Here is a 55,463-nt window from a genome sequence, read left to right as displayed (position 1 = left end):
CCGCACCGGGCGGCCCGCCACCGCGCTGGCGTCCCTCACCCTCGTCGGCCGGCACCTCACCGAGGTCGACGCGCTCGCCACCGCCGCGTTCGTCATGGGCGACGCCGCGCGCGGCTGGGCGGCGGCGCGTCCCGGCGTCGAGGCGTTCGCCGTCGCACCCGACCGGACCCGCTGGTGGACGCCCGGTTTCGAACGCCTCGCGCTGCTGCCGACGGGGTAGGTTTGGGTGGACCGTGCCACCGCCGTCGCGTTCCGTCCGGAGGGATCCGCCCATGCCCAGGCCCGCAGGCGACCGGCGCGCCAAGGGCGATCTGGAGGCGGAGGTCCTCGCGGTCCTGGAGCAGACCGCTGAGCCGCTCACCCCGCGCGAGGTCGGCGAACGGCTGGCCCGGCCGCTGGCCTACACCACGGTGATGACCGTGCTGGCGCGGCTGCACGAGAAGGGCCTGGCCGAACGCGAACGGGCCGGCCGCGGCTACGCGTACTCGTTCCTGCGCGACGAGGCGGGCCGCAGGGCGGTGCAGATGCGGCGGCTCCTCGGCGAGGAGGACCAGCGCGCCGACGTCCTCGCGCGCTTCGTCGGCGAGCTGTCGCCGGAGGACGAGGACGTCCTGCTGCGCCTGCTCGGCGGCGACCCCCGCGGCCCGTCCGCCTAGCCCGTCACAGGAGCCCGGCCTCCTTCTCCGGGACGCGGCGCCGCGCGGGTCGCCGCGCGGGAGCGGGCCGCACCAGATCGTCGAGCAGCGCGTCCCATTCGGCGCCGACCGCCTCCGGCGAGTAGCGGGCCATCGCCCCAACGGCCTGCTCCCCGAGCCGGGCGCGCAGCGGCAGGTCGTCGATCAGCCGGCCGATCGCCCCCGCCAGCGCCGCCACGTCCCCGCCCTTGACCAGCAGGCCGTCGACGCCGTCGGTGAGCAGCTCGCGCGGGCCGGTCGGGCAGTCGAACGACACCACGCCGAGGCCCTTGCTCATCGCCTCCAGCAGCACCAGCGGCAGCCCCTCGTACCGGGAGCTCAGCACGAAGATCGACGCCTCGGACATCGCGGTGCCGATGTCGTCCGTCCGGCCCATCAGGAACGCGCTGGACGACAGCCCCCGCCGGTCGATCCGGCGTTGCAGCCGCTGCCGCCACGGCCCGCCGCCGTAGATCCGCAGCGTCCAGCCGGGATGCTCCGCCGCGACCCGCTCCCAGGCGTCCAGCAGCAGGTCGAAGCCCTTCTGCCGGACGAGCCGCCCGGCGGCCAGCACCGTGGTCGCGGCGGGGTCGGCGGGCCCGCCGTCCAGCTCCGGCAGCGCGTTCGGGATGCACACCAGCCGCCGCGCGTCCGGCAGCTCGCGGCGGTAGCCGGCCAGGTCGGCCGCGGTCAGCGTGACGACCGCGTCGAGCCGGCCGTAGCGGCGCAGCACGCGGTCGCGCACGTCCGGCCGGTGGCTGCCGAGGTTCATGTGCTCCTGCCCGACGGTGCGGACCTCCGGCGGCGCGAACACCGCCGCCGCGAGGTTCAGGCCCGGCCGCGTGGTGATCAGCAGGCCGGTGCGCAGCGAGCGCAGGAACCGGATGAGCAGCAGGTCGGTCCAGAGCGAGCAGCGCCGGTAGGACGGCTCGCCGATCGGGACGAGCAGGCTCGGCAGCCGCGACAGTACCCGGCGGGCCAGGCCGAGCGCGCCGCCGGGCGGCTCGACCCGGTCGTCCAGGCAGGACAGCCGGACCCCGTCGGGGATCGGGAAGGTCGGCCGGCGCAGCTCCCGGATCAGCCCGACGACCTCGACCTCGCGCTGCCGGGCCAGCTGCCCGGCGGTGTTGAGCACGGTGCGGACCGTGCCGCCCGCCCCGTACGCGTGCTGCACCAGGAAGACGACCTTCCGGGCCGTCGCGGCGGGCGCACGCCGCGCCCGCCGCCGGTTCGCCGGCCGCAGCACCAGCAGCGCCAGCGGCTCCAGCAGTGCGGACAGCATCCGCACGGCCGTCCTGCCGCCCCATCGCACCGCGCGCCGCAGGACGTTCCGGCGCTCGCCCGCCCCGATCACGACATCAGCCTCCTGCGGGACGAGGCCCGGGCCTCGCCCCGATCGACCTACTACTGCCAACGTAGTAATACATGCCCCGGCGACCGGGGCCGCATCCGGGCATTACCCCGTTTGCCGGGAACGTGTCATCCCCCGGCCGAATCCGGGTGTGAGGGCGTTCACCGCGCGACGGCACGGATCCCCCCACGTCGCGGCCAAGGTGGCGTATGCTTTTGGTGATCGAGCGACCACGTACAGTGATCGCGAGTCCGACTCCCCGGGGGACGGCATGCCTGGACTGCCCCGCGCCGCCTGGCTCTACGTCTGTTGCGTCGTCGCCCTGGCGGCGGTTCTCATCGGCGCGTCGTCCCCCGGGAGCGTCGACCCGCAGGTCCTGGTGGCGCTGGTCGCCCTGTTCGTCATGTGCGACTCGCTGCCCGCCCGGCTGACCGTCGAGCGGGCCCGGATGTCGCTGGGCTTCGCGGTGAGCCTGGCGTCGGTGGTGCTGCTCGGCCCGGTCGGAGCCGCCCTGGTCGGGCTGAGCGCGGTGGCCACCGGGCAGCGCAGGGTCGCCCTGGTCAAGCGGCTGTTCAACGGCGCGCAGTTCGCGGTCGGCGGGTACGCCGCCGGCGCGGTGTTCGGCGCGCTCGGCGGCGCCCGCTTCGAGCCCGGGCGGGCCGGCTGGGTGTGGGACGTGCTCGGCCCGTTCGTCGGCGCGCTGCTGACGTTCGTGCTGGTCAACCTCGTCCTGATGTCGGGGGCGCTGCTGCTCAGCGGCGAGTCCGACCTCGGCGAGATGGCCCGCGACAGCGGCCAGCTCGCCGGGGTGTGCGTCGGGTACGGCATGTACGGGCTGCTGATCGCGGGCCTGTGGGCCGACCTCGGCCCGCTGGTCGCGGTGCTGGTGCTGCTGCCGCTGTTCGTCGCGCGGTGGGCGCTGGAGCAGACGTTCGGGCAGCGGCGCGCCTACGACGCGACGCTCGCCGCGCTGTGCCAGGCCGTCGAGACCAAGGACCCGGCCACCCGCGGGCACTCCGAGCGGGTGTCGCGCGGCGCGGTGATGATCGCCCGCCAGATCGGGATGCGCCCCGAACGGGTCGAGGCCATCCGGTACGCGGGCATGCTGCACGACATCGGCAAGATCGGGGTCCCGACGAAGATCCTCCGCAAGGAGGACCGCCTCACCGACGAGGAGTTCGCGGCCGTCCAGCTGCACCCGATGCGCGGGCTGGAGATCGTCCGGGAGATCGGGTTCCTGGACGAGGCGCTCGCCGGGATCCTGCACCACCACGAGAAGATGGACGGCCGCGGCTACCCGATGGGCCTGGTCGGCGACGAGATCCCCGAGTTCGCCCGGGTGATCGGCGTGGCCGACGCGTTCGACGTGATGACCTCGGCCCGCCCCTACAAGGGCCCGATCCCGGTCGCCGACGCCAAGCAGGAGCTGCGCCGCAGCGCCGGCACCCACTTCGACCCGGTGATGGTGGAGGCGTTCCTGCGCGCGCTGGAGGCGCACGGCTGGGAGCCGCAGCGCGAGCACCGCCTCGACACGGCCGCCCGCAACGCTCCCGCCGCCGACCCCCGCCAGGTATAGGGCGCGGCACGCCGCCGCGTGACGCCGAGTTTGCCCGTCCCAGGGCATAGACCCGATCTCCGCGGAGAAGCCGTCATTGATGCGGCGACAGGGCCTTCGGCCGGACGGAACGGGGTGGTGGGCGTGAACGCCAGGCGCAGGCGGAGTGCGGCGGGCCCCAGGTGGCCCATGCTGCTGGGACTGATCGCGACCGGCTTCATCCTCTACGTGTGGGTGTGGGCGTCGACGCAGGGCGGCCCGCCGTTCTGACGGTCCCGCTCGCCTCGGACAACCGACCGTCCAGCATCGTGCAGGCGGGCGGGGTCAGGTGCCGTGGACGCGGTACTTGGCGGCGTCCGTCCACTTGACCTCGAGGCCGAGGCCGGGACGGTCGGCCGCGGGCCGGAGCGCGCCGTCCTCCGGGCTGAGCGTCCCGTCGAAGACCAGGTGCTCGAAGCGCACGTGGTCGTGGAAGTACTCCAGATGGCGCAGCCGCTCGACGGCGCAGAACGCGTGCGCCGACACCGCCGGGGCGCAGTGCGCCGACAGCCCGATCTGCCGGGCCGCCGACAGGCCCGCGACCTGCAGCAACCCCGTGATGCCGCCGCAGCGGGTGACGTCGGCCTGCAGGCAGTCGACGGACGGGCCGTCCAGCAGGTCCGCGAAGTCCTTCAGCACGAACCCGTACTCGCCGGCGGCGACCTCGAGCCGTCCCGGCCCCTGCTCGCGGACGAGCCGCAGCCCCTCGGTGTCGTCGGAGCTGACCGGCTCCTCGAACCAGCGCACGTCCCACTCCTCGGCCAGCCGGCGCGCCCAGTACAGGGCGTCCTTGCGGGTCAGCGCGCCGTTGGAGTCGACGTACAGTTCCGGGCCTGGGCCGATCGCCTCGCGGACGGCGGTGAGCCGGCGCGGGTCGTCCTGCGGGGAGCGGGAGATCTTGAGCTTGACGCGCGGGATGCCCTGCTCCACCCAGCCGGCGAGCTGCCCGGTGAGCCGGTCGAGCGGGTAGTTGGTGAAGCCGCCGCTGCCGTACACCGGGACGCGGTCGTGGAAGCTCGGCAGCACCTGGTACAGCGGCCGGTCCAGCAGCCGGGCCTTCAGGTCCCACAGCGCGACGTCGACCGCCGACACCGCCATGGACCCGACGCCGGGGCGGCCGGCGTTGCGGATCGCGGCGAACATCCGGTGCCAGGCGGCGGCCGGGGCGAGCGCGTCCGCGCCCTTCACCAGGGAGGCGAACTCGGACTCGATGAGCGTCGCCACGGCCGTGCTGCCGTAGGTGTAGCCGATCCCGGTCCGCCCGCCCGCGCTCGCCTCGACCAGCACCATGGTCGTCGAGTCCCAGCGCAGGGTGCCGTCCTCCTCGGCGCCGTCCGGGCCGTCCGTCGGCAGCTCGAACGCGTGGACCGCGATGCCGTCGACCGGGATCCCGCTTCCCGTGCTCATCGGCCGCTCCCCCTTTCGTCCGCCTCTAAGTACCGCTGGAAGCGGCGGCGAAACGATCCGGCCCTCCGGAGCGCGGTCCCTGTTTGCCATGGCCTCCCTCGGGGACGTGGCGTTAGGACGCACACGGCGTTAGGACGTACACGCGCATCGACCGGAACTGGAGAGATCATGGGGCAGCAGGTAGCCGACTACGTGCTCGAGCGGCTGCGCGAATGGAGCATCGACCGGGTCTTCGGCTACCCGGGCGACGGGATCAACGGAATGCTCGGCGCGTTCGACCGCGCCAAGGGGCATCCGGAGTTCATCCAGACGCGGCACGAGGAGATGGCCGCCTTCATGGCCTGCGCCCATGCCAAGTTCACCGGCGAGGTCGGGGTGTGCATCGCCACGTCCGGCCCCGGCGCCATCCACCTGCTGAACGGCCTGTACGACGCCAAGCTGGACCACCAGCCCGTCGTCGCGATCATCGGGCAGCAGAAGCGGCAGTCCCAGGGCACCCACTACCAGCAGGAAGTCGCGCTGGAGAACCTGTTCTCCGACGTGTCGGAGTTCGTGCAGATCTGCATGGACCCGGGGCAGATGCGGCACATCATCGACCGCGCGTTCAAGACCGCGCTCACCACCCGCGGCGTGGCGACGATCATCATCCCGGAGGACGTCCAGGAGAGCGACGCCGTCCCGTCGCCGCCGAAGGAGCACGGCTCGGTCTACTCCAGCGTCGGCTGGAGCCAGCCGCGGGTCCTGCCCAACAAGGAGGAGCTGCGCAAGGCGGCCGACATCCTCAACGGGGGCAAGAAGGTCGCGATGCTGATCGGGCAGGGCGCGGCCGACGCCGAGGCGGAGGTCATCGAGACCGCCGAGCTGCTCGGCGCCGGCATCGCCAAGGCGCTGCTCGGCCGCGAGGTCGTCCCGGACGACCTGCCGTTCGTCACCGGCCCGATCGGGCTGCTCGGCTCCAAGGCCAGCGACGAGATGATGATGAACTGCGACGTGCTGTTCATGATCGGTTCGAGCTTCCCCTACGCCGAGTGGCTGCCGGACGAGGGCAGCTGCAAGGGCGTCGAGATCGACATCGACGGCCGGATGATCGGCATCCGCTACCCGATGGACGCGCACGTCGTCGGGGACGCCAAGGAGACCCTGAGGGAGCTGATCCCGCTCCTGAAGCGCAAGAAGGACCGGTCCTGGCGGGACGAGATCGAGGAGAACGTCCGCACCTGGAACACGGTGATGGACAAGCGGGCGAAGCAGAGCTTCGGCGGGAAGATCAATCCGCAGGCGGTCGCGCACGAGCTGTCGCCGCTGCTGCCCGACGGCACGATCCTCACCGCCGACTCCGGCTCGGCCACCAACTGGTGGGCCCGGCACATCAAGCTCCGCGACGGCATGAAGGCCTCGCTGTCCGGGACGCTCGCGACGATGGGGCCCGGCGTCCCGTACGCGATCGCGGCGCGGTTCGCCTACCCGGACCGCCCGGTGATCTGCTTCGTCGGGGACGGCGCGTTCCAGATGAACGGCATGAACGAGATGCTCACCGTCAAGCGGTACGCCGACCGGCTCGCCGGCTCCCCGCCGCTCATCTTCGCCGTGTTCAACAACCAGGACCTCAACCAGGTCACCTGGGAGCAGCGCGCGATGGGCGGCGACCCGAAGTACCCGGGCTCGCAGACGATCCCCGACTTCCCCTACGCCAAGTACGCCGAGCTGGCGGGGCTGAAGGGCATCTACTGCGACGAGCCGAAGAAGGTCACCGACGCCTGGAAGCAGGCGCTGTCCAGCGACCGCCCGGTCGTGCTGGAGTTCGTGGTGGACAACGAGATCGCCCCGATCCCGCCGCACATCATGAGCGACCAGGCCAAGAAGGCCGTCAAGGCCGGCATCAAGGACCCGCAGAAGTTCGGCATCGCCGAGCGCGGCTTCCGGCAGAAGCTCACCGACATGTACGAGAACCTGCCCGGCCGCAAGCACTGACGGGCGTGCGGGCGACGGCGGTGAGGTGCGCGAAGGCGACCGTGTTGTCGCGGTAGTGCCGGGTGGCGGTGTCGAACGCGCCGCCGCAGGTGATGAGCCGCAGGGACGGCCCCGGCGTGTCGGTGTAGACCGCGCGCGTCGGGAAGCCGTCCTTGGCGAACCGGCGGACGGCGTCGACGGTGAACACCGCGGTCGTCCCGTCCGAGCGCCGCACCCGCACGTCCTGGCCGGGACGAAGCCGCCCGAGCCGGAAGAACACCGACGGCCCCGCGTACGAGTCCAGATGCCCCTCGATGACGGCGGTGCCCGCCTCGCCGGGCGTCACCGAGCCGGTGTACCAGGCGGGACGGTCCTGGTGCGGGGGCCGCGGCGGTTGCAGCGTCCCGTCCGGGCGCAGGCCGGCGCGGGCCACCGGGGCGTGGACGCCGAGCGCCGGGATCGCGATCCGCATCGGCGGCGCCGCCGGGAGCGCGAGGGCCTGTTCCGCGCGCTGCGCCTGCGGCGGCGCCCAGGTGCGCGGCGCGGCGGGCGCCTGCGGCGCCGGGCCCCGGTGCCCCATGACCGCCGTCGTCACGGCCACGATCCCGCACGCGGCGGCCGCCAAGCCCAGCCCCACGGCCTGGCGGTCGCCGCGCGCCACGGCAGGGCGGCGCTTCATACGGGCCGGCACGCCACCCGACCCCGGCGCCGGACGAGCAGGACGCGCGCCAGCGCGCCCGCGCCCGCGAGGCCCGCGCCCGTGCCGAACAGCCAGGTGCCCATCGATTCACCGCTGCCGGCGGTGGAGCCGATGCCGGTCCCGGCGCCGCCCGCCGGCATGGCCTTGAGCACGCCGCACAGCGCGGGCGAGGTCGCGGCCAGCGGCAGCGACGGCACCAGCTCGCTCTTCTCCTTCTGCGCCTTGCGGCTGAGCGTCTTCGGGTCGTCGCCGTGCACGACCACGACCGCGATGCCCTTGCGCAGCGACGCCACGGCCGCCGGGCTCAGCGTGATCGTCCGCTTGTAGCGCAGGCTCGGCCCCATCGGCGCGATCTTCAGGTTGGTACCCGCCTTCGGCGTGATGTCGCCCCGCACCGACAGCGTCGTCTGGATCGGGCCGTAGGACGGCAGCCCCTCCGCCGTGCTGACCACGCCGTCGTTGTTCCGGTCGGCGGACATGGCCGGGCACATGCCGCGGGCACCGCCGTGAATGTGCTGTACGTGCGGATACGGCTTGCCGTTGAATTTCGCGGCGAGCCCGGAATAGTGCTCGGTGATGGTCGCGGTCGCGCCGCGCAACCGCAGTGTCAGCCGTCCCGACCCCGTCTGGTGGTTGAGCGGGCGCAGCGTCGCCTGGTAGGTGACGGTGCCCGCCGCGGCCGGGTCCGATGCGGCCGATGACGCCGCGGCCGGTGCCGCCAGCGCCAGGCCCGCCGCACCGGCGGCCACCAGCGCCGCCGCCCCCACGGGCGACCGTTCCGAGCCTTTTCTCTGCATTCCTGCCCTTTCCTCTGTGCCGCGCATCGCTCGCTTTCCGCCAGGTGATTGCCCTGGCGAAAATCGCGCTAATGCGCGCCCGGTACCCGCGTAGAGCAAAATCCGCTAGCTTCGTCCGGCGTCCGTCTGGGTCTCCGCGAGCCAGTGGAGGGCTTCGGCCTGGAAAGCAACCTCCGCTTCGAGCTGGCAGAGGACGCCGATCCCGACGCCGAGGGCGCGCTGGGCGTGGACCGCGCCGGGCGGGAACGCCATGCTGAGCCCCACCGGCATCGACGCGGTGATGCCCTTCAGCGCGTCCCGCAGGTAGGCCGCGTCGAACCGGAACGTCTCGGCGAACGCGGGAGCCCCCGAGCGCAGGAACAGCTCCCGCAGCCGCGCCTCGTCGGCCCGCACGTCCGGAGGCAGGAACCCCGCGCGGCGCAGGGCGTCGGCCATGCCGGCGCCGGTGTCGAGGGCCGCGAGGTGGACGTCCATCCACCGCTCCAGCGGCGTCGGGGTGCCCGGCCGATGGCGGTAGACCGCGCCGAAGTCCAGGACGCCGAGGCGGCCGTCGTCGAGGAGCCGGAAATTGCCCGGGTGCGGATCGCCGTGCATCATCCCGGTCCGGGCGATGGCGGAGAACATCAGCCGGGTCAGCAGCAGCCCCGCCCGGTCGCGTTCCGCCCGCCCGCCCGTCTCGATGACGCGGGCGAGGGGCGTCCCGCCGATCCACTCCGACACCAGGACCCGGCCGCGACGCAGCAGCACATCCGGGACGACGAAGTCGGGATCGTCCAGGTAGGCGGCTCGGAACGCGCGTTGCGCCTCGGCTTCCCGGGCGTAGTCGAGTTCCTCGGCGAGCCGGTCCATCAGCTCGGTGGCGAGGGCGCGGCCGTCCAGCTCCGGCGCCAGCATCGCGGTGAGGACGCGCATCGCGAAGACCACCGCGTCGCGGTCGCCGAGCAGCTCGTCGCGCGCGTCCGGGTACTGGATCTTCACCGCGACGTCCCCGCCGCCGGCGGCCCACCGCGCCCGGTGCACCTGGCCGAGGGACGCGGCGGCGGCCGTGTCCATGTCGAACGAGGCGAACAGATCGCGCCAGCCGGGACCCACGTCCTCGCCCATGACGCGCTCCACCGTCTCGGCGGGCTCCGGGCGGACGGACTCCTGCAGCGCCGCCAGCCGACCCCGGTACACCGCCGACACCTGCGGCGGCATCACCGCCTCGTAGACCGACAGGACCTGGCCGAACTTCAGCACCCCGCCGCGCAGCCCGCCGAGCACCTCGACGAGCTGGTCGGCGGTGCGTTCGTGCAGGTCGAGCGCGGACTCGTCGGTCAGCCGGCCGAGCGCCCGCAGGCCGCCCGCCCACGCGAGCCGGCGCGTCGCGGCGAGCGGCAGCGCCGACAGCCGCGCCATCCTGGAGATCGATCGCATCCTCATGCCGCCAGCGTGACCGCCGCGCGCCCGCCGCCGCATCGGGCGGGGGTCGCCGATCCGGCTATGACCGCGGTCGTGGTGCCACTGCGACCGCGGTCCGATGACGGAACGCCTCGCGATCCTTAGGATCGGCGCCATGCGACGGGTCAGAGCCTTCTTCCTCGGCAACCCGCCCCCGTGGCCCGTGCTGCGCTTCTTCGGCCTCGTCGGCGTCGCATGGGCCCTGCTCGCCGTCGCGCTGTCGCCCACACCCGCCGCCCGGACCGCGCTGGTCGCCGTCTACGTCGCGGTGTGGGCGTGCCAGGCGGCGCGCCCGTGGCGCATCCCGCCGGTCCTCGTGCCGTGGACGGTCCTGGGCGTCCTTCTGCTGCTCGCCGCCGCGCCGTCCGCGAGCGATCCCGGCGGGTTCCGGCCGTTCCCGTTCGCCGAGGGCACCTACGCCGACGGCGCGCTCGCCGTCGCGACCGCCCCGGCCTGGGCGCACCTCGCGATCCTCGCGCGGACCCGCGACCTCGCCTGGTGCGTTCCCGCGGCGCTCGCCCTCGCCCCCGCCCGCCACCTCGCCGCCGCAGGGCTGCCGCTGTGGCCCGCCTGGCTGCTGTGGGGCACCGGGTTCCTGCTGCTCGGGCTGGCCTTCCGGCTGCACGCCGCGCTGTACGAGGCGCGGCTGCGGCTCGACCGGGAGGCCGTCGCCGAGGAGCGCCGCAAGATCGCCCGCGAGGTGCACGACCTCGTCGGGCACGGCCTCGGCGTCGTGCTGCTGAACATCGGCGCGGCCCGGCTCGCCACCGCGCGCGGCGACGCGCCCGCCGCGCTCGCCGCGCTGGCGGAGGCCGAGCGGGTCGGGCGGCGCGGCGTCCGGGACGTCCACCAGGGCCTCGTGCTGCTGCGCGATCCGGCCCCGGCCGGCCGGCCGATCGCCCCGCCGCCGCCCACCGCCGAGGACATCGCCGCGCTCGTCGGCGAGCTGCGCGCGGGCGGGCTGGCCGTGGACCTCACCACGCGCGGCGACCTCGCGTCGGTCGACCCGGCGGTCGGGCTGGCGCTGTACCGCGTCGTGCAGGAGGCGCTGGCGAACGCCGCCCGGCACGCGCCCGGCTCGTCCGCCGCCGTCGCCGTCGGCGTGGACGGCCCGCTCGCGCTGGTCACCGTCACCGACGGCGGCGCCCCGCCCGGCGCGGGACGTCCGGCGGGCGGCGGGCTCGGGCTGGTCGGGATGCGCGAGCGCGTCACCGCCCTCGGCGGCACCCTGCGCGCCGGCCCGCACGGCACCGGCTGGCGGGTCGAGGCCGCGGTCCCGGCCGGCGGCGCCCGGTGACCCGGCTGCTGCTGGTCGACGACCAGCCGCTCGTCCGCGCCGGGCTCGTCCGGATCTTCGAGGGCGAACCGGACCTGGAGATCGCCGGGGAGTGCTCCGACGGCGACGAGGTGGCCGCCGCGCTCGCCCGGGTGCGGGCCGACGCCGTCCTGATGGACGTCCGGATGAGGCGGATGGACGGCGCCGAGGCCACCCGGCTGCTGCGGTCCGCGCCCGGCGCGCCGCCCGTGCTGATCCTCACCATGTTCGACGACCCGCAGGTCGTCGCCGCCGCGCTGGCCGCCGGCGCGGCCGGGTTCGTGCTGAAGGACGCGCCCTGCGAGGAGATCGTCCAGGCGACGCGGGCGGTCGCGGCGGGCGACGGCTGGCTGGACCCGGCGGTCGCGCCGCAGGTGCTCGCGGTCTACCGGTCCCGGCTCGGCCGCGTCCCGCCGCCGTCCGCACTGGACGGGCTGTCCCCGCGCGAGCGCGAGGTGCTGGCGCTGATCGGCGAGGGGGCGACCAACACCGAGATCGCGCGGCGGCTCAACATCGCCGAGGGCACGGTGAAGACCCACGTCGGGAGCGTGTTCGCCAAGCTCGGCCTCCGCGACCGCGCCGCCGCGATCATCTTCGCCCTCCGGCACGGCCTCGCCTGACCCCGGCTTTGACCGGCCGTTCCTACGATCGGAGCATGGCGGCACCGCGCGGCGCGCATCACGTCCACGGCTCCGGGAATGGAGGGTTGTCGTGAGCGACGCCATCCTGGAGTACCTGCGCGGCCTGATGTCGTCACCGTGGATCTACGCGGCCCTGTTCGGGCTGTCCATGGTCGACGCGTTCATCCCGATCTTCCCCAGCGAGTCGCTGGTGGTGACCGCGGGCGTCTTCGCCCACCACGGCGAGCCCTGGCTGCCGCTGGTGATCGCGGCGGCCTGGGCCGGTGCGTTCTGCGGCGACCACGTCTCCTACTTCATCGGCCGCTACGCGGGCGACTGGCTGGAGCGGCGCTGGCTGCGCCCCGGCACCCGCAGGCGCGGCGCCTACGACCAGGCCGGCCGGATCCTCGCCAGGCGCGGCGGGCTCGTCCTGCTCATCGCCCGCTACATCCCCGGCGGGCGGACGGCCGCGACCCTGGTGATGGGGGCCGTCGACTACCCGCTGCGCAAGTTCTCCCTGTTCGACGCGCTCGCCACCGGCCTGTGGGCCACCTACTCCGCGATGATCGGCTACCTGGGCGGCGCGGCGTTCCAGAACGACCCGTTCAAGGGCCTGCTGCTCGGGCTCGGCATCGCCGTGGGCGTCTCCGCGCTCGTCGAGGGCGGGCGCTGGCTGTGGGGGCGGTTCGTCAGCGGGCGGGACGGGAGCCGCGCCGGCGCCCCATCCGGACACCGCTCAGCACCAGATCGATCAGGAACACCACCACGCCGATGATCAGCAGGTAGAACAGGCCCTTCACGACGACGCCGACGATCCCCAGCGCGATCGCGACGATCAGGATGAACAGGAACAAGGCCACGGCGTTCTCCTTCCTCGGCCGGCGAGCCCGCGGTCAGCGGCGGCCCAGCCGGCGCTCGTTCGGGCCCGCCGCGTAGGCCAGCCCGTAGTACTCGAAGACGGCCTGCTCCTCGCTCGCCGGCAGCTCGCCGTCGGTGCCGATCGACGGGGCGCCCTTCACCTGCTTCTTGTCGTACGCGAGCCGGACGTGCCCGGGCCCCACGGTCGCGTCCGCGAGCGGCGCGAACACCAGCCGCTGCCGGGTCGGCAGCCCCACCTTCACGGTGGCGAAGGACGGCTGGTCGGTGGCGGTGTCGACGTAGATCGCCTCCAGCTCGCCGATCTTGCTCCCGGAGGCGTCGACCACGTCGTGGCCGCGCCACTGCCGAATGTCCTCGATCGCGAACATGTCACATCCAGCCGTCGGGTCGTCCGTTCCTTACCTGTCCGTCTACCCACTGCACGGCGGATATGTCGGGTCCCGGTCGCGAAGGCCCCGGCGCCGCGCCGGATCGGGCCGTCCAATGGCTTGACCTGCGGAATCGGCATCACCGCGGCCGTGGCGGGCATGGGGTGCGCGAGGGCTGGAGGTCTCATGCGCGTGCTGGCGGTACGGACCGTTCTTCCGGAGCACCACTACGACCAGCGCCGGATCACCGAGGCCGTCGCCGGGACGGTGAAGGCCGACCAGCGGCTCGTGGAGCGCTTCCACGCCGCGACGCGGGTGAGCGGGCGCAACCTCGCGCTCGCGATCGAGGACTACGCGGGGTTGACCGATTTCACCGCCGCCAACGACGCCTACATCGCGACCGCCCTGGAGCTGGCGGAGCGGGCCGTCGGGAAGGCGCTGGACGCCGGGGGCCTTGCTCCCGAGCAGGTCGACCACCTGGTGTTCTGCTCGTCGACGGGCGTGGCGACGCCGTCGCTGGACGCCGCGCTGGCGCAGCGCGCGGGCCTGCGCGAGGACGTCAAGCGGCTGCCGGTGTTCGGGCTGGGCTGCGCGGCCGGCGCCGCCGGGCTGTCCCGGTTGCACGACTACCTGCGCGCCTGGCCTGAGCAGGTCGCCGTGCTCGTCTGCGTCGAGCTTTGCTCGCTGACCGTCCAGCGCGACGACGCCTCGGTGGCGAACCTGGTGGGAAGCGGCCTGTTCGGCGACGGCGCCGCCGCGGTGGTGGCGGCCGGCGACCGGCGCGACATCGGCGGCCCGCCGCCGGACGGCCCCGGATGGGGGCCCCGCGTCGTCGCGACCCGCAGCCGGCTCTATCCCGACACCGCCCGGCTGATGGGCTGGAACGTCGGCGAGCACGGTTTCCGGATCGTCCTGGCCGCCGACTTGGTCGACCACGTCGAAGCGAGCCTGGCCGGCGACGTCACCGCCTTCCTCCGCGACCACGGCCTGACCCCCGGCGAGATCGCCTCGTGGGTCTGCCACCCGGGCGGACCGAAGGTGATCGAGACGATCGGCGCGGCCTTCGGCCTCGACGGCGGCGAGTTGGACCTCACCTGGGACTCGCTCCGCAAGGCGGGCAACCTGTCGTCGGTGTCGGTGCTCAACGTGCTGGAGGAGACGATCGCGCGGCGCCCGCGCCCGCCGGACGCGCCGGGCCTGCTCATGGCCCTCGGCCCGGGCTTCTCCGCCGAGATGGTGCTGCTGAGGTGGTGATCCTCTGATCGCGTACGCCGTCCTGATCCTGCTCGTCGCCGCCGAGCGGGTCGCCGAGCTCGCCCTGTCCCGGCGCCATCTCGCGTGGGCCCGGCGGCGCGGCGGCGTCGAGCACGGGCAACGGCACTACCCGGGCTTCGTCGTCGTCCAGCTCGTTCTACTGGTCGGCGCGCCGCTGGAGGCGTGGCTGCTGAAGCGGCCGTTCATCCCGGCGCTGGGGTGGCCGATGCTCGCCGTGGCGGTCCTCGCCCAGGGGCTCCGCTGGTGGTGCATCGCGACGTTGCGCGAGCAGTGGAACACCCGCGTCGTCATCGTCCCGGGCCTGCCGCTCGTCGACCGAGGTCCGTACCGCCGGCTGCGCCACCCGAACTACCTCGCGGTCGTCGCGGAGGGCGTCGCGCTGCCGCTCGTCCACACCGCCTGGCTCACCGCGTCGGTCTTCACCATCGCCAACCTCGGAATGCTGAACGTCCGCCTCCGCGTCGAGAACGCCGCGCTGCGCCAGGCCGCCCCGGCGGCACGGCCTCGCTGACTCCGCACTGTTGACCGGTCGTTTACGGAGCGTGTTCGCGGGTACCCGGCGTTCGTCGGTGGGCAAGTCGTATTCGCGCGGGCGGGGAGGGGCGGGCAGTGGCGTTTCCGGGGGCGTCCCTGGCCAAGGCGGTGCTCGGCGTGCCCGTCGCCGCGGCGGACGCGGCGTCCACCCTGGCGGTGCGGGGCGCGGTCCTGGGCGCGCGGACCACGGCGGCGGGCGTCCGGACGACCGTCCGGATCGCCGAGGCCGGTGCGCGGAGCACGGGCGTCCTGCCGGGCGGAACGAGCGAGACGGGCGATGAGCGGCCGGGCGTGGTCTCCGCCGTCCGCGCGAAGGCCGGCGAAGGCGCGCGCCGCGCCGTCCGGGCCACCGACGCGTTCGCCGCGCTGGCCGCGGGCGGACGCAGGCGGCGCGTCTGGGCGCACAACGGACGCGCCCACATCCAGGTGAACGGCCTGGCGGGCACCGGGGAGCACCACCGCCGGTACGTGCGGGCGCTCACGGAGGAGCTCCGCCGGCTGGACGGGGTGAACTGGGCGGAGGTCAACGCGATCACCGGCCGCGTCCTGGTGACGTACGCGGAGGGCACCGTCGACGCGGGCGCTCTGGTCTCCGCCGTCCAGGCCGTGGAGGACGCGCACCACGCCGACCGGTTCGACGAGGGCGCGCACGCGCCGCAGCCCGACGACGACATGGCCTGGGCCGCGGCCACCTCCGCGCTCGTCGCCGACTGCGCCGGAGTGGTGGGCGCGGTGGCCGGCAGGCTGATGAGCCTCCCGCCGGTGCCCAGCCCGGTGCGGGCGGCGGTGTCGGTGGCGGACTCGCTGCCGCACGTCCGATCGGTGCTGGAACGGAGGCTGGGCCGGCTGCGCGCCGACGCCCTGCTCGGCACTGCGAACGCCGTCGTCCAGGGCGCGTCCCAGGGCGTCGCCCCGGTGGCCGCCGACGCCGCCCACCGCTTCTTCCAGCTCTACGAGATCGGGGCGCGCCGCGAGGCGTGGCGCCGCCGCGAACCCCATCTGGTGGCGGGGGAGCAGCCGCAGGTGTGCGGCACGCGGGCCGAGCGTCCGTGCCCGCTGCCGGACGGCCCGGTCGAGAAGGCGGGGAACCGGACGGCGCTCGGGCACCTGCTCGGCGGGGCCGGCGTCCTGGCGAGCACGCGGGACGCGGCGGCCGCCGCCGACCTGCTGCTGGCGACCGTGCCCAAGGCGGCCCGGCACGGCCGGGAGGCGTTCGCCGCGGTGCTGGCGCACGACATGGCGGCCCGCGGGACCGTCGTGCTGGACCCCCTCGCGCTGCGCCGCCTCGACCGGGTCAACGCGGTCGTCATCGACTCCCAGGTGCTGTGCAACGGCGAACTGCGGCTGCTGTCGGCCGTCGCCACCGCCGACGGCATGGACGACGCCGGCGTCTGGCGCGCCGCCGGCACGGTGCTGTCGGAGTATGAAGCCGACGACCTCACCGAGCCCGGCCCGTGGCCCGCGGACGACGGCGCGTGGCGCCTGGCGCGGGCGGTGGACGCCCCGTCCGGCGGCCCCGCCGACCCGCAGGGCGTCACCCTCGACCTGCTCGACGCCCGGGACCGGCGCTGCGGGCGGGTACGGGTCGGCTCGTCGCTCGATCCGCTCGCGGAGGCGCTGCTGTCGGTGGCGCACGAGGCGGCCGACGTGGTCGTCCTGACCGAGCACGCCAGCGTCCAGGAACTGGTGGCCTGGGGCGACGACTCCCCCGTCTCCGTCGACGACCTCGCCGACTCCGTCCGCGCCCTGCAACGCGACGGCCACGTGGTGCTGGCCGTCTCCTGCGGGCAGGACGAGGCGCTCGACGCGGCCGACGTCGGCGTCAGCGTGCTGCGCGGGCACGGGCTCGCCGACTGGTGTGCGGACATCGTGTGCGGGCCGGGGCTCGCGGAGGCGTGGCGGCTGCTGACGGCCGTCCGGCCCGCGCGGCGCGCCAGCGACCGCGCCGCGGAACTGTCGCTCAGCGCGTCGGCGCTGGGCGCGCTGCTGATCGCGGGCCGCAGGCCCCGGCGCCGCCGCGGCGGACCGCTGCGCCGCGCCGCCGCGTCCTGGCAGGACCTGCCGCCGGTGTACGCGGCGTCCCTGATGGCGATGCTGACCAACGGGGTGAGCGCCCGGCGGCTGGTGCACCGGCCGCTGCCCGCGCCCGTCGTCCGCGACGCCTGGCACGCGCTCACCGCCGAGGAGGCCGTCCGTCGGCTGTCGCGCACGGCCGCCGAGCCCGAGGCGGACCGCGAACCGCGTCCGGCGGCGGCGCCGCTGCACCGGATGCTGGTCCGGCCGGGGAAGGCGGCCCTGCGGCTGGCCGCCGCGGTCCGGCAGGAACTCGACGATCCGCTCACCCCCGTGCTCGCACTCGGCGCCGCGGCCTCCGCCGTGGTCGGCTCCAGCGTGGACGCGCTGCTGGTCAGCAGCGTCATGGCGGGCAACGCGCTGATCGGCGGCGCGCAGCGGATGCGGGCCGAGAAGGCCCTCGGCGAACTGATGCTCGGCCAGCAGATCCGCGCCCGCCGGTTGCGCGCCCGCGCCACCGCCGAACCCGGCGGCGAGCCGTTCGCGCATCTGCGGACCGCCGACGCCGAGCAGATCGCGGCCGGCCGGCTGCGCGTCGGCGACGTCGTCCGGCTGCGCTCGGAGGACGTCGTTCCGGCCGACGCCCGGCTGCTGTGGGCCGAGTCGCTGGAGGTGGACGAGGCCACGCTCACCGGCGAGTCCGTGCCCGTCGACAAGAACGTCGAGCCGTCGCCCGGCGCCGACCCGGCCGACCGGCACTGCATGCTCTACGAGGGCACCACGGTCGTCGCCGGCAGCGCCGTCGCGCTGGTCGTCGCCACCGCCGAGGCCACCGAGACCGGACGCGCCGCCGCCCTCGCCGGGACCGCCGATGCCTCGTCCAGCATGCAGGCGCGGCTGGCCGAGCTGACCCACCAGGCGCTGCCCGCCACGCTGCTCGGCGGCGCGGCCGTCACCGTCCTCGGCATGCTGCGAGGCCTGCCGCTGCGGCGCGCCCTCGGCTCCGGCGTCGCGGTCGCCGTGGCCGCCGTCCCCGAGGGCCTGCCGCTGGTCGCGACCGTCTCGCAGCTCGCGGCCGCGCGGCGGCTGTCGCGGCTCGGCGTCCTGGTCCGCTCCACCCGCGCGCTCGAAGCGCTCGGACGCGTGGACACCCTGTGCTTCGACAAGACCGGCACGCTCACCGAGGGCCGGCTCCGGCTCGTCCGCGCGGCCGGCCCGACCCGCCCGCACCCCCTCAGCGGCGCCGCCGAGCAGCGCATCCTGCGCACCGCCGCGCGCGCCTGCCCGCCGCCGGGCGGCCGGCAGGTCGCGCACGCCACCGACCGCGCCGTCCTGGACCGCGTCGACGCCCTGCCGCCGGACGACCGCTGGACCCTGGACGAGGAGCTGCCGTTCGAGACCACCCGCGGCTTCTCCGCCTCGCTCGGCGACGACGGCTACCGGACGGTCCTCGCGGTCAAGGGCGCGCCCGAGGTGCTGCTGGCCAAGTGCACCCGGATCCACACCTCCGCCCACCGCGACGAGGCCCTCACCGCGTCCCGGCGCCGCGCCGCCGCCGCGACCGTCCGGCGGCTGGCCGGGCAGGGCCTGCGCGTGCTCGCCATCGCCGAGCGCCCCGTCGCCGACCCCGGCCCGGTGCGCGGGCAGATCGCCGAGCACGTCGAGGACCTGGCGCTGCTCGGCTTCATCGGCATCGCCGACACCCCGCGGCCCACCGCCGAGGAGGCCGTGCAGCGGCTCGGCGAGGCGGGCGTCCGCACCACCATGATCACCGGCGACCATCCGGACACCGCCGCGGCCGTCGCGGCCGAACTCGGCATCCCCGACGCCGACCGGGTCGTCACCGGGACCGAGCTCGACGCCATGTCCGCCGCCGACCGGATCCGGGCCGTCGAGCGCGCCGCGGTCTTCGCCCGCGTCTCCCCCGCGCAGAAGGTCCGGATCGTCAAGGACCTGCGGCGGGCCGGCCGGGTCGTCGCCATGACCGGCGACGGCGCCAACGACGCCGCCGCCATCCGCCGCGCGGACGTCGGCATCGCCGTCGTCGGCCGCGGCTCCGGCGCCGCCCGCACCGCCGCCGACCTCGTCCTCACCGCGCCCGACACCGCGCTGATCCTGGACGCGCTGCGGGAGGGCCGCGCGCTGTGGCACAGCGTCCGCGACGCCGCCGCGATCCTGGTCGGCGGCAACGCGGGCGAGGTCTCCTTCACCGTCCTCGGGACGGCCCTCAGCGGGGACGCGCCGCTCAGCACCCGGCAGCTGCTCGTGGTGAACATGCTGACCGACATGCTCCCGGCGCTCGCCGTCGCGATCACCCCCGCCGGCTCCGGCCCGGACGCGGCGCCGCTCGGCGGGGAGCCGGTCCGCGGCTTCACCGGCAAGGACATGCGGCGGGTCCTCGCCGTGCGCGGCACCGCCACCGCCGCCGCGGCCCTGGCCTCCTGGCAGCTCGGGCGGCTGACGAGCCTGGTCCCCGGAGGCCGGCGCAGGGCGTCGACGATGGCGCTCGCGTCGCTGGTCGGCGCCCAGCTCGGCCAGACCCTCATCTCGCGCTGGCGCAGCCCGCTCGTCATGGCCACCTGCGCCGTCTCGGCCGCCGCGCTGTTCGCGGTGATCGAGACGCCGGGCGTCAGCGCGTTCTTCGGCTGCACCCCGCTCGGGCCCGGTGCCTGGACGATCGTCACGGCGTCGGCCGCGGCGGCCACGCTGGGGGCCGCCGTCGCGCCGCGCCTGCTCCCCGACCGCTGAACCCGGGCCCGCCGGATCAGCCCATGCTCTTGGCGCCGTCCAGGGACTCGCGGATGATGTCGGCGTGCCCGGCGTGCTGGAACGTCTCGGCGGCGATGTGCATCAGCACCATCCGGGCCGACCAGGACGCGCCCTGCTCGAACCACGGCGCGTCCGGCAGCGGCTGTGCGGCGTTCAGGTCGGGGATCGCGGCGACGAGCTCGTCGGTCCGGCGCGCGGTCTCGGCGTAGGCGTCCAGCACGCCTTCGAGCGTCTCGCCCGGCAGCAGCCGGAACTCCTCGGCGCGCCGCTGGAAGTCCTCCTCGGTCATGGCGTTGAAGTCGGGCATGACGGACGGCCCCTCGATGATGAAGTCCGCCCAGCCCCGCTCGACCGAGGTGACGTGCTTGATCAGGCCGCCCAGGCACAGCTCGCCCGCGGTCGTCCGCTGCCGGGCCTGGTCGTCGGTCAGGTCGCGGGTGGTGAAGCGCAGGAAGTGCCGGGCCTTGGCCAGCAGCGCCAGCAGGTCGGCGCGCTCGCCGGTCGTCACGGGCGCCGCGTCGCGGGTCTTTTCGGCGGTGTCGTTCATGGTCGCGACCTCCAGGTCGTCTCGTTCCGGCTGATGAGAACCACGCTAGGAGGTATTGCGGCCACTTTCCGACCTGAATCGCGGGCAGAATCGAGGACATGGCGAACACCAGCACCCGGACGCTGCGGCTGCTGTCGCTGCTGCAGAGCCACCGGTACTGGCCGGGCACCGAACTGGCCGACCGCCTCGGCGTCTCCGTCCGCACCCTGCGCCGCGACGTCGACCGGCTGCGCGAGCTCGGCTACCCGGTCGAGGCGCAGCGCGGCGTCGACGGCGGCTACCAGCTCGCCGCGGGCGCGGCGCTGCCCCCGCTCGTGATCGACGACGAGGAGGCCGTCGCGCTGGCCGTCGGGCTGCAGGCCGCCGCGCAGGGCCCGGTGGAGGGCATCGCCGAGCCGTCCGTGCGGGTCCTGGCGAAGATCGTGCAGGTGATGCCGGCCCGGCTGCGCCGCCGCGTCGAGGCGCTGCGCGCGATGACCGTGACCGCCGGCTGGGCGGGCCCGGCCCGCACCGACGTCGACCCGGACGTCCTGACCACCGTCGCGCTCGCCTGCCGCGACAGCGAGCGGCTCCGCTTCTCCTACACCGCCGCCGACGGCCGCCGCACCGACCGGCACGTCGAGCCGCACCGGCTCGTCTCCCTCGGCCGCCGCTGGTACCTGGTCGCCTACGACCTGACGCGCGGCGACTGGCGCAACCTCCGCGTCGACCGGCTCACCGACCCGCGCGGCACCGGTGCCCCGTTCCGCCCGCGCGAGCTGCCCATCGCCGACGCCGCCGAGTTCGTCCGCACCCGGCTGGACAGCGCGCCCCGCTCCTACCGCGTCGAGGTGCTGGTGGACGTCCCGGCCCGCGTCGCGCGGGAGCGCATCGGCCGGTGGAGCACGGTCGAGGAGGTCGACGCCGAGCACTGCCGCGTGCTGTTCGTCGCCGACTCGCTGGAGTGGCCGACCATGGCGCTGGGCACGCTCGGCGCCGACTTCCGCGTCCTGCATCCGCCCGAGCTGATCGACCTGCTCCGCGACTGGGCGACCCGGTTCCACCGCGCCGCGACCGCCCCCTGACACCGCGGGACGGGTGGGGCGCCGCACCGCTTGTCCCCCGTGCGAGCTACCGGCGAATGTCCACCGTGCGGTGACGATTCGGGATGCCTCGAATCCCTAGCGTTGCGGCGTACCGCGGCGAGCTGTCCGCGGGCCTCGCGAAGGAGTCGTCATGCGTCTGTTGAAGCAGTTCCTGGCGGTCGGGCTGATCGCCCTCATCGGCGGCCAGGCCGCCGCCGCGGCGGACTGGAACCCGGTCCTCACGCTGGTGATCGGGCTCGCCACGGCCGTGCTGACCCCGGCCGTCTACGCGTGGGTGGTGCGGCGGACGGAGCACCGCGACCCGGTCGAGGTGGCGCGGAAGGGCGCCCCCGCCGCCGTCGGGCGGGGACTGCTGATCGGCGTCGGGATGTTCGCGTTGGTCATCGTGAACCTGGCGTTCCTCGGCTACTACAAGGTCGACGGCTTCGGCTCGGCGGGCGGCACGGTCGCGCTGCTCGGCTTCATGGCCGCCGCCGCGGTGACCGAGGAGGTGCTGTTCCGCGGCGTCCTGTTCCGGATCGTCGAGGAGCGCACCGGCACCTGGATAGCGCTGGGGCTGACGGGGCTGGTGTTCGGCCTGTCGCACCTGGCGAACGCGCACGCCACCCTGTGGGGCGCGCTCGCCATCGCCATCGAGGCCGGCGGCATGCTCGGCGGCGCCTACGTCGCCACCCGCAACCTGTGGCTGCCGATCGGGCTGCACTTCGGCTGGAACTTCGCCGAGGCGGGCATCTTCGGCACCGAGGTGTCCGGCAACAACACCCCGCAGGGGCTGCTGGACGGCGCCGTGTCCGGCCCGGCCCCGCTCAGCGGCGGCGACTTCGGCCCGGAGGCGAGCCTGTACTCGGTCGTGTTCGGCGTGATGCTGACGATCCTGTTCATGTGGCTGGCCCACCGCCGGGACCGCGTGGTGGCCCGCCGCCGCCGTGCCGGCCGGGGCTCCGAGGCCGCTAGGCTCGCCCAGTGATCGACTTCCGGCGGCTCCCCGGGCTGTGGGAGCGGTACGACGTCACGGTCCGGGACCTGCCGCTGGGACTGCTGCTGGTCGCCATGTCGCTCGTCCCGAGCCTGCACGGCGTCGGCACGCAGCTCGGCTACCTGCCGGACCGCCCCTTCGACGCGCTGGGCGTCGCGGCGGTCGCCCTGGAATGCCTCCCGCTCGCCGTGCGCCGGCGGTGGCCGGACGTCTGCCTGGCCCTGGTGGCGGCCGGGTTCGCCATCGACCAGCTCCGCGGCTACCACACGGTCGCCGGCACCGCGCTGCCCATCGTGCTGATCAGCACGGGCGCCCACCTGGAGCGCAGCCGCCGCCCCCTCATGGCCGTCGCCTCCGCCGCCTACGTCGTGCTGGCGGTCGCGCTCGAACGGCAGGGCGCGGGCGAGGGGGTCGAGGGGTACGTCACGTTCTACCTGGCGCTCTGCCTCGCCTGGGGCGCCGGCGCCTGGCTGCGCTCCACCCGGGCCGCCGAGGCCGAACGCCGCCGCCACGTCGCCGAGGCCACCCGCACCGCCGAGCGCACCCGCATCGCCCGCGAGCTCCACGACGTCGTCACCCACCACGTGACCGCGATGGTGGTCCAGGCCGAGGCCGCGCGCTACCTGACCGCCGCCCCCGACCGCCTGGAGGAGACCCTCACCGCCGTCTCCGACACCGGCCGCCGCGCCATCACCGACCTGCGGCACCTGCTCGACCTGCTCAACCCCGACCACACCGCCGGCGCCGCCGCAGGCGGGCGGACCGCCTCGACCGGCGACATCGCCGAGCTGGTCGACCAGACCCGCCGCGCCGGGCAGCCGGTGGAGTTCGTCCGGCAGGGCGAGCCCGCCGAGCCGGCGGGCGGCGCCGAGTTCGTGGCCTACCGGGTCGTCCAGGAAGCCCTCACCAACGCCCTCAAGTACGCCCACGGCAGCGCCACCCGGGTCCGGGTCCGCCATGCCGAGAAGGAGATCACCGTGGAGATCGCCAACGACGGGTCCGGGTCGCGGACCCGCTCGCCCGGCGGCGGCGGACGGGGCCTGACCGGCCTCCGCGAGCGCGTCGAGGCCCTCGACGGCGACTTCACCGCGGGCCCCGGGGCGGACGGCGGCTTCGCCGTGACGGCCCGCATCCCCACCGGGAGCCGGTCGTGAGCGCGCCCGTCCGGGTCCTGGTCGCCGACGACCAGGCGCTCATCCGCACCGGGTTCGCGACGATCATCGACGCCCAGCCCGACCTGGAGATCGTGGGCGAGTGCGGCGACGGCCGCGCCGCGGTCGACCTCGCCCGCGAGCTGAGGCCGGACATGGTCGTGATGGACGTGCGGATGCCGGTCCTCGACGGCATCGAGGCCACCCGCCTGCTGGCCGGCGCCGGGGTCCCCGACCCCGTCAAGGTCCTCGTCGTGACGACGTTCAACCTGGACGAGTACGTCTACGAGGCGCTGCGCGCCGGCGCGAGCGGGTTCCTGCTCAAGGACGCCCCGCCGGCACAGCTGCTGCACGGCATCCGCACCGTCGCGTCCGGCGCCGCGCTGCTGGACCCCGATGTGACGCGGCAGCTCGTCGGCCGGTACGCGGCCCGGATCCGCCCCGCCGGGAGCACGCCGGACGGCACCGCGCTGACCCCGCGCGAGCTGGAGGTGCTGCGCCACATCGCCGACGGCCTGTCCAACAGCGAGATCGCGGCGGCGCTCGTCATCAGCCAGGAGACCGTCAAGACCTACGTGTCGCGCATCCTCACCAAGCTCGACCTGCGCGACCGCGTGCAGGCGGTCGTCTACGCCTACCGCAACGGCCTGGTGACCTGAGCTCACGCCCGCCGGACCACGGCGGCGTCGAGCTCCAGCACCACCTTCGGGCCGACCATGACCCTGGTCAGGGCGTTCCAGTTCACACCCCAGTCGTTGCGGTCGATCGTCGCGCCGCCCGCGAAGGCGACCCGCAGGCCGTCCTCGGCGCCGGTCAGCGTGAACTCCACGGTGACCGGCCTGCACACGCCGCGGACGGTCAGGTCACCGGTGACCGCGAACCCGTCGTCGCCTCTTCGCTCCACTCGCGTCGAAGCGAAGGTGATGGCCGGGTGCTCGTCCACCTCCAGGAACGTCCGGCACAGCTGCTCATCGCGCTGCCGGTTGCCGGTCCGGACGCTGCCCGCCCGGATGGTGAGCCGGACGCTGGACTTCGACGGGTCGCCGCCGTCCAGGCGCGCGGTGCCCTCGAACTCGTCGAACCGCCCGCGCACCCGGGTGGACAGCCTGTGCCGGGCGACGAACCCGATCCGCGTCCGGGCGGTGTCGAGAACGTAGTCGCCGGTCAACTCGCCGAGCGTGGTCACTGTCGTCATGGTTCGGCTCCTCAGGTGATTCGCGTCCGAAAGCACGACGACACAGGCTCGGGAAACGTGAGGGTTCTCTTGGAACTTGGCTGGCACTGAGGTGGGACCGCCCAGGGAAGTGCTCGGGTACCGGCGAACCCGCTCCGAGGAGAGACCATGGCCGCGCCATCACCCAAGGACCGAACCGATTTCGAGAACGCCGAGCGAGGGCTGGTGGCGTCGCTGTCCCCGGCGGTCGTGCGGGACGCCGGCGGGCGCGTCGTCTGGGACAACGACGCGTTCTCGTTCCTGGACGGGCCCTGCCCCGAGTCGGTGAACCCGTCGCTGTGGCGGCAGGCGCAACTGTGCGCCAAGCAGGGGCTGTTCGAGGTGACGGACGGGATCTACCAGGTACGGGGCCTGGACCTGTCGAACATGACCCTGGTCGAAGGCGACCGGGGCGTGATCGTGATCGACCCGCTCGTGTCGGTGGAGACCGCGGCCGCCGCGCTCGCGCTGTACCGGGAGCACCGCGGGGACCGTCCGGTCACCGGGCTGGTCTACACCCATTCCCACGTCGATCACTTCGGCGGCGCGGAAGGGGTGCTCGAAGCCGGAAACCCGGAGGAAATTCCGATCCTGGCTCCGGCCGGATTCCTGGAGCACGCCGTCTCGGAGAACGTGTACGCCGGGACGGCCATGGGCCGCCGCGGCGTTTACCACACCGGCGTTCTGCTGGAGAGGGGACCGACCGGAATGGTCGGGACAGGGTTGGGCCAGACCGCATCGTCGGGACGCATTTCCCTGATCCCTCCGAATACCGATATCACGCGGACGGGCCAGGAAGTGACCGTCGACGGGGTGCGCATCGTCTTCCAGCTGACGCCCGGCACCGAGGCGCCCGCGGAGATGAACTTCCATTTCCCCGACCGGCGGGCGCTGTGCCTGGCCGAGAACGCGACCCACAACCTGCACAACATCCTGACGTTGCGCGGCGCGGTGATCCGTGACGCGCGCGTATGGGCGCGGTACCTGGACGAAGCGATCGCCCTGTTCGCCGACGACACGGACGTCGCGTTCGCGTCCCACCATTGGCCGACATGGGGACGCGAGCCGATCGTGGCGTTCCTGTCCCAGCAGCGCGACCTGTACGCCTACCTGCACGACCAGACGTTGCGGCTGCTCAACCAGGGGCACACCGGGATCGAGATCGCCGAGATGATGGAACTGCCGCCCGCCCTGGCGGGCGCCTGGCACGCCCGCGGCTATTACGGCTCGATCAGCCACAACGTCAAGGCGATCTACCAGCGGTACATGGGGTGGTTCGACGGCAATCCCGCGCACCTCTGGGAGCACCCGCCCGTCGAGGCGGCCACGCGGTATGTGGAATGCATGGGCGGGGCGTCCAGATTGATGTCGATGGCCCGCGACTACGCAGACAAAGGCGATCTGCGATTCGCCGCCACGCTACTCAACCATGTGGTGTTCGCCGACCCCGACAGCGCGGACGGCAAGGCCGCGCTCGCGGACGTCTATCAACGGCTCGGCGAGGGCGCCGAGAACGGCACGTGGCGCAATTTCTTCCTAACCGGCGCGATGGAACTGCGCGGAGGCGTCGCGCCCGTCCCGACCAGCATCGCGGGAGGCATGACTGCCGGCCTGTCGGTCGAGCAGGTCTTCGACTCGATGGCGATCCGGGTGAACGGCCCCAAGGCGTGGGACGAGCACCTCACCATCGACTGGGACTTCACCGACACCGGCGACCGCTACCGGATGGCGCTGTCCAACGGCGTCCTCATCCACCGCCAGGTCACCGGCCATTCCGTCCAAGCCGCAGATCTCACACTCACCCTGGACCGCCGGTCGCTGTTCGCGCTCATCTCCGGCGAGGACTACAGCGGGATCACCGCCTCCGGCGACTCGGCCGCCCTGCGGCGGCTTCTGGCCGTCATCGAGGCCCCCGAACCGAATTTCCCCATCGTCACTCCCTGACGGAACCGACCGGATAGTTCGACCGAAAGCATTCAGGGGCGCTATGGAGCAGGTCATCGGCGAGCCGCGGCCGCTGGCGGTCGGGGTGGCCATCAGCCCGATCCCGATCATCGCGGTGATCCTCATGCTGATCCTCGCCGCCAAGCAGTTCACGTCCCGCCCGAACCCGTCCGAGCAGGCAGGCATGCCCAAATGGATGCAGGCCATCGACACCTTCACCCCGGTCAAGGCCGCCTCGCTCGGCGCGCTCCTGTCGGCGGTCAACCCCAAGAACCTGATGATGTGCGCCGCAGCCGGCATCGCCGTGGCCCAAGGCGAATTGAGCATCGGCGGCCAGGCGGGCGCCGTCGCGGTGTTCACGGTGATCGCGGCATGCACCGTGGCCGTCCCGGTCGCCGTCTATATCGCCGACACCGAACGGATGCGCCGCCCGCTGAACAGCCTGCGCTCCTGGCTGGAACGCAACAGCACCACGGTGATGTTCATATTGCTCCTGGTAATCGGAGTAGTCCTCCTGGGCAAGGGCCTATCCGGCCTAACCACTCTCAGCATGACGCCGGTAGCCCTCACCCCGGAACCGGACCCGTGATAGCCGAGTCGTAGGAGAGGCAGCCAACTTCATAGCGAGAGGCCGATGGACGCCAACAACGTCACCGCGATCTGCGCAACACTCATCGCCCTGCTCTCCCTGGCAGTCTCCTTCCTGGAAGCCCGCGCCGTCCGTCAACACAACCGTCACGCGGTACGCCCCCTGCTGGAGTTATGGACCCCGCGGCGCCACGGCGACCGGACCGGAATCCAGCTCATCAACCAGGGCCTTGGCCCAGCGATCATCACGCGCACCATCCTGAAGCTCGACGGCCAGGTCCTCGGCGGCTGGGACCAACCCACCGTCGACCAGATGCGCGCGTCACTACCCGCCCGGCCGGGCGCCATGACCGTTCGTCCCCCTCGCGCGATCCCCGTCGGCTTCCATTCCTTCCTGCTGAGCCTCGACGACTTCGACCGCGAGCAGCATGCCTGGTTCGCCGACCTCATCAAGCGACGCATCCAAATCGAGATCCATTACGAATCCCTCTACGGCGGCGAGAACTTCAAGACGACCCTCCACGTCGACCCGCCCGCCTGACCAGGGATCAAGCACCGCCGCATCTCGGTCACCGGGGAATGCCGGGCACCGTCGTCCAGCCGGGGTCGATATGCCCCAGCCAGGCGTCCTGATCATCTGCGAGCGGCTGTCCAAGAGGAAGCGGCAGAAAACGACATGCGAACATCAAGCCGACATCCTCGCCATCGCCACGGACGGTGTGACACCAACTGTCCGCCATGGACGCGGGCGCCTCCAACTGGAAAAAGGTGGTCCTCCGAGGCCGGTGAGTGTCGGGATGAGGCCTGTCTTCCACCGCTACCCGCCGGACCACCGACGCGCTGACCAAACCGGTCTCCTCAGCAACCTCACGCAAGACCGCCTCTTCAAGACCTTCACCCGGATGGACACCACCAGCGGGCACCTGGGTTCCCGCCTCAGGCAGGCCGACATGATCGAACACCAGGAGTTCAGCGACAGCACGACGCCTGATCACGTAGGCCGCGACGCGGATTCTCGGTCGGCTCACCCAAGCATTCTCCAATTGCCCGCGAGGAAGTCGGTGATGGCGGCGACGATTGCCGGATAGTCGTCGCCGAACCAGATGAAGTGGCTCGGGGCAGCACTGATGAGGAGCCGCGCGCCGGGGATTGCGGCGACCAGCGCCTCGGCCTGGGCGAAGGGCACGGCGCCGTCTCTGGGAGCGGCGATGACCAGGGTCGGCTGCGTGACCGGAGGGACCTTGCCGGGACGGGCCATGCAGCGGAGATCCGTCGTGAAGCCAGACCCCGAACGCATCCGCGCGAAGAGTTCCACTAGCAGCGCGCGGTGCTCGGCGGACAACTCGGAGACAAGCCCATCGGCCGGACCGGTGGTCAGGTCGCGCAGCAACAGGTGCAACGCCGCCTGCGGGGCCCGGCGGACGAGACCATGGACGAACGCCCAGCTGACACGTTCGACGCCCGGAGAGAACACCAGGCGTCCGCCCAAGCGGGTGCGGCGGTCGGGCCAAGGAAGGAAGCCGACGGCGCTTTCCAAGACGAGGCGCTCGACGAGGTCGGGGTGCCGGGAGGCGAGGGTCACCGCCGTCGGGCCGCCCGCCGACTGGCCGACGACGGCCGCCAGCCGCTCGATGCCCAGGTCAGCGCAGAGCTCGACGACCGCATCGGCGAACCGGGCGGGAGACGTCCCGGTGCCCGACGGCGTGCGGCCGTACCCAGGCCGCGACGGTGCCAGCACCGAAAATCCAGCCTCGGCGAACACCTCCTCCCCCAGCGGCAGACTCGCCCGCATATGCCCACCGTGCAGCATCAGAACGGTAGACGGCCCGCGCTTTTCCAGCCGGTACTCCAGCGGCCCGAAAGACGTCTCGGTGACAGTGGCGGGACGCTCGAACATGAGAGTCCTCCATCCCGTGGGCGGCCAATCGAAAGAACAATCATGACCACGAGCACCCTCGTCGCCGACCGCATCGAGATCGCCGACCTGTGCACCCGCTTCGCGCGTCTACTCGACGAGAAGCGATGGGAGGACGCGGACACCGTCTTCACCGACGATGTGGCGGTGCACTCGCCGCGCGGGGACGACCTCCGCGGCATCGGCAGGGTCGTCGACTTCATGCGACGGAGTGAGGTCGAGGGACAGCACACCCACCACACGACCGCCGAGCTCCTGGTGGACGTCGACGGCGACCAGGCGGCCGTCTCGGCGAACTCGATCGTGTACTACTACCGCGACGGCCAGGCACCCCATTTCACCGGCGGCCTGCGACAGCACTACACCTCAGTCCGTACGCCGGCGGGCTGGCGAATCCGCGAGGTGCGTATCACACCCGCCTGGACACGCGAGAACTGATCTCCCCCGGGCAGCCGCCCTCCCAGCGCGGGGAAATCGCCATCACCTTGGAAATCGCGGCGGGTCGCCTTGAACGCCCGGCCAACGCACCGGGCGGGCTTTCGCGGATGCCCTCCCAATGCGGTGAGCGCGACACCCTGCTGGCCCTCCAGGAAGCACTGATCGAGCACTACCAGGCCGCCGTCGAATACAAGGGGAACCGCAGCAGGGTCGAGGCCCGCCTCGACCGCGACCGCGACGAGGACACGCTGCGTCAGGCAGGCCGCCGATACCGCGATGCGGCACGAACCGTGCAGAAGCTCGCGGCGAGGACGCTAACCCGCGAGGGGGCGGCAGCGGTCGAGGACTGCGCCTCGCGAGTCGCCCAGTCCATCAACGAGCCGCGCAACGACGAGCTGGCCCACCAGGCCGATGCCGCAATGATCCGCGCCCAGGAGTTGGTTGGTGCGGCGATCCGCCGACCACTGGACCTGGGCAGCTAGCGGTTCCACCGGCTGCAGAGGGGGCCGGAGGGCGGGCCGGTGGGTGCGCGGTCCGGCCGGGTGCGGTGCTCGTGGCGGCACCCGGCCGGAATCCGCGACCGTCCGGCCGGGTCAGCGGCCGATGGCCGCCAGCACGTCGTTCGCGATCGCCTCGTCGATCCGGCCGTCCGGGGCGCCGCCCACCCCGATGCCCGCGATCGGGAACCCCTTGTAGATGACCGGGACGCCGCCGGGCAGCGTGAGCGTGCCCGGGATCTGCTTGATCGTCTCGTTCCCGGACAGAGCGCTGGTGGGCTGACCGAACGCCACGGCGGTGTACGCCTTGGCCTTGGCGGACACGTAGGTCTGCGGGCCCGCCTCGCGCGTCCGGACGACCAGCCGGATGGTGCCCGCCCGCTCCATGATCACCATCGTGACGCGCTGGTTCCCGTGCCGGCGGGCCGACTCCACGAACTCCCTGGACGCGCGGACGAGCGCGCTGTTCGACAGCACCCGCTCCGGCGCCGTGGCAGCGCCATCCCCATGCCCGTGGCCATGTCCGTGCCCGTGGCCGTGCTTGCCGTGCCCGTCCTGGACCGCGACGGCGGCGGCCGGCGCGGCGGCGGACGCCGGCCCCGCGACGCCGACCGCCCCGGCGGCGACCGCACCCAGCGCGACGGCGCCGCCGATGAAACGCCTGATCGACATGTTCCCCCGATTCCCTGACCTTCGGTCACATGAAGCGACCCTTCAAATTCGAAAAGTAACCGCACGTAAGGACGGGGACAATGTGTCGCGGCCAGCGTCCGGGCAACTCTCGGTAAAACACCTCGCGGCGTCGCAACGAAGCCGATTGATCTCGCAGACGGTGACGAGGCCCCGATCTCCAAACCGAAGGGGCAGGCGAATCGAGGGCCAGGGCGATGTCTTTGGCCGACGCCGTTCGGGTGGTCGGCCAGAACGCCCAGAACCTGCCGCAACCCACAGCATTTACGGTGCGGCGACGTCGCGTAGAACATCGTGCAGCCCTCGACGGCGTCGCACAGCGCCGCGTACGACCGCAACCGGCCACCGGCGGGCAGTCTCACCGGGATGAAGCGTCCGCGCCACGCCATGTGCGTCCACATCGCGCATCCCACGTGAAGCCGCTTTATACGACGCTAGCGAGGCCCGGTGACGTGCGGACCGATCCGGACGCAGCCGGGCCGCACCGCCCCCGCGACGAGTACTGGCCTTGCCGCATCGTCCGCGCGAAACGAAACATGTTGGGAAAATCGTCGTTTGCGCCATTAGCCTGCTGTCGTGGCCGATCGAATCCTTGCGGAGCTGGCGGCGCTGGAGAGAGGGGAAGCCGATCTCCGGCGCGCGTACGAGCGGCTGGAAAAAGAGTTGGATCGTCTGGACGGCGATCTACGAACGTCGTTAGCCGCCTGGTCAGGAGAGGCGCGAGCGGCCTATGAACAGGCCCATCGCGAATGGATGCTGGCCGCACGCGATATGGCACGTCAGGTGGACGAGCTGCATCGGTACGTCGCCCGGGCACGGCGCAACTTCCACACCTCCCTCCATGCGAACCACGGCATGTGGAATCCACCATGAGCCCACCACCGGATCCGGTCTCGCCCGTCCCAGCGCGGGTTGATATCACGCCCGAGACGGTCGACCGTGCGGCGGCCAACTTCGCGATCGGCCAGCAGGACCTGATCAGGGCGTACACGACCCTGTCGCAGAAGCTGTCCGCGCATTCGTCGGGCATGGCCGGTTTCGACAAGGCCGCCCACCAGTTCGCCGCCTTGTACGACCCGGCAGCCAAGGCGGCCTACCAGGCATTCCACAAGGCGATCGAGGCGTTGGGCGGCACCTCCCTCGGCCTCACCCAGACGGTCAACAATCACCTGGCCGCCGATCATCACTCCCGCGCCGACCGCCCCGGCGGCGGGCCACGGCGCTTCCCGCCGCATCCGGTGTCGCAGAACTTCGCGGTGGCCGCCGCGCCCCCGTCGGTGATCGGGGCGATGAGCTGGGCGCCCAACACCACCGTCCCGCTCATCCGCCACGCGGTACCGCACCTGCCCGGCTGGGTGGACGATCTGCTCGGCACCTCCAACGACTGGCCGCAGGGCAACCCGGACATGTTCGATCAGACCGGCGACGCCTGGGCGGAGGCCGCCCGCGAGATCGGTCAGGTCGCCTCGTGGCTGAACTGGACGATCACCACCATCCTCGACCCGGCCGACAACGCCGAACACACCACCGTCGCCAACTACTGGGCCACCCTGTACCGACCCGGCGACACGTCCACCATCCTGTCCGGCCTGCAGTCGATGTGCACTGCCCTGGCCAACGCATGCCACGAGTACGCCCAGGCCACCCGGGACGCCACCCGCATCGTCACCGGCGAGCACATCGCCGAGATCATCCTTCTGCTCGGCGCCGGCGCCGTCTCCGGCCTGCTGCGCAAACTGTTCGGCAGGATCCTGTCCCGCGTCGGCGCCTACATGCTCAGCCGCGTCGCCGGCATCGCCGAACGCTGGGCCCTCCGCAAGATCCTCGCCGACCTCCTCAAGGCCACCGCCGACACCAAAGTCGTCAAAGCCGTCCAAGCCGCCTTCGACAAGACGGTCGGCAGGGCGCTCGGCAAGGACATCGAGGCCACGGAACGCCGGCTCGGCCTCGTACCGGGCACTCCCGAGTATCGGGCTCGGCTGACGGAACTGGCGAAGGACCCTGCCCACGGTGGCGAGATCACGGCCAAGACGGAGCGCGAGGCAGAAGTCGGCCTGCAACTGGAACGGGACGGCCTCCTGCCCGGCCCTATCAAGCGGGCTCCATTCGACGCGGCAGGAAGAGACCAAGGCGAATTCGTCGATGCAACGGGAAATTTTTGGGATGTCAAGAGCTCTCCAGATGTCCAGCCGAGCTACGGGCGCAATCCAGGCCAGGCGATCCCAAAGCCCCAATCAATCGAGCGCTTCACCAGAATGGTAAGCAAAGAAATAGGCGAAGGGCACAATGTGATTATTGACCCGATCGGCATGACACCGGAGCGGGCCAGCACCTTGAAGCAAGTGGTCGCCGCCCATCCAGAGTGGCATGGGAGGGTAATATGGAAACCATGAGTGAGAACTTCGGACGTACTCGGGGTGACGTTGTCGCGTTTCCGCACGATATGGCCGCGAAGCAAGCTTTGGAGACCTACCTCGACGATCTTCCCGAGGACCCCCGGATCGTAAGTCGACCTCTCGCGGGCAACGGCCTCGATTTTTCCGGCGCCGATCTGTCCGGCCTCAACCTGGCCGCTGCCTACTTGGACGAGGCGATCCTGGACCAGGTCAGGCTCCGCAACGCGAACCTTGGAGGAGCGTCCCTGATAGCAGCGCACATGCGTGGCGCCGACCTGAGCGGCGCATATCTGCGGAAGGCACAGGGGCGAGCCTGCGATGCGCGGAATGCGCTGCTCATTGGCGCATATCTCCAGAAAATCGAGTTCGAGGACGCCGACCTGCGAAATGCCGATCTCCGCAGGGCCGATCTCGCGAGAGCATGGCTTGCCGGAACGGACCTGCGCGGTGCCGACCTGCGAGCGTGCGACTTCGGCGGGCCCACGAGCTCGGCCGCCCTTTTGGAGGTCCGCATGGCGGATTCGCGTCTTGACGGCGCAACCGGTCATGTCAGCGGGCCGGTCGATGTCGGAACAACGTCACCTCAATTGATCAACGGCGATGAGCTGAAACGCTGGTTCGCCGACCATGGCGCACCCGAGGTCGAAGTCCATAACTGACGATTGAACGGGCGTCGGCGTCATCACGATGGTCCGCTCGACCTACAGGGACCGCTTGTAGAATTCTGGCGACCAAGAAGAAGGCGGCTCAGGCGTTCTGGGAGTTGAACCGTATGGCGAGGTGCAAGCCGCCTTCGGTGCGGGCGTCGGCAGTGAGGGTGGCGTGGTGGGCTTGGGTGACCGCGTTGACGATGGCGAGGCCGAGACCGTAGCCGTCGCGGCGTCCTTGACGGTCAGGCGCCAGCTTTTGGAAGGGTTGGAAGAGGCGCTGGATCTGGTCGCCGGGAACGACCGGTCCGCTGTTGGTGACTCTGAGAAGAACCTCCGCGCCGGAGGTCCGGGTTGTGATTTCTACGTGGCCGCCTGCGTGGTTGTGGCGGATTGCGTTGTCGATGAGGTTGGTGACGAGGCTTTCGATCAATTTCGGGTCTCCGGCCGTCACTGCGGGCGTCAGGTGCTCGGTGATGTCAATGCCTCTCTCCGTTGCTCGGTCGCGGCGAAGGGCGAGTGCTTTTTCGACGACCTGAGCGAGGTCGAGGCGATCCCAGCGGGCGACGCCGCGTTCGCTGGTGGCGAGGGCGAGCAGTGCTTGGACGAGTCGCTCCTGGTGTTCGCCGAGGGCGAGGGCCTCCTGGCAGGCCGAGCGCAGGGTGTCGTTGTCGGTGTCGGGGTCGGCGAGGGCGACTTCGAGGAGAGTGCGCTGGCCGGCCAAAGGGGTGCGCAGTTCGTGGGAAGCGTTGGCCACGAAGTGGCGTTGGGCGTCGAAGGAGGCTTGGAGGCGGGAGAACAGGTCGTCGAGGGTGCGGCCGAGCTCGGTCAGCTCGTCCGCGGGTTCGCCGAGGTCGAGGCGTCGGTGGAGGTCACCGGCGGAGATGTTCCTGGCGGTGGCGGTGATGGAGCGCAGCGGGTGCAGGAACCGGCCGGCGACGAACCAGCCAAGGGCCAGGGCGACGGGAACCAGAATGATCAAGGCGATGGCGGATCCCGTGAGGAGCTGGGCCAGGCTGATCCCGCGCCCGGCTCCGGTGGTCACGCCCGATGAGGGCCGCCCCTTGGGCGTGGCCGCGTCGACGCTGACGAGTGGGACGAGCACGAGGACGAGCACGAAGACCCCGGCGGTGTAGATGCCCGCCGCGTAGGCGAGTGCGAGCCGCGTCTGCAGGGATCTTCTGGCGAGCTGCCGGGGAGTCATGGCGATCCGATGCGGTAGCCGCCTTCGCGGATGGTCTCGATCACGGGCGGCTCGCCGAGCTTGGCCCGCAACCGGTGCATGGTGTGCTTGACGGCGCTGCTGAAGGGGTCGGCGGCCTCGTCCCAGACGCGTTCGAGCAGTTCCTCGGCGGAGATGACCAGGCCGGACGCGGCGAGCAGGCATTCGAGCAGGGCGAACTCCTTGGGGCTCAACTCGAGGCGTCGGCCTGCCCTGAACGCGACGCGGCGGGCCGGATCGAGAGTGATGTCCCCGCTTTCCAGCGTGGGCGGCAGCGGCGGGGTGGCGCGGCGGGCCAGAGCGCGGACGCGGGCGACCAGTTCGGCGAACGCGAACGGCTTGGGCAGGTAGTCGTCGGCGCCGAGGCTGAGCCCGTGGACGCGGTCCTCGATCGTGCCGGACGCTGTGAGCATCAGGACGCGGGTCTCGCAGCGGCCATTGGCGAGTCGTCGGCAGATCTCGTCCCCGTGGACGCCGGGCACGTCGCGGTCGAGGATCACCACGTCGTAGCGGGTGACGGCCAAGCGCTCGAGGGCGGCGATCCCGTCAAGGACGACGTCGACGGCCATGCCCTCGTGGCGCAGCCCCGTTCCGATGGAGCGGGCGAGAACCTCGAAATCCTCGACGACAAGGACCCTCACCGCCACGCACCGCCGGTCGTCGTGCCCGCTGGGCGGCTGCCGGATCGAGGGGCCATGCTCTGACGATGCCAGATCCACGGTCTCAACCAGGTCGCAGCCGCTGCGACCGGGCTGGAACCGGGTGCTGCGTACAACCGTCGGCATGATTGCACTACGAACCGTAAGCGCGCCGCAATGAGCACCCCGGGGATCGTCGTCGCCGGACTGCGCAAGAGGTATGGCTCGGCCCTCGCTCTCGACGGCATGTCCTTCACCGTCCGACCGGGTGTGGTGACCGGATTGATCGGGCCGAACGGGGCCGGAAAATCCACCACGATGCGAGTGATCCTCGGCCTGGACTCGGTCGATGAAGGCACTGCTCTCATCGACGGGAAGCCATACCGCGATCTTCGGTGCCCGCTGAACCATGTCGGTTCGCTGCTGGACGCGGCGTCGCTGCACGCCGGCCGCAGCGGACACGGCCACCTGCTGTGGCTGGCGCATTCGCAGGGCCTGGGCGCGCGGCGGGTGAACCAGGTGATCGAGCAGGTCGGGCTGGCCTCGGTCGCCCGGCGCAAGACCGGAGGCTACTCGCTGGGGATGCGGCAGCGGCTCGGGATCGCCGCGGCCCTGCTGGGCGACCCGCAGATCATCATGCTCGACGAGCCGTTCAACGGCATGGATCCCGACGGCATCGTCTGGATGCGCGGCTTCCTGCGGTCGCTGGCCGCTCAGGGCCGCGCCGTCCTGGTGTCCAGCCACCTGATGAGCGAGGTGCAGGACACAGCCGATCACCTCGTCGTGGCCGGGCGCGGGAAGGCCATCGCCGACGCCGGCGTGGCCGACCTGATCGCGGCCGCCTCCGGGAACCGGGTGGCCGTACGGACCACGGCCGGGACCCACGCGATGAGGGTGCTCGCGCATGCCGGCGCGACCGTTGCGGCCGCCGGGCGCGACACCATCACCGTTTCGGGTCTGCCCGCGGATCGGATCGTGACGCTGCTCAGCCAGGGCGCGGTGCCGTTCTCCGAGGTATCGGCCCACCGCGCCACCCTTGAGGACGTCTACCTGGACCTCACCCGCGAGGCGGTCGAGTTCCGTGCCACGTCCATGGAGGTGACACGGTGACTCCTGCCGTGCCTAGCCGATGCGTCGGACGGGACGGTTTCCTCCAGATACTGCACGCGGAATGGACCAAATTCCGAACCGTCCGCGGCTGGCTGATCGGCATGGTGGCAGCAGCGTTGCTGTTGCTGCTGTTCGCCGCCCTCGCCGGGGTCAGCAGCGATCAGAGAGGTTCGTCACCCGTTCCGATCGGACCGGGCGGAGAGCCGGTCACCGACAGCTTCTACTTCGTGCACCAGCCGCTTTCCGGAAACGGCAGCATCACCGTCTCGGTCTCCGCGCTCAAGAGCAGCATTCCCAAGGGCCCAGGAGACCTGCGGCCCAGCACCGTGCCGTGGGCGAAGGCCGGCCTCATCATCAAGCAGAACACTCACCAGGGATCGCCCTACGCGGCGATCATGGTCACCGGCGACCGCGGCGTGCGAATGCAGGACGGCTACGTCAACGACAGGCCCGGCCCCGTCTCCGCCACGTCCCCGCGCAGGCTGCGACTGGACCGCTCGGGCGACACGATCACCGGCTATGCCTCCACCGACGGCACGCACTGGACCAAGGTGGGCACCGCGCGGGTGGACGGGCTCGGGCCGACCGCGCAAGTCGGGTTGTTCGTAGCGTCTCCACCCGCCATGGAAGGCATGGGGACGACCGGCAGCGTGTCGACGGCCGTCTTCGAAGACCTCCGTTTCCAGGGAGGCTGGGCCGGTGGCAGGTGGACCGGTGACCAGGTGGGAGCCGAATCCCCCACCTTCGCCGGCTACCCGGACAACACGTCGGGTTCGGTCACGGAATCGGACGGCCGGTTCGCGGTGACCGGCGCCGGCGACATAGCACCCGCCGTCCGCGAGACCCTGCCGACCGGCGGCACCCTTCGGGACATCCTCACCGGCACGTTCGCCGCGCTGATCGCGATGATCGTCGTGGGGGCGCTGTTCATCACCACGGAATACCGCAACAAGATGATTCACCTCACCCTGGCCGCAAGCCCGAGGCGAAGCCGGGTGTTGGCCGCCAAGGCGATTGTGTTGTGGCTCGTCACCTTCGTCGCCGGACTGCTGGGGACGGTCATCGCGACTCCGCTCGGTGAGCGGCTCGCCCGGGGCCACGGCGTCTACATCTTCCCGGTGCCGTCCGCAACGGAACTGCGGGTGGCATTCGGGACCGCGGCGCTACTCGCGACCGCCTCGGTCCTGGCCCTCTCCGTCGGCGCCATTTTCCGGCACAGCGCCGCCGCGGTGACCACCGTCATCCTGGCCATTGTGCTGCCCTACATCCTGACCGCCATCCCGTTCATGCCCGCAAGCGCGGCGAACTGGCTGGCCCGGGTGACACCGGGGGCGGCCTTCGCCGTCCAGCAGACGCTCGTGGAGTACGACCAGGTAGCAAGCCACTACACGCCCTACAACGGCTATTACCCGCTGGCGCCGTGGGCAGGATTCGCCGTCCTGGCCGCTTACGCAGTCGCGAGCCTGGCCGCCGCGGCCGTCCTGCTCAGCAAGAGGGACGCATGAAACGCGCGCTGCACGCGGAATGGACGAAGATGCGGACCGTCGCGGGCCCGCTATGGCTGCTGCTCGGCACGGTCGCGACGACAGTGGCCCTGAGCGCCGCCGCGACGTCGATAGCGAACTGCACCGCCGACGGTTGCGGCGATGACACGACCAAGCTGACCCTCACGGGCGTCTACCTCGGCCAGGCTCCCGTCGCCATCCTGGCGGTCCTGCTCATCGGCGGGGAGTACAGCTCGGGTCTGATCCGCACGACCCTGACGGCGGTACCGCGGCGCGCAACCGTTTTAGCGGCCAAGGCCGTCACTCTCACCGTCGTCGTGGCCGTCGGCGGAACCGTCGCCGTCCTCGGGACGGTGCTCGCCGGGCGCCTCATCCTGCCCGACCTCGACGCCCGGGCCCTGTCCCTGTCCAACGGCCCGACGCTGCGCGCGGTCTTCGGGACGGTCCTCTACCTGATCCTGATCGGCCTCCTCAGCCTCGGCGTCGCGACCGCGGTACGGGACTCCGCCACCAGCATCGGCGTCGTCCTCGGCCTGCTCTACATCGTCCCGATCCTCTCCCAGACGATCAGCAACCCGAAGTGGCAGCGCCTCCTCGAAAAGCTCGCACCAATGAGCTCCGGCCTCGCCATCCAAGCCACCGCTGACCTCGAAAGCCTGCCCATCAACCCCTGGGCCGGCCTCGGCGTAACCGCCGCCTGGGCCGCCGCCGCACTTGTGCTCGGCGGTCTCCTACTCCGCACGCGCGACACCTAGAAGCGACGGAGAACCCCGCCGAAACCGAAGTCCCGACCGGATGACGGCCCCTCAACTCGCCTCGACGCCCAGTCAATTCGGCTCGACGCCCAGGAGCCTTCGGTGGCGGCCTCGTAGGGCGGTGGTCCGCTGACTGCGGGCGGTGGCTGCGCGGACGGCGTCCAACACAGGGCACCTCGATGACAAACGATCGAGAGCCTGATCGAAATAGACTCCGATCAGGCTCTGACCTGCAAGTTCTCGGTGGAGCTGAGGGGATTTGAACCCCTGACCCCCTCGATGCGAACGAGGTGCGCTACCGGACTGCGCTACAGCCCCGAGGACTCTGTAAGGTTAGCGCATTTCGAGGGATGCTCGCGCACGCCGGGGTCATTCGCCCACCGCACGGCGGTCGTCGGCGTACTGGTCGAAGACCTCCTCGTGGGTGACGAGCTCGATGACCTCGGCGGGTTCGGCGGACTGGTCGGCGCGGCGGGCCTCGAGGGCGCGGGCGCGCGCGGCGGCGCGGCGCTCGGCGGCGGCGCGGCGGCGGGCGGCGTCCATGCCGACGGCGACGCGCAGCAGGGCCAGGTGGCCGCCCAGCAGCAGGGCCGGGGGCAGCGTGGACCACCACGGCAGCAGGCCGGACGCGACGAGCGCGACGACGGTCACCAGGAGGGCCGTCAGGCCGGACGTGCGGCGGCGGCGCCGGGCGATGACGGTGGCGCGGGTGGCGGGACGGCGCTGCGGCGCCGTCTCCTCTTCTTCCGCGGGCTCCTCCGCCGGTTCGACCTCCTCGTCCTCGAGTTCGTCGGCGCGCTTGTGAAGGAGGCGGGTCAGGCCGGCGTTCTCGGTGTCGCGGCGCAGCCACATGGGCACCAGGACGATGGCCCAGACCGCGACGATGGCGAGGTAGAGGACGGCGCTGCTCACGCGCTCACCGCCTCGGGCCGTCCCAGGGCACGCGGAATCGGCGGGCCGACTTTCGGCGCGCGGGCGTGCAATGGGAGCAGGGTCACGCCCCGCACGGTACGAGCCGGTGTCAGAGGTTGACGAGCATAAGGGGCGGTGTGTCGCGAGATCGATGCCGCCGTTACTCTCCGTTTGCCGAGTCTTCTCGATCGCAGGATTCTTACGGGACGAAAGTCACCCCGGACTCAAGTGCGCCGGGGAAATGCCTGTTTGCGTTCGGCCAGCCAGCGGGCGCGCAGGCCGCCCGGGACGTCCTCGACGGTCAGGGCGTAACAGATGTGGTCGCGCCAGGCGCCGTCGATGTGCAGATGGCGGCGCCGAATTCCTTCTTCCCGGAATCCGAGCTTTTCGACGACGCGGCGGCTGGCGGCGTTCTCCGGGCGGATATTCGCTTCGAGCCGGTGCAGGCCGACGGTGAAGAAACAGTGGTCGACGGCGAGGGCGACCGCGGTGGGAATGACGCCGCGGCCTGCGACCTGCTTGTCGACCCAGTAGCCGATCTGGGCGGAGCGGGCCGAGCCCCAGACGACCGCGCCGATGGTGAGCTGGCCGGCGAAGCGGTCCTCGTGGGTGACGACCCAGGGCAGGGCGAGGCCCTGGCGCGCCTCCCGGCGCATGGTGTGCACCATGCTCAGGTAGGGGCCGAGACCGCTGCGGAACAGCGGCGTCTCGGGATTGGTCGGTTCCCAGGGGCGCAGCCAGTCGGCGTTGCGCACCCGCAGCTCACGCCAGACGGCGGCGTCCCGGTGCCGGAGCGGGCGCAACCCGACGGGGCCCTCGGTGAGGGAGACCGGCCATCCCCGCAATCGTTCCACGGTTCCATGATTCCCTGGTAGGACATGCGGACGCCATCAATTGTGGCCGAGAAATCCACCGGGCGCCTTACAACCAGCGGCCCGCCTTCATCACGCGCCGTACCGACATGTCGTCGTTCAGGACGACGAGGTCGGCGTCCTTGCCGGGCTCCAGCGAGCCGGTGCGCGAGTCGAGGCCGAGCGCGCGGGCCGGGACGAGCGACGCGGCCGCGGCGGCCTCCTCGATCGGCGTGCCGAGGACGGTGACGGCGCGGCGGAACGCGTCCGCCATCGTGATCGTGCTGCCGGCGATGGACGTCCCGTCGGCGAGGACGGCGCGGCCGTCGCGGACCCGGACGTCCATGACGCCGAGCCGGTAGTCGCCGTCGCCCATGCCGGCGGCGGCCATCGCGTCGGTGATCAGGGCGACGCGGCCGGGTGCGGCCGCGAGGGCGAGCCGGGCGACGGCGGCCTCCACGTGCACGCCGTCGTTGATCAGTTCGGCGGTGACGCGGGGGTCGGTGAGCGCGGCGGCGACCGGGCCGCCCTCGCGGTGGTGCAGCGGGCGCATGGCGTTGAACAGGTGGGTCGCGACGGTGGCGCCGGCGTCGAACGCGGCGCGGGCGGTGTCGCCGGGCGCGTCGGTGTGCCCGACGGCCGCGACGACGCCGGCGTCCGCGGCGTCCCGGACGAGGTCCGGCGCGCCGGGCAGTTCGGGGGCGAGGGTGATCATGCGGAGGTGGCCGGCGCCGAGGCGGACGAGCCGGGCGAACTCGGCGCGGTCGGGGGCGCGCAGCAGGGCGGGGTCGTGCGCGCCGCAGCGGTCCCGGGCGAGGTAGGGGCCTTCGAGGTGGACGCCCGCGATGAGGCCGTCGGCGGCGAGGTCCGCGAGCCCGGCGACGGCGTTCGCCAGCTCCTCGGCGGTGCCCGTGACCAGGCTCGCGATCGTGGTGGTCGTGCCGTGCGCGAGGTGGAACCGGGCGGCCCGCCGCGCCTCCTCGGGACGTCCGGACTGGTAGGAGGCGCCCGCGCCGCCGTGGACGTGCATGTCCACGAAGCCGGGGACGACGTACCGGCCTTCGAGGTCGAGCGTGTCCCCGGTGGACGTCTCGGCGATCCGCCCGCCGTCGATGTGCAGGGTGCCGGACGCGACGCCGTCCGGCAGGACGATCCGGGCGTTCGTCAGCGTCGTCATGAGGCGTCCAGGATGACCGAGCGGGTGAGGTTGCGCGGATGGTCGGGATCGTCCCCGCGCGCGCGGGCGATCGCGACGGCCAGCCGCTGCGCCCTGACCAGGTCGGCGAGCGGGTCCAGCGACGTCGTGACCATCGTCCCGCCGACTCCCGCGACCTGGTCGGCGAGGCCCGCCGGGGGCTCGCCGAACATCCAGGCGACGCGTCCCGGGCCGGTGATCGCGATCGGCCCGTGCCGGTACTCCATCGCGGGGTAGGACTCGGTCCACGCGCCCGCGGCCTCGCGCATCTTGAGCGCGGCCTCGTGCGCGAGGCCGATCGTCCAGCCGCGGCCGAGGAAGGTGAACTGGTCCGCGGCGACGGCCTCGGCGGGCAGCGGCTCGGCGACGGCCCGCTCGGCGTCGGCGATCACCCCGGAGACGTCCTCGCCGAGGTGGGCGCGGAGCAGGACGAGCTGGGTCGTGGCGTAGCGGGTCTGCACCACCGAGCGCTCGTCGGCGTAGTCCAGGACGACGATCTCGTCGGCGGCGTTCATCACCGGCGTCGCGGCGTCGGCGGTGATCGCGACGGTCGGCACCGTACCGCGGACGCGGGCCAGCACGTCCAGCACCTCGGTGGTCGTGCCGGACCTGGACAGCGCCAGCAGCCGGTCGTAGCGGCGCCCGGCCGGGAACTCCGAGGCGGCGAAGGCGTCGGTCTCGCCGTGCCCGGCGGCCTCGCGGAGCGCCGCGTACGCCTGCGCGACGAACCAGGACGTCCCGCATCCGATCACCGCGACCCGTTCGCCGCGCCGGGGCAGCACGGGCGCGAGGTCCGCGGCCGTCGCGGCGGCCCGCCGCCAGCGGTCGGGCTGGGACGCGATCTCGGCCTCGGTGTGCCCGCCGCCGCGCTCCGCCATGGGCCCCTCCTCTGCAGCTGTCTGCGTGTTCTTGCTTGTTCAATAGCAAATCCGAGCACGAAAGACCATAGTGGTGCATCGCTAGAATCCAGGCCGGAGCCGTCCCGCGCGGCCGTCCGCGCACCGGAAAGGGGCCGGGATGACACGCCACGAACGCTGGAACGCGCTGCTGGAACTGCTCGCGGACGCCGGCCGGCTGAGCGTCGAGGAGGCGGCGGCCCGGATGGCGGTGTCCGCGGCGACGATCCGCCGCGACTTCGACCAGCTCGCGCAGCAGCAGATGCTCACCCGCACGCGCGGCGGCGCGGTCGCGCAGAGCGTCAGCTACGACCTCCCGCTGCGCTACAAGACCGCCCGGAACGCGACGGAGAAGCAGCGCATCGCCGCCGCGACCGCCGAGCTGGCCCGGCCCGGGTCGATCATCGGGCTGAACGGCGGCACCACGACCACCGAGGTGGCCCGGGTGCTGGCCACCCGCGCCGACCTGCACGCCGAGGGCGGCTCACCGGCGATCACCATCGTGACGAACGCGCTGAACATCGGCACCGAGCTGGCCGTCCGCCCGCACGTGAAGATCGTGCTGACCGGCGGGGTGCCGCGCCCGCAGTCCTACGAGCTGACCGGGCCGCTGGCGACCGGGATCTTCGACCACGTGACGCTGGACGTGGCGATCCTCGGCGTCAACGGGGTGGCCGTCGAGCACGGCGCGACCTGCCACAACGAGGGCGAGGCGGACGTCAACCGGCTGATGGCCGAGCGCGCCGACCAGGTGGTCGTGGTCGCGGACGGCTCGAAGGTCGGACGCCGCGCGTTCGCCCGCATCTGCGGGACGAGCCGGATCGACGTGCTGGTCACCGACGGGACGGTCGCGGAGGCCGACGTCGCCGCCTTCACCGAGGCCGGCGTCCGGGTCGTCCAGGTCTAGCCCGCCGGGGGACGCGGGTGGTCGCCGCCGCCGATCTGGTCGACGGCGTGCGCCAGGACGCGGCCGAGGACGGCCATGCCGTCGCGGACGCCGCCGGTCGAGCCGGGCAGGTTGACGATCAGCGTGCGCCCGGCGAGCCCGGCGAGGCCGCGCGACAGGATCGCGGCGGGCACCTTGTCGCGGCCCTCCAGCCGGATCGCCTCCGCGATGCCCGGGACCTCGCGCTCGATGACCAGCCGGGTCATCTCGGGCGTCCGGTCGGTCGGGGTGAGGCCGGTGCCGCCGGAGGTGACGACGACGTCGTAGGCCTGCGCGACCGCGTCCCGCAGCACCTCGGCGACCGGCTCGCCGTCCGGGACGACGACCGGGCCGTCCACCTGGCAGCCGAGGTCCTCCAGCAGCTCGACCAGCACCGGCCCGGACCTGTCGGCGTAGACGCCCGCCGCCGCCCGGTTGGAGACGGTGACCGCCATCGCCCTGATCACCGCCGCCACACGCCCGTCTTGCCGCCGGTCTTCTCCTCGACCCGGACGTCGGTGACGACGGCGGCCGGGTCGACCGCCTTGACCATGTCGACCAGCGCGAGCGCGGCCACGGAGACCGAGGTCAGCGCCTCCATCTCGACGCCCGTGCGGTCGGCGGTGCGGGTCACCGCCCGGATCGCCACGCCCTCGTCGTGGATCTCCAGCTCGACGGTGACGCCGTGCAGCGCGATCGGGTGGCAGAGCGGGACCAGGTCGGGGACGCGCTTGGCCCCCATGATCCCGGCGATGCGGGCGACCGACAGGGCGTCGCCCTTCGGCATGTCGCCGGCGCGCAGCAGCGCGACGCATTCGGTGGAAAGCCGGACGAACCCGGTCGCGGTCGCGGTCCTGGCCGAGACGTCCTTGGCGGACACGTCGACCATCCGGGCCGCGCCCTTGTCGTCCAGGTGGGAGAACTCGGTGCCCATGGCACTCATGGCAACCTCATGACTTCGACGTGCGAACCGGCGGGCAGCGCCTCGGCGTCCTCCGGCAGCGTGATCAGCGCGTTCGCCATGGCGAGCGATCCGAGCTGGTGGGATCCCTGCGTCTCGGCGGGCGCGACGGTGTAGTGGCCGCGGTTGAACGACAGGCGCCCGCGCAGGAAGTGCCGCAGCCCGGCGGGCGACTTGACGTCTTCCGCCAGGACGGCGCTGACCGTGGGAGACGATTCGGGCGGCAGCCCCTGCATGGCGCGCAAGGCGGGACGCACGAAAACCTGGAACGAGACGTACGCGCTTACGGGATTGCCCGGCAACGTGAAGACGGGCGTGCCTTCCAGGAGGCCGAACCCCTGCGGCTTACCCGGCCGCATGCGCACCTTGTGGAAGTCCACCGTTCCGGTGCCGGACAGCACCTCCTTCACCACGTCCCTTGTGCCCATGGACACACCGCCGGAGGTGATGATGGCGTCGGCGCGGACGAGCTGGTCCTCCAGCATCTCCATGACCTTGGCGGGCTCGTCGTGCACGGTCGCCTGCCGGTAGCCCACTCCCCCCGCCTCCACGACGGCGGCGGTGAGCATGTAGCTGTTGGACTCCCAGATCTGCCCGGGAGCGAGCTGCGCGCCCGGCTCCTGCAGCTCGTCGCCGGTGGAGACGACCACGACGCGCGGCTTCGGCCGCACGACCACGCGCGAGCGGCCCACCGCGGCGGCCATGGCGATCTGCGTCGCGCCCAGCCTCGTCCCGGCCTCCACGACGATCTGCCCCGCGAGGACGTCCTCGCCGGACCGCCGGATGTAGTTCCCCACCGGTGCAGGACGGGTGATGCGGACGGTCGCCGCGCCGCCGTCCGTCCACTCGACCGGGATGACCGCGTCGGCACCGGCGGGCAGCGGAGCGCCCGTCATGATGCGGGCGGTCAGCCCCGTCCGGATCGCCGAGACGGCCGCGTCGCCGGCCACGATGTCGCCGATCACGGGCAGCGTGACCGGTTCCGCCTCGGTGGCCCCCGCGACGTCCGCCGCGACGACGGCGTAGCCGTCCATCGCGGAGTTGTCGAACGGGGGCAGCGGGACCGGCGCGGAGACGGGCTCGGCGAGCACCGTCCCCTGCGCCTCCAGCAGCGCCAGGTCGAGCGGCGGCAGCGCCGCGACGCTGCCGAGGATCTCCGTCAGATGCTCGTCGACCGTTCTCATGCCCATTTCCGATGCCCCCTGGCCCCAGTGTGCCGGGTCGTCACGCGTCGCCGGAGCCGCCCACGCCGTCCGCGGCGTCATGGGTGCGGACGAACTCGCGCAGCCACGGGATGAACTCGGGCGCCAGGTCGGGGCGTTCCGCGGCGAACTGGACGACGGTCCGCAGGTACTCCAGCTTGTTGCCGGTGTCGTAGCGGCGGCCGCGGAACTTCACGCCGTACACGCCGCCGCCGTTCTCCGGCGCCGTGTCGGCGAGGGTGCGCAGCGCGTCGGTCAGCTGGATCTCGCCGCCGCGGCCGGGCGGGGTCTTCTCCAGCACGTCGAACACCGCGGGGTCGCAGACGTACCGGCCGATGATGATCCAGTTGCTCGGCGCCTCCTCGGGCGCGGGCTTCTCGACCAGGTCGGAGATGCGCACGACGTCGTCCTCGCCGGTGGCCTCGATGGCCGCGCAGCCGTAGGCGGACACCTGGTCGGGCTCCACCTCCATCAGCGCCACCACGCTGCCGCCGTACCGGCCGCGCACCTCGATCATCCGCTGCAGCAGCTTGTCGCGGGCGTCGATCATGTCGTCGCCGAGGAGCACCGCGAACGGCTCGTCGCCGACGTGCTGGCGGGCGCAGTGCACCGCGTGGCCGAGGCCGCGCGGCTCGCCCTGCCGGACGTAGTGCATGGTCGCCAGGTCGGCGGACTCGCGGATGGCGGCCAGCCGCTCGGTGTCGCCCTTGGCGTTGAGGGCCTCCTCCAGCTCGTAGGCCCGGTCGAAGTGGTCCTCGATGGACCGCTTGCTGCGCCCGGTGATCATCAGGACGTCGCTGAGGCCGGCATCGACCGCCTCCTCGACGACGTACTGGATCGCCGGTTTGTCGACGACGGGCAGCATTTCCTTTGGCGTCGCCTTCGTGGCGGGCAAGAATCGAGTACCGAGGCCCGCCGCCGGAACCACGGCCTTGAGTACGGGTGCAATGTCGACCATGGAAAGACCCTAGTCATCCGCGAGGACAACAGCGTGCACGACATCGTTTCGAAGACCGACCTCCGCGCCGGGATGCTGGCCGGGCGCGCGACCATGACCGCCGAGGAGCGGGCCGCCGGGGGCCGGTCGCTGCGCGACGCGCTGCTGCCGGTGCCCGAGATCGAGATGGCGGGCACGATCGCCGCGTACGTCTCGGTCGGCACCGAACCGGACACCCGGAGCCTGCTGTTCGGGCTGTGGAAGCGCGGCGCGTACGTGCTGCTGCCCCGCCTGCTGCCGGACGGCGATCTCGACTGGGCGTCCTACGAGGGCCCCGACTCGCTGGCGCCCGGCCCGCGCGGATGCCTGGAGCCGACCGAGCCGCCGCGCGGCCCGCAGGCCGTGGCCAGCGCGGACGTCGTCCTGGTGCCCGCGGTCGCGATCGACCGTTCGGGGATGCGGCTCGGCCGCGGGGGCGGCTCCTACGACCGGGCGCTCGCCCGCGTGGGGCCAGCGATCCTGACGGTCGGGCTGGTGTACGACGCCGAGCTCGTGGACGAGCTGCCGTCCGAACCGCACGACCAACGGGTGCGCGCGGCGGCGACTCCGGGCGAAGGGCTGGTGCGCTTCGCCTGAGGTTCCGGGCGGTGTTCGGTGGAGAGGAATCCGGCCGAGGATGCCGTCCGGTCGAGGTGGCGGGCGTATCCGGCCGTCATGCAGTTCTGGCGCGACGGTTAGCAGGACCTGGCTCGCTGGCCAGTATCGGACGGCCGCATAGGGTGAGTATCCGGCAAGATCGCGGCTTCGGGGACCGCGGTCCGATGTGAGGCTCACCAGGAGGTTCGAGATGACGGCGCCGTGGCGGATCCTTTCCCTGCCCCCGCTCGGGGAGGACATCGTGCGCGGCCTGTTCGGCTCGTTCGGCGACGCCATGGAGGTGACGTTCCCGCAGACCAGGGACCGCGCCGGGCTCCTCGCGGCGCTCCCGGAGGCGGAACTGGTCATCGGCGACTTCAGCGCACAGCTGAAACTGGACGCCGAGGCCGTCGCCGCGGCCCCGCACCTGGCGTTCGTCCAGATGCCCGCCGTGGGGACCGACAGCATCGACGGCGCCGCTCTCGCGGAGGCCGGCGTGCCGCTGGCCAACACCGCCGGTGCGAACGCGCGCGGAGTGGCCGAATGGGCGGTCGGCGCCGCGTTCGCACTGTGCCGCCATCTCGTCTGGGGCGACCGCCATGTGCGCGCCGGCGAATGGCCGCAGGCGGAGCTGCTGGCGCGCGGGACGAGGGAGATCCACGCGCAGCGCGTAGGCGTCGTTGGCTTCGGGGCCATAGGTGCTGAGGCGGCGCGTCTGTTCCAGGCGCTCGGCTGCGAGGTCTCCTACTGGACGAGGCGTCCGCGCACATCGGTGTCCGCGACGTACAGGGAACTGGACGATCTGCTCGCCACCTCGGACATCCTTGTGCTCGCGCTACCGCTCACCGACCAGACGCGCGGCCTCATCGGCCCGGAACGTCTCGCGCTGCTCCCGGACAAGGCGCTGCTGGTGAACGTGGCGCGCGGCGGTATCGCGCCCGACGACGCCGTGCTCGCCGCACTGGAGTCGGGACGGCTCGCCGGCGCGGCCCTGGACGTCTTCGACGAGGAGCCGCCGCGGGCCGACCACCCTCTGCGCGCGCACGAGAACGTCCTGCTGTCCCCGCACGCGGCGGGCGGGACGACGCAGTCGCAGCGGAACATCGTGACGATGCTGCTCGACAACCTCACGCGGGCCGTCCAGGGACATCCGGTGCACAACGTCGTCAACGGGGTGGACCCGCAGGTCAGGCGGAGATAGCAGGCGTTCTAGGCATCCCGTTCATCAACCGCAAATGTGCATTTGACACACGATTCTGTAGTATTGCTAAAAGTTCAACTTTGACGACCCCGAAGGGTGGGATGTGCAGCTCGACATCTGGCTACTCCTCGGGGCCGTGCTCGTACTCAGCGCCATCGTCGCGGTCCGGCTGTCGCACCAGGCCGGCCTGCCGACCCTGCTGGCGTACATGGGCCTCGGCCTTCTCATCGGCGAGTCCGGTCCCCTCCACATCAACTTCGACAACGCCGAACTGGCCGAGACGCTCGGCCTCGCCGCCCTCGTCCTGATCCTCGCCGAGGGCGGTCTCACCACCAACTGGCGCCACGTGCGGCCCTCCGTGCCCGCCGCGCTCAGCGTGTCCACCATCGGCACCCTGATCAGCATCGTCGTGGTGGCGCTCGCCGCCATGTGGCTGATCGGCATGGACTGGCGCCCGGCGTTCCTGCTGGCCGCCGTGCTCGCCCCCACCGACGCCGCCGCGGTGTTCTCGGTGCTGCGCCGGCTTCCGCTGCCGTCCCGGCTGACCGGGCTGCTGGAGGCCGAGTCCGGCTTCAACGACGCGCCCGTCGTGATCATCGTGGTGACGCTCAGCACCAAGCACGGCGGCGTCCCCAACCTGGCCGAGCTCTTCGGCGTGATGGTCTACGAGCTGGCCGCGGGCGGCCTGCTCGGCTTCGCGATCGGCTGGCTCGGCGCGCAGGCGCTGCGGCGCGTCGCCCTCCCGGCCTCCGGCCTCTACCCGATCGCGGTGCTGTCGCTATCGGTCGGCTCTTACGGCGCCGCCACGCTGCTGCATGCGAGCGGCTTCCTGGCCGTCTATGTGAGCGCGCTCGTGCTCGGCAATGCGCGCCTACCGCATCGTCCGGCCACGAGAGGCTTCGCCGAAGGCATCGGATGGCTGGCCCAGATCGGGCTCTTCGTGATGCTGGGCCTACTGGCCTCCCCCAGCGCATTGCCCGGCCAGATCGTCCCTGCGCTCGTCATCGGGTTCATCCTGCTGCTCGTAGCGCGCCCTATCTCGGTCGTCCTGTCCTCTATCGGATTCAAGCTGTCGTGGGGCGAGAAGGTGTTCGCCTCATGGGCGGGCCTACGCGGAGCCGTTCCCATCGTGCTGGCCACGATCCCGATGGTGAAGGACGTGCCGAGCGCCGATCGCCTCTTCTCCATCGTCTTCAACATCGTCGTGGTGTTCACCCTCTTGCAGGGCCCCACGCTGCCGCTGGTCGCGCGCTGGTGCCGGCTGAAGAGCGACGAGCAGACCCGCGAACTGGACGTGGAGGCCGCACCCCTGGAGGAGCTCCATGCGGACCTGCTCGAAGTCCGCATCCCACCCGACTCCATGTTGAGCGGGGTGGAGATCTTCGAGCTCCGATTGCCCGCCGGGGCGTCCGTCACCCTCGTCGTAAGGGACGGATCGAGCTTCGTACCGGAACCCACCACGCCCCTGCAGAACGGCGACACGCTGCTGGTCGTGACCACCGAAGCCGTGCGCGAGACCACGGAGCGGCGGCTGCGCGCCATCAGCCGCCGCGGGAAGCTGGCCGGCTGGTTCGGCGAGACGGGCACATAGGGTCCGTGGTCAGGTGCCACAGGGGGCACGCGGCGCTCGGGAACAGACCCGCGGCGCATCCTGTTGCACTGATGGGTACCATTAGCAGTCATCTAGAGTGAGTGCCAGTCCGGGACGGCTCCGGGCTGAGTCAGCGAGGAGGAACCGTGCCGACGTATCAGTACGTTTGCACCGAGTGCGGCGAGCCTCTGGAGGTCGTGCAGAAGTTCAGCGACGACGCGCTGACCGAATGCCCGGCGTGCAGCGGCAAGCTCCGCAAGGTCTTCTCCGCCGCGGGGATCATCTTCAAGGGGTCGGGCTTCTACCGCACCGACAGCCGCGGCTCCAGCAAGTCGTCCTCGACCGTGGGGAGCTCGTCCAACGGATCGAACGGCTCGTCGGGCGGCGACGCCGGCAGCAAGTCCGACTCGTCCTCCTCGACGGCCTCGTCGTCGAGCGACTCCTCGTCCTCGTCGTCCGGCTCCTCGGCGAAGTCGTCCTCGTCCGAGAAGGTGGCCTGACCTTCCGGGGCCACGCCCCACACACCGCCGCGCTTCACGAAGGCCGGAGGGACCCGAGCAGGGTCCCTCCGGCCTTCGCCGTTTCCTGGCCGTTCCTGGTCGCACCCCTGAGCCGACCCCGAGGCGCACCCTGAGGGATCCCCGAGATTTCGCGATATAACTTGCTTTATCTCCGAGTTCGAGAGACTCTAGGCGAGAGCAAGTCATCGCGTCATATCGCGAGTTCGCCGCACCTCTCAGGAGATCGACCATGCGCGCACAGAGCCAGGCTCCCCCCAGCACACCGGCCCGGCGGCTCGCCGGGCTGATCGCCGGCCGCCGCGGCAAGTGGGCCGTCCTGGCCGTCTGGATCGTGCTGCTGGCCGCCCTCGGCCCGCTCGCCGGACGGCTCACCGACGTGGAGGACAACGACGCGGCGTCCTGGCTGCCGGCCAGCGCGGAGTCCACCCGGGTCGTCAAGGAGCAGGACGCCTTCCAGAAGGACGAGACGCTGCTCGCGGTCATCGTCTACGAGCGCACCGGCGGCATCACCGCCGCCGACCGCGCCAAGGCCTCCGCCGACGTGGCGGCCTTCGAGCGCCTCCCCGGCGCCGAGAAGGCGCAGGGCCCGATCCCGTCGAAGGACGGCCGGGCGCTGGAGACCCTCGTCCCGGTCGGCAACGACGACGTGACCGACGCCGTCGACCAGGCCCGCGACATCGTCAAGCGGGGCCCGCCCGGGCTGTCCGCGCACGTCACCGGGCCCGCGGGCGCCGGCTCCGACCAGTTCGGCGTGTTCCAGAGCCTCGACGGCTTCCTGCTGATGGCCGCCGGAATCGTCGTGATCGCCCTGCTGCTGATCATCTACCGCAGCCCGGTGCTGTGGTTCATCCCGGTGCTCAGCGCCGTCTTCGCCCTGGGGCTCGCCCAGTCGGTCGTGTACCTGCTCGCCAGGTACGCCGACCTGACCGTCAACGGGATGAGCTCCGGCATCATGACCGTGCTGGTGTTCGGCGTCGCCACCGACTACGCCCTGCTGCTCGTCGCCCGCTACCGCGAGGAACTGCACCGGCACGAGGACCGGCACGAGGCCATGGCGTTCGCGCTGCGCCGCGCCGCACCCGCCGTCATCGCGTCCGCCGCCACCGTCGCCGCCGGCCTGCTGTGCCTGCTGCTCGCCGACCTGAACTCCACCGCCGGACTCGGCCCGGTCGCCGCGGCCGGCGTCCTCACCGCGCTCGGCGCGATGGTCACCCTGCTGCCGGCCCTCCTCGTCATCTTCGGCCGCTGGGTGTTCTGGCCGCTCGTCCCGCGCTACGACGCCAAGTACCTGGCGCCCGAGGCGTACGAGGCCGAGCACGGCGTCTGGTCGCGCATCGCGGGCCTCGTCGCCAGGCGCTCGCGCCTGGTGTGGCTCACCACGGGCGTCCTCCTTGTCGGCCTTACCTTCGGCCTGGGCTCCCTCAAGGCCGACGGTCTCTCCTACGCCGAGCAGTTCACCGGACGCCCCGACTCGATCGTCGGGCAGGAGGCCGTGGCCCGGCACTACCCCGCCGGATCCGGCTCTCCGGCCGTCGTCATGGCCAAGGCGTCCGCGGCGCCTCAAGTCGCCGCAGCGGTGGAGCACACGTCGGGCGTCGCCCAGGTCGGCCCGCCCGCCCGTGCGAACGGGCTGGTGATGTACGAGGCGACTCTGCGGGCCCCTGCCGACAGCAAGGCGGCCGAGCGGACCATCGACCGGCTCCGGGACGCTGTGCACGCCGTCCCGTCCGCGAACGCGAAGGTGGGCGGTATCACCGCCATATCCCTGGACACCAAGCGGGCCTCTGTACGCGACAACAAGGTCATCTTCCCGATCGTGCTGGGCGTCGTCTTCATCATCCTGGTGCTGCTGCTACGCGCGCTGGTGGCGCCGCTGCTGATGATGGGCACCGTCGTCCTGTCGTTCCTGGCCTCGCTCGGCGCGTGCGCACTCATCTTCCGGCACGGCTTCGGGTTCGCGGGCGCTGACACCGGGTTCCCCTTGCAGGCGTTCACGTTCCTGGTAGCGCTGGGGGTCGACTACAACATCTTCCTCATGCACCGGGTGCGGGAGGAGTCGCAGGCCCTCGGCACGCGGCGCGGCATCCAGCGCGGCCTCACCGTCACCGGCGGGGTCATCACGTCCGCGGGCGTGGTGCTGGCGGCCACGTTCGGCGCGATGGCGACGCTCCCGCTGGTGTCCATGGTGGAGATGGGCTTCGTGGTCGCGTTCGGCGTCCTGTTCGACACGCTGGTCGTCCGGTCGCTGCTGCTGCCCGCCCTGTCGCACGACCTCGGACGGCGGATCTGGGCGCCGGGCCGCCTCGCCAGGAGCGAGGCGTCCGCGGACCGGTCCCGGGTCCTGGACCGGGTCGGCTGACGCCGGGCGGACGGATTCGGGAGGGGCCCGGCGGAGCGCCGGGCCCCTCCTCCGCATCCGGCGATCATGAAGTTATCCACAATCGGCGGCAGGTCCGCCACGGGCGGCGCGGGCTGGTTAGTGTCGGCGTCATGTCCACCAACTCCCAGCCCACGGCCGAGATCGCGGTCATCGGCGGTTCCGGTTTCTACTCCTTTCTCGACGACGTCGAGGAAGTACGCGTCGACACCCCCTACGGCCCGCCGAGCGACCCCATCGCCGTCGGCGAGCTCGCCGGGCGCCGCGTCGCGTTCGTCCCCCGGCACGGCCGCGACCACCGCTTCCCGCCGCACAAGATCCCCTACCGCGCCAACCTGTGGGCGCTGCGGTCGCTGGGCGTCGGGCAGGTCCTCGCGCCCAGCGCGGTCGGCTCCCTGACCCCCGACCTCGGGCCCGGCACGCTCGCCGTCCCCGACCAGCTCGTCGACCGCACGTCCGGGCGCGCGCAGACCTACTACGACGAGGGCGCCGCGATCCACGTCTCGTTCTCCGACCCCTACTGCCCGGCGGGCCGGCGCACCGCCGTCGAGGCCGCGAACGCCGCCGGCTGGACGCCCGTCGACGGCGGCACCCTCGTCGTCATCGAGGGGCCCCGCTTCTCCACCCGGGCCGAGTCCCAGTGGTTCGCCCGCCAGGGCTGGACGCTCGTCGGGATGACCGGCCACCCGGAGGCCGTGCTCGCCCGCGAGCTGGCGCTCTGCTACACGCCGCTCTGCCTCGTCACCGACCTCGACGCCGGCATCGAGGAGGGCGAGGGCGTCACCATGGACGAGGTGCTCCGGGTGTTCGGCGAGAACATCGGCCGGCTGCGCGGCGTGGTCGCCGACGTGGTCAAGGCGCTGCCCGCCGACCGCGACTGCGCCTGCCCCGCGGTGCTGGACGGCATGAAACTGCCGCTGGAGCTGCCGTGAACGCACGCGCGGCCCGGCTGCGGCGGCCGCTGGCGGCACTGTTCGCCGCGGCCGCCGCGGGCCTGGCCCTCACCGCGCTGCGGCCGGGGGCGGCGCCGTCCGTCCGCGTCCTGGCCGCGGCCCGCGACCTGCCCGCGGGCACCGCGCTCGGCACGGCCGACCTGCGCGCCCTCGACCTGCCGCCGCCGGCCGTCCCGGCGGGCGCGGTGCGCTCCGGCGCGGCCGGACGCGTCCTCGCCGGCCCGATGCGGCGGGGCGAGCCGCTCACCGACGCCCGCCTGGTCGGCAACGGGCTCCTGCGCGGCTACGGCCCCGGCACGGTCGCCGCGCCCGTCCGGATCGCCGACGCTGGCAGCGCCCGCCTCCTGCACTCGGGCGACCGCGTCGACGTGCTGGCCGGGCCGCCGTCCGCCGGCTCCGACCTGCCCCGCGAGGGCGACCGGTGGGCAGAGGCTCGCGTGGTCGTGTCCGGCGTCCCCGTGGTGACCGTCCCCCGGCCGCACGACGAAAGCGGCCAGGAGGGCGCCCTGGTGGTCCTCGCGACCGACCGCGCACAGGCCCAGGCACTCGCCGGCGCGGGCACCGCCCTCTCCATCACCATCACCGGCACCTGAACACCCCCGTCCGCCGACACCTTCGTCCGCCGACACTGTTACTCGCCGACACTGTTACTCGCCGACACCTTTGCTCGGCGGCAACCGACTTGGCGCAAGGGGTGAGCTTTCATTACCATCCGTAGCCGTTCCGGCTCGGCGCGCACCGGGCCGAGCATGGATGACAATGCGCATGCGGGAGTTAAGAAACCGTCCAATCGGGGCAAACTCGGCGCGGACCGGCCGCACCCCCCTTCCCGCGCGCCCAGAGCCGATCGCCGTCAGGGAAGGCGTCCGACGGGACGCGCCCCACCGACCCCCGGGAGTTGCACATGAGCGGATTCAAGAAATTCCTCTTCCGCGGAAACCTCGTCGACCTCGCCGTCGCGTTCGTCGTCGGAGCCGCGTTCGCCTCGCTGGTCAAGGACTTCGCGAACTCCTTCATCACCCCGCTGATCGCGCTGCTCGGCGGCAAGCCCGACTACACCCGGCTGTCGGTGACGATCGACGGCACGAAGTTCCCCTACGGCGTCTTCGTCACCTCGGCGATCGCGTTCGTCATCACCTCGGTGGTCGTGTACTTCCTCGTCGTACTGCCGACCACGAAGCTGATCGAGCGGATGGACCGCGGGAAGGAGGCCACCGAGCGCGAGTGCCCCGAGTGCCTCGCCGAGATCCCCATCAAGGCGCGGCGCTGCCAGTTCTGCACCTCCGAGATCGTCCCGCTCAC

Annotated in this window: 56 protein-coding genes, 1 tRNA gene and 1 pseudogene (2 of these 58 running past the window's edge); 35 read left to right on the top strand and 23 right to left on the bottom strand. The window is 72.3% G+C overall.

The annotated features are described in order from the left end of the window. Together QP089_RS14850 and QP089_RS14845 are read left to right on the top strand one after the other, a co-directional pair. A protein-coding gene (locus QP089_RS14850; protein WP_285912165.1) for an FAD:protein FMN transferase crosses the window boundary here: on the top strand, positions 1-220 show its final stretch. The gene continues 557 nt to the left of window position 1, outside the view; only the last 220 of its 777 coding nucleotides appear in the window; the start codon falls outside the window, past its left edge; the stop codon is at positions 218-220. Between the two features lie 52 nt (positions 221-272). After that, on the top strand, positions 273-656 hold the full coding sequence (locus QP089_RS14845; protein ID WP_285912164.1) for a BlaI/MecI/CopY family transcriptional regulator: 384 nt from the start codon (positions 273-275) through the stop codon (positions 654-656). 4 nt (positions 657-660) lie between these two features. Here QP089_RS14845 and QP089_RS14840 read toward each other — a convergent pair whose 3' ends face one another. Beyond that, entirely contained in the window at positions 661-2,028 is a 1,368-nt protein-coding gene (locus QP089_RS14840) for a glycosyltransferase family 4 protein (protein ID WP_285912163.1), read from the bottom strand. A gap of 268 nt (positions 2,029-2,296) precedes the next feature. On the opposite strand from QP089_RS14840, the gene QP089_RS14835 reads away from it, so the two are divergent. Both QP089_RS14835 and QP089_RS14830 read left to right on the top strand, forming a co-directional pair. Next, complete coding sequence (locus tag QP089_RS14835) at positions 2,297-3,601, top strand: HD-GYP domain-containing protein (protein WP_285912162.1); 1,305 nt, start codon at positions 2,297-2,299, stop codon at positions 3,599-3,601. A gap of 123 nt (positions 3,602-3,724) precedes the next feature. Continuing rightward, positions 3,725-3,850, top strand: a complete 126-nt coding sequence (locus QP089_RS14830; protein ID WP_285912161.1) for a hypothetical protein — start codon at positions 3,725-3,727, stop codon at positions 3,848-3,850. Positions 3,851-3,904: 54 nt separating this feature from the next. On the opposite strand, the gene QP089_RS14825 is transcribed toward QP089_RS14830, so the two are convergent. After that, positions 3,905-5,026: an enolase C-terminal domain-like protein gene (locus tag QP089_RS14825; RefSeq protein WP_285912160.1), complete on the bottom strand. Its 1,122-nt coding sequence runs from the start codon at positions 5,024-5,026 to the stop codon at positions 3,905-3,907. 168 nt (positions 5,027-5,194) lie between these two features. On the opposite strand from QP089_RS14825, the gene QP089_RS14820 reads away from it, so the two are divergent. After that, positions 5,195-6,997, top strand: a complete 1,803-nt coding sequence (locus QP089_RS14820; protein ID WP_285912159.1) for a thiamine pyrophosphate-requiring protein — start codon at positions 5,195-5,197, stop codon at positions 6,995-6,997. Here the strand turns inward: QP089_RS14820 and QP089_RS14815 are convergent. The 3 genes from QP089_RS14815 to QP089_RS14805 form a co-directional block, all read right to left on the bottom strand. Next, a complete protein-coding gene (locus QP089_RS14815) occupies positions 6,957-7,637 on the bottom strand; it encodes a class F sortase (RefSeq protein ID WP_285912158.1) in 681 nt (226 codons plus the stop codon). The two genes, QP089_RS14820 and QP089_RS14815, sit on opposite strands and share 41 nt — an antisense overlap. A gap of 14 nt (positions 7,638-7,651) precedes the next feature. Beyond that, positions 7,652-8,473 (bottom strand): hypothetical protein, encoded by an 822-nt coding sequence (locus QP089_RS14810; RefSeq protein ID WP_285912157.1) that lies wholly within the window; start codon positions 8,471-8,473, stop codon positions 7,652-7,654. 105 nt (positions 8,474-8,578) lie between these two features. Next, positions 8,579-9,895, bottom strand: a complete 1,317-nt coding sequence (locus QP089_RS14805; protein ID WP_285912156.1) for an ABC1 kinase family protein — start codon at positions 9,893-9,895, stop codon at positions 8,579-8,581. A 133-nt stretch (positions 9,896-10,028) separates the two neighbouring features. Here QP089_RS14805 and QP089_RS14800 point away from each other — a divergent pair, with 133 nt between their 5' ends. The 3 genes from QP089_RS14800 (at position 10,029) to QP089_RS14790 (ending at position 12,623) form a co-directional block, all read left to right on the top strand. Next, positions 10,029-11,210: a sensor histidine kinase gene (locus tag QP089_RS14800; protein WP_285912155.1), complete on the top strand. Its 1,182-nt coding sequence runs from the start codon at positions 10,029-10,031 to the stop codon at positions 11,208-11,210. Then, positions 11,207-11,848: a response regulator gene (locus QP089_RS14795; protein ID WP_285912154.1), complete on the top strand. Its 642-nt coding sequence runs from the start codon at positions 11,207-11,209 to the stop codon at positions 11,846-11,848. The genes QP089_RS14800 and QP089_RS14795 overlap by 4 nt, the downstream gene beginning before the upstream one ends. A 91-nt stretch (positions 11,849-11,939) precedes the next feature. Further along, entirely contained in the window at positions 11,940-12,623 is a 684-nt protein-coding gene (locus QP089_RS14790) for a DedA family protein (protein WP_285912153.1), read from the top strand. Between the two features lie 118 nt (positions 12,624-12,741). On the opposite strand, the gene QP089_RS14785 is transcribed toward QP089_RS14790, so the two are convergent. Continuing rightward, the gene (locus QP089_RS14785; RefSeq protein ID WP_285912152.1) at positions 12,742-13,095 is read right to left on the bottom strand and encodes a PRC-barrel domain-containing protein; all 354 of its coding nucleotides are present in this window, start codon (positions 13,093-13,095) and stop codon (positions 12,742-12,744) included. A 159-nt stretch (positions 13,096-13,254) separates the two neighbouring features. Between QP089_RS14785 and QP089_RS14780 the strand changes: the two genes are divergently transcribed. From QP089_RS14780 to QP089_RS14770, 3 genes are all read left to right on the top strand, one after another. Further along, positions 13,255-14,349 carry a type III polyketide synthase gene (locus QP089_RS14780; RefSeq protein WP_285912392.1) on the top strand — a complete coding sequence of 365 codons (1,095 nt, stop codon included), beginning with the start codon at positions 13,255-13,257 and terminating at the stop codon, positions 14,347-14,349. 226 nt (positions 14,350-14,575) lie between these two features. Then, a complete protein-coding gene (locus QP089_RS14775) occupies positions 14,576-14,881 on the top strand; it encodes an isoprenylcysteine carboxylmethyltransferase family protein (protein WP_285912151.1) in 306 nt (101 codons plus the stop codon). Positions 14,882-14,979: 98 nt separating this feature from the next. Next, complete coding sequence (locus QP089_RS14770) at positions 14,980-19,665, top strand: cation-translocating P-type ATPase (RefSeq protein ID WP_285912150.1); 4,686 nt, start codon at positions 14,980-14,982, stop codon at positions 19,663-19,665. Positions 19,666-19,681: 16 nt separating this feature from the next. On the opposite strand, the gene QP089_RS14765 is transcribed toward QP089_RS14770, so the two are convergent. After that, positions 19,682-20,233, bottom strand: a complete 552-nt coding sequence (locus tag QP089_RS14765; protein WP_285912149.1) for a DinB family protein — start codon at positions 20,231-20,233, stop codon at positions 19,682-19,684. 98 nt (positions 20,234-20,331) lie between these two features. Between QP089_RS14765 and QP089_RS14760 the strand changes: the two genes are divergently transcribed. The 4 genes from QP089_RS14760 (at position 20,332) to QP089_RS14745 (ending at position 24,104) form a co-directional block, all read left to right on the top strand. Next, the gene (locus tag QP089_RS14760; protein WP_285912148.1) at positions 20,332-21,297 is read left to right on the top strand and encodes a helix-turn-helix transcriptional regulator; all 966 of its coding nucleotides are present in this window, start codon (positions 20,332-20,334) and stop codon (positions 21,295-21,297) included. 151 nt (positions 21,298-21,448) lie between these two features. Further along, complete coding sequence (locus QP089_RS14755) at positions 21,449-22,285, top strand: CPBP family intramembrane glutamic endopeptidase (RefSeq protein WP_285912147.1); 837 nt, start codon at positions 21,449-21,451, stop codon at positions 22,283-22,285. Next, positions 22,282-23,448 carry a sensor histidine kinase gene (locus QP089_RS14750; protein ID WP_285912146.1) on the top strand — a complete coding sequence of 389 codons (1,167 nt, stop codon included), beginning with the start codon at positions 22,282-22,284 and terminating at the stop codon, positions 23,446-23,448. Before QP089_RS14755 ends, QP089_RS14750 begins: the two co-directional genes overlap by 4 nt. After that, positions 23,445-24,104, top strand: coding sequence for a response regulator (locus tag QP089_RS14745; protein ID WP_285912145.1), 660 nt, complete (start codon positions 23,445-23,447; stop codon positions 24,102-24,104). Before QP089_RS14750 ends, QP089_RS14745 begins: the two co-directional genes overlap by 4 nt. 2 nt (positions 24,105-24,106) lie before the next feature. Here QP089_RS14745 and QP089_RS14740 read toward each other — a convergent pair whose 3' ends face one another. Further along, entirely contained in the window at positions 24,107-24,640 is a 534-nt protein-coding gene (locus QP089_RS14740; protein WP_285912144.1) for a YceI family protein, read from the bottom strand. A 147-nt stretch (positions 24,641-24,787) separates the two neighbouring features. Here QP089_RS14740 and QP089_RS14735 point away from each other — a divergent pair, with 147 nt between their 5' ends. From QP089_RS14735 to QP089_RS14725, 3 genes are read left to right on the top strand one after another with little or no spacing between them, the layout of a single operon-like run. Further along, positions 24,788-26,602 carry an alkyl/aryl-sulfatase gene (locus QP089_RS14735; protein ID WP_285912143.1) on the top strand — a complete coding sequence of 605 codons (1,815 nt, stop codon included), beginning with the start codon at positions 24,788-24,790 and terminating at the stop codon, positions 26,600-26,602. Between the two features lie 43 nt (positions 26,603-26,645). Beyond that, a complete protein-coding gene (locus QP089_RS14730) occupies positions 26,646-27,191 on the top strand; it encodes a GAP family protein (protein WP_285912142.1) in 546 nt (181 codons plus the stop codon). Positions 27,192-27,236: 45 nt separating this feature from the next. Continuing rightward, a complete protein-coding gene (locus QP089_RS14725) occupies positions 27,237-27,731 on the top strand; it encodes a hypothetical protein (RefSeq protein WP_285912141.1) in 495 nt (164 codons plus the stop codon). A gap of 28 nt (positions 27,732-27,759) precedes the next feature. Here QP089_RS14725 and QP089_RS14720 read toward each other — a convergent pair whose 3' ends face one another. Both QP089_RS14720 and QP089_RS14715 read right to left on the bottom strand, forming a co-directional pair. Then, complete coding sequence (locus QP089_RS14720) at positions 27,760-28,218, bottom strand: NUDIX hydrolase (RefSeq protein WP_285912140.1); 459 nt, start codon at positions 28,216-28,218, stop codon at positions 27,760-27,762. Beyond that, positions 28,215-29,087 (bottom strand): alpha/beta fold hydrolase, encoded by an 873-nt coding sequence (locus QP089_RS14715; protein WP_285912139.1) that lies wholly within the window; start codon positions 29,085-29,087, stop codon positions 28,215-28,217. Before QP089_RS14715 ends, QP089_RS14720 begins: the two co-directional genes overlap by 4 nt. Before the next feature lie 42 nt (positions 29,088-29,129). Between QP089_RS14715 and QP089_RS14710 the strand changes: the two genes are divergently transcribed. Together QP089_RS14710 and QP089_RS14705 are read left to right on the top strand one after the other, a co-directional pair. Further along, positions 29,130-29,543, top strand: coding sequence for a nuclear transport factor 2 family protein (locus tag QP089_RS14710; protein WP_285912138.1), 414 nt, complete (start codon positions 29,130-29,132; stop codon positions 29,541-29,543). A gap of 47 nt (positions 29,544-29,590) precedes the next feature. After that, positions 29,591-30,025 carry a hypothetical protein gene (locus tag QP089_RS14705; protein WP_285912137.1) on the top strand — a complete coding sequence of 145 codons (435 nt, stop codon included), beginning with the start codon at positions 29,591-29,593 and terminating at the stop codon, positions 30,023-30,025. Positions 30,026-30,136: 111 nt separating this feature from the next. Here QP089_RS14705 and QP089_RS14700 read toward each other — a convergent pair whose 3' ends face one another. Further along, positions 30,137-30,712 (bottom strand): GlcG/HbpS family heme-binding protein, encoded by a 576-nt coding sequence (locus QP089_RS14700; protein WP_285912136.1) that lies wholly within the window; start codon positions 30,710-30,712, stop codon positions 30,137-30,139. 293 nt (positions 30,713-31,005) lie between these two features. Continuing rightward, positions 31,006-31,143 (bottom strand): annotated as a pseudogene (locus QP089_RS49120) (DUF72 domain-containing protein); the annotation flags it as partial. Between the two features lie 163 nt (positions 31,144-31,306). Between QP089_RS49120 and QP089_RS14695 the strand changes: the two are divergent. Genes QP089_RS14695 through QP089_RS14685 form a run of 3 tightly spaced genes read left to right on the top strand, consistent with a single transcriptional unit; the run spans position 31,307 to position 33,785 of the window. Continuing rightward, on the top strand, positions 31,307-31,603 hold the full coding sequence (locus QP089_RS14695; protein WP_285912135.1) for a WXG100 family type VII secretion target: 297 nt from the start codon (positions 31,307-31,309) through the stop codon (positions 31,601-31,603). Continuing rightward, the gene (locus QP089_RS14690; protein ID WP_285912134.1) at positions 31,600-33,123 is read left to right on the top strand and encodes a WXG100-like domain-containing protein; all 1,524 of its coding nucleotides are present in this window, start codon (positions 31,600-31,602) and stop codon (positions 33,121-33,123) included. Before QP089_RS14695 ends, QP089_RS14690 begins: the two co-directional genes overlap by 4 nt. Continuing rightward, the gene (locus tag QP089_RS14685; protein WP_285912133.1) at positions 33,120-33,785 is read left to right on the top strand and encodes a pentapeptide repeat-containing protein; all 666 of its coding nucleotides are present in this window, start codon (positions 33,120-33,122) and stop codon (positions 33,783-33,785) included. Before QP089_RS14690 ends, QP089_RS14685 begins: the two co-directional genes overlap by 4 nt. Before the next feature lie 88 nt (positions 33,786-33,873). On the opposite strand, the gene QP089_RS14680 is transcribed toward QP089_RS14685, so the two are convergent. Both QP089_RS14680 and QP089_RS14675 read right to left on the bottom strand, forming a co-directional pair. Then, positions 33,874-34,977: a sensor histidine kinase gene (locus QP089_RS14680; RefSeq protein WP_285912132.1), complete on the bottom strand. Its 1,104-nt coding sequence runs from the start codon at positions 34,975-34,977 to the stop codon at positions 33,874-33,876. Beyond that, positions 34,974-35,636, bottom strand: a complete 663-nt coding sequence (locus tag QP089_RS14675; RefSeq protein ID WP_285912131.1) for a response regulator transcription factor — start codon at positions 35,634-35,636, stop codon at positions 34,974-34,976. Before QP089_RS14675 ends, QP089_RS14680 begins: the two co-directional genes overlap by 4 nt. A gap of 174 nt (positions 35,637-35,810) precedes the next feature. Here QP089_RS14675 and QP089_RS14670 point away from each other — a divergent pair, with 174 nt between their 5' ends. From QP089_RS14670 to QP089_RS14660, 3 genes are read left to right on the top strand one after another with little or no spacing between them, the layout of a single operon-like run. Beyond that, complete coding sequence (locus tag QP089_RS14670) at positions 35,811-36,743, top strand: ATP-binding cassette domain-containing protein (RefSeq protein ID WP_285912130.1); 933 nt, start codon at positions 35,811-35,813, stop codon at positions 36,741-36,743. Continuing rightward, a complete protein-coding gene (locus QP089_RS14665; RefSeq protein WP_285912129.1) occupies positions 36,740-38,248 on the top strand; it encodes an ABC transporter permease in 1,509 nt (502 codons plus the stop codon). The genes QP089_RS14670 and QP089_RS14665 overlap by 4 nt, the downstream gene beginning before the upstream one ends. After that, positions 38,245-39,003, top strand: a complete 759-nt coding sequence (locus QP089_RS14660) for an ABC transporter permease subunit (protein ID WP_285912128.1) — start codon at positions 38,245-38,247, stop codon at positions 39,001-39,003. Before QP089_RS14665 ends, QP089_RS14660 begins: the two co-directional genes overlap by 4 nt. A 244-nt stretch (positions 39,004-39,247) precedes the next feature. Here the strand turns inward: QP089_RS14660 and QP089_RS14655 are convergent. From QP089_RS14655 to QP089_RS14635, 5 genes are all read right to left on the bottom strand, one after another. Next, a tRNA-Ala gene (locus tag QP089_RS14655) sits at positions 39,248-39,321 on the bottom strand. Between the two features lie 51 nt (positions 39,322-39,372). Continuing rightward, the gene (gene sepX, locus QP089_RS14650) at positions 39,373-39,915 is read right to left on the bottom strand and encodes a divisome protein SepX/GlpR (RefSeq protein ID WP_285912127.1); all 543 of its coding nucleotides are present in this window, start codon (positions 39,913-39,915) and stop codon (positions 39,373-39,375) included. A 224-nt stretch (positions 39,916-40,139) separates the two neighbouring features. Beyond that, complete coding sequence (locus QP089_RS14645) at positions 40,140-40,760, bottom strand: GNAT family N-acetyltransferase (protein ID WP_285912391.1); 621 nt, start codon at positions 40,758-40,760, stop codon at positions 40,140-40,142. 76 nt (positions 40,761-40,836) lie between these two features. Next, on the bottom strand, positions 40,837-41,943 hold the full coding sequence (gene nagA / locus QP089_RS14640; protein WP_285912126.1) for an N-acetylglucosamine-6-phosphate deacetylase: 1,107 nt from the start codon (positions 41,941-41,943) through the stop codon (positions 40,837-40,839). Further along, on the bottom strand, positions 41,940-42,839 hold the full coding sequence (locus QP089_RS14635; RefSeq protein WP_285912125.1) for an SIS domain-containing protein: 900 nt from the start codon (positions 42,837-42,839) through the stop codon (positions 41,940-41,942). Before QP089_RS14635 ends, nagA begins: the two co-directional genes overlap by 4 nt. Positions 42,840-42,978: 139 nt before the next feature. On the opposite strand from QP089_RS14635, the gene QP089_RS14630 reads away from it, so the two are divergent. After that, the gene (locus QP089_RS14630; protein ID WP_285912124.1) at positions 42,979-43,764 is read left to right on the top strand and encodes a DeoR/GlpR family DNA-binding transcription regulator; all 786 of its coding nucleotides are present in this window, start codon (positions 42,979-42,981) and stop codon (positions 43,762-43,764) included. Here QP089_RS14630 and QP089_RS14625 read toward each other — a convergent pair. Genes QP089_RS14625 through galU form a run of 4 tightly spaced genes read right to left on the bottom strand, consistent with a single transcriptional unit; the run spans position 43,761 to position 46,903 of the window. After that, positions 43,761-44,237, bottom strand: a complete 477-nt coding sequence (locus tag QP089_RS14625) for a MogA/MoaB family molybdenum cofactor biosynthesis protein (RefSeq protein WP_285912390.1) — start codon at positions 44,235-44,237, stop codon at positions 43,761-43,763. The genes QP089_RS14630 and QP089_RS14625 overlap by 4 nt on opposite strands. 8 nt (positions 44,238-44,245) lie before the next feature. Beyond that, complete coding sequence (gene moaC / locus QP089_RS14620) at positions 44,246-44,725, bottom strand: cyclic pyranopterin monophosphate synthase MoaC (protein ID WP_285912123.1); 480 nt, start codon at positions 44,723-44,725, stop codon at positions 44,246-44,248. Then, entirely contained in the window at positions 44,722-45,927 is a 1,206-nt protein-coding gene (gene glp / locus QP089_RS14615) for a molybdotransferase-like divisome protein Glp (protein WP_285912122.1), read from the bottom strand. The genes moaC and glp overlap by 4 nt, the downstream gene beginning before the upstream one ends. A 40-nt stretch (positions 45,928-45,967) precedes the next feature. Further along, positions 45,968-46,903: a UTP--glucose-1-phosphate uridylyltransferase GalU gene (galU, locus tag QP089_RS14610; RefSeq protein ID WP_285912121.1), complete on the bottom strand. Its 936-nt coding sequence runs from the start codon at positions 46,901-46,903 to the stop codon at positions 45,968-45,970. A gap of 33 nt (positions 46,904-46,936) precedes the next feature. On the opposite strand from galU, the gene QP089_RS14605 reads away from it, so the two are divergent. The 8 genes from QP089_RS14605 to mscL form a co-directional block, all read left to right on the top strand. Then, positions 46,937-47,518: a 5-formyltetrahydrofolate cyclo-ligase gene (locus tag QP089_RS14605; protein ID WP_285912120.1), complete on the top strand. Its 582-nt coding sequence runs from the start codon at positions 46,937-46,939 to the stop codon at positions 47,516-47,518. Between the two features lie 211 nt (positions 47,519-47,729). Beyond that, entirely contained in the window at positions 47,730-48,719 is a 990-nt protein-coding gene (locus tag QP089_RS14600) for an NAD(P)-dependent oxidoreductase (protein WP_285912119.1), read from the top strand. Between the two features lie 103 nt (positions 48,720-48,822). Further along, positions 48,823-50,310, top strand: a complete 1,488-nt coding sequence (locus QP089_RS14595; RefSeq protein WP_285912118.1) for a potassium/proton antiporter — start codon at positions 48,823-48,825, stop codon at positions 50,308-50,310. 146 nt (positions 50,311-50,456) lie between these two features. Further along, complete coding sequence (locus tag QP089_RS14590) at positions 50,457-50,810, top strand: FmdB family zinc ribbon protein (protein WP_285912117.1); 354 nt, start codon at positions 50,457-50,459, stop codon at positions 50,808-50,810. A 250-nt stretch (positions 50,811-51,060) separates the two neighbouring features. Further along, complete coding sequence (locus QP089_RS14585) at positions 51,061-53,190, top strand: MMPL family transporter (RefSeq protein WP_285912116.1); 2,130 nt, start codon at positions 51,061-51,063, stop codon at positions 53,188-53,190. A 131-nt stretch (positions 53,191-53,321) separates the two neighbouring features. Next, the gene (locus QP089_RS14580; RefSeq protein WP_285912115.1) at positions 53,322-54,140 is read left to right on the top strand and encodes an S-methyl-5'-thioadenosine phosphorylase; all 819 of its coding nucleotides are present in this window, start codon (positions 53,322-53,324) and stop codon (positions 54,138-54,140) included. Further along, entirely contained in the window at positions 54,137-54,754 is a 618-nt protein-coding gene (locus tag QP089_RS14575; RefSeq protein ID WP_285912114.1) for an RcpC/CpaB family pilus assembly protein, read from the top strand. The genes QP089_RS14580 and QP089_RS14575 overlap by 4 nt, the downstream gene beginning before the upstream one ends. 311 nt (positions 54,755-55,065) lie before the next feature. Further along, on the top strand, positions 55,066-55,463 hold the 5' portion of the coding sequence (gene mscL, locus QP089_RS14570) for a large conductance mechanosensitive channel protein MscL (RefSeq protein ID WP_285912113.1). 16 nt of this gene lie beyond the right edge of the window; 398 of the gene's 414 nt are visible here — the first part of the coding sequence; it begins with the start codon at positions 55,066-55,068; its stop codon lies off the right edge, out of view.

The organism is Actinomadura opuntiae (assembly GCF_030283205.1).
Classification (GTDB): Bacteria; Actinomycetota; Actinomycetes; order Streptosporangiales; family Streptosporangiaceae; genus Spirillospora.
This window is presented reverse-complemented; position numbering and strand designations above follow the sequence as displayed.

Bases quoted from the DNA above. Each gene is read 5' to 3' on its own strand.
- QP089_RS14845 (WP_285912164.1), top strand. From the start codon at position 273: ATGCCCAGGCCCGCAGGCGACCGGCGCGCCAAGGGCGATCTGGAGGCG.
- QP089_RS14835 (WP_285912162.1), top strand. From the start codon at position 2,297: ATGCCTGGACTGCCCCGCGCCGCCTGGCTCTACGTCTGTTGCGTCGTC.
- QP089_RS14825 (WP_285912160.1), bottom strand. From the start codon at position 5,026: ATGAGCACGGGAAGCGGGATCCCGGTCGACGGCATCGCGGTCCACGCG.
- QP089_RS14820 (WP_285912159.1), top strand. From the start codon at position 5,195: ATGGGGCAGCAGGTAGCCGACTACGTGCTCGAGCGGCTGCGCGAATGG.
- QP089_RS14810 (WP_285912157.1), bottom strand. From the start codon at position 8,473: ATGCAGAGAAAAGGCTCGGAACGGTCGCCCGTGGGGGCGGCGGCGCTG.
- QP089_RS14805 (WP_285912156.1), bottom strand. From the start codon at position 9,895: ATGAGGATGCGATCGATCTCCAGGATGGCGCGGCTGTCGGCGCTGCCG.
- QP089_RS14800 (WP_285912155.1), top strand. From the start codon at position 10,029: ATGCGACGGGTCAGAGCCTTCTTCCTCGGCAACCCGCCCCCGTGGCCC.
- QP089_RS14785 (WP_285912152.1), bottom strand. From the start codon at position 13,095: ATGTTCGCGATCGAGGACATTCGGCAGTGGCGCGGCCACGACGTGGTC.
- QP089_RS14780 (WP_285912392.1), top strand. From the start codon at position 13,255: ATGGGGTGCGCGAGGGCTGGAGGTCTCATGCGCGTGCTGGCGGTACGG.
- QP089_RS14775 (WP_285912151.1), top strand. From the start codon at position 14,576: ATGCTCGCCGTGGCGGTCCTCGCCCAGGGGCTCCGCTGGTGGTGCATC.
- QP089_RS14765 (WP_285912149.1), bottom strand. From the start codon at position 20,233: ATGAACGACACCGCCGAAAAGACCCGCGACGCGGCGCCCGTGACGACC.
- QP089_RS14760 (WP_285912148.1), top strand. From the start codon at position 20,332: ATGGCGAACACCAGCACCCGGACGCTGCGGCTGCTGTCGCTGCTGCAG.
- QP089_RS14755 (WP_285912147.1), top strand. From the start codon at position 21,449: ATGCGTCTGTTGAAGCAGTTCCTGGCGGTCGGGCTGATCGCCCTCATC.
- QP089_RS14740 (WP_285912144.1), bottom strand. From the start codon at position 24,640: ATGACGACAGTGACCACGCTCGGCGAGTTGACCGGCGACTACGTTCTC.
- QP089_RS14735 (WP_285912143.1), top strand. From the start codon at position 24,788: ATGGCCGCGCCATCACCCAAGGACCGAACCGATTTCGAGAACGCCGAG.
- QP089_RS14730 (WP_285912142.1), top strand. From the start codon at position 26,646: ATGGAGCAGGTCATCGGCGAGCCGCGGCCGCTGGCGGTCGGGGTGGCC.
- QP089_RS14725 (WP_285912141.1), top strand. From the start codon at position 27,237: ATGGACGCCAACAACGTCACCGCGATCTGCGCAACACTCATCGCCCTG.
- QP089_RS14715 (WP_285912139.1), bottom strand. From the start codon at position 29,087: ATGTTCGAGCGTCCCGCCACTGTCACCGAGACGTCTTTCGGGCCGCTG.
- QP089_RS14710 (WP_285912138.1), top strand. From the start codon at position 29,130: ATGACCACGAGCACCCTCGTCGCCGACCGCATCGAGATCGCCGACCTG.
- QP089_RS14700 (WP_285912136.1), bottom strand. From the start codon at position 30,712: ATGTCGATCAGGCGTTTCATCGGCGGCGCCGTCGCGCTGGGTGCGGTC.
- QP089_RS14690 (WP_285912134.1), top strand. From the start codon at position 31,600: ATGAGCCCACCACCGGATCCGGTCTCGCCCGTCCCAGCGCGGGTTGAT.
- QP089_RS14685 (WP_285912133.1), top strand. From the start codon at position 33,120: ATGAGTGAGAACTTCGGACGTACTCGGGGTGACGTTGTCGCGTTTCCG.
- QP089_RS14680 (WP_285912132.1), bottom strand. From the start codon at position 34,977: ATGACTCCCCGGCAGCTCGCCAGAAGATCCCTGCAGACGCGGCTCGCA.
- QP089_RS14670 (WP_285912130.1), top strand. From the start codon at position 35,811: ATGAGCACCCCGGGGATCGTCGTCGCCGGACTGCGCAAGAGGTATGGC.
- QP089_RS14660 (WP_285912128.1), top strand. From the start codon at position 38,245: ATGAAACGCGCGCTGCACGCGGAATGGACGAAGATGCGGACCGTCGCG.
- nagA (WP_285912126.1), bottom strand. From the start codon at position 41,943: ATGACGACGCTGACGAACGCCCGGATCGTCCTGCCGGACGGCGTCGCG.
- QP089_RS14635 (WP_285912125.1), bottom strand. From the start codon at position 42,839: ATGGCGGAGCGCGGCGGCGGGCACACCGAGGCCGAGATCGCGTCCCAG.
- QP089_RS14630 (WP_285912124.1), top strand. From the start codon at position 42,979: ATGACACGCCACGAACGCTGGAACGCGCTGCTGGAACTGCTCGCGGAC.
- QP089_RS14625 (WP_285912390.1), bottom strand. From the start codon at position 44,237: ATGGCGGTCACCGTCTCCAACCGGGCGGCGGCGGGCGTCTACGCCGAC.
- moaC (WP_285912123.1), bottom strand. From the start codon at position 44,725: ATGAGTGCCATGGGCACCGAGTTCTCCCACCTGGACGACAAGGGCGCG.
- glp (WP_285912122.1), bottom strand. From the start codon at position 45,927: ATGAGAACGGTCGACGAGCATCTGACGGAGATCCTCGGCAGCGTCGCG.
- galU (WP_285912121.1), bottom strand. From the start codon at position 46,903: ATGGTCGACATTGCACCCGTACTCAAGGCCGTGGTTCCGGCGGCGGGC.
- QP089_RS14600 (WP_285912119.1), top strand. From the start codon at position 47,730: ATGACGGCGCCGTGGCGGATCCTTTCCCTGCCCCCGCTCGGGGAGGAC.
- QP089_RS14585 (WP_285912116.1), top strand. From the start codon at position 51,061: ATGCGCGCACAGAGCCAGGCTCCCCCCAGCACACCGGCCCGGCGGCTC.
- QP089_RS14580 (WP_285912115.1), top strand. From the start codon at position 53,322: ATGTCCACCAACTCCCAGCCCACGGCCGAGATCGCGGTCATCGGCGGT.